The following is a 57,671-nucleotide window of genomic DNA, read 5'->3' as shown; positions in this document are numbered from 1 at the left end:
TGCCCGCGGTCGAGCGGCAGCTCATCGGCGAGCGCCCCTCCGACGCCCTGTGGGCCAAGGCCGCCGAGCAGGCGGCGGACGGTGCCCGCCCGCTGGAACACAACCGTTTCAAGGTCGAGTTGCTCAAACGCACCGTCGAACGCCAGCTGCGCATCGTAGGAGGAAGCCGATGAGCCTCCAGCCGAAAGCAGCCGTCGGTGCCCCGCTGTCCCGGGTCGACGGACGTCTGAAAGTCACCGGCGGGGCCGACTACGCCGCCGACCACGACATCGAGGGCGTGGTCCACGCCGTCATCGTCGACGCGAGCATCGGTCGCGGGCGGATCACCGGTATCGACACCGGCGCCGCCGAGGCGCAGCCAGGGGTACTCAAGGTCATCTCCCACCGCAACGCGCCCACATTGGCATACCGTGACAACCCGGGCTCGAACAACCCGCCGGGCGGGCGGCGTCTGCGGGTCTTCCAGGACGACCAGGTCCTCTTCCACGGCCAGCCCGTCGCGGTCGCGGTGGCCACCACACTGGAGGCCGCGCAGCACGCGGCGAGCCTGGTCGAGGTCACCTACGACGCCCAGACGCCGTCGACCGATCTGAGCGACGGCAGCGCTCCTACGAACACCCCCGTCACCTATGCGCGCGGCGATGCTCAGGCGGCGCTGGCTGACGCGGACGTACGCATGGAGATGACGTACCGGCTCGCACGCAACCACCACAACCCGATGGAGCCGCACGCCACCATCGCCCGCTGGGACGGCGACCGGCTGACCGTGTGGGACAAGACCCAGTGGGTCATCGGCGGCACCCAGACGGAACTCGCCGCCGTGTTCGGGATCCCGTTGGCATCGGTGCGGGTCATCTCACCGTTCGTCGGCGGTGCTTTCGGCAGTGGTCTGCGGACCTGGCCGCACGTCACCGTCGCGGCCTTGGCGGCCCGCGAGACCGGCCGTCCGGTCAAGGTCGTACTGAGCCGCAGGCAGCAGTACTTCGGGACGGGTTTCCGGCCCGCGTACGAGTATCAAGTGCGCCTGGGCAGCGCCCGCAACGGGCGCGTGAGCGCCATGATCCACGCCATACGGTCCGAGACCTCGACCTACGAGCCGTACGGCGAGGGCGGGATCCTCCCGGTGGGGCAGCATCTCTACAGCACGCCCAACGTGAGCCAGACGTACCGGACCGTGCGCCTCGACGTGAACACCCCGGTTCCCATGCGCGGCCCGGGCTTCGCCACCGCCTCGTACGCCGTGGAGTCGGCGATGGACGAACTCTCCTATGAGCTCGGCATCGACCCGATCGAGCTGCGGCTGCGCAACGAACCGGAGACCGACCCGGCGAACGGCAACTCGTTCTCCACCCGCAGGCTGCGCGAGTGCTACACCACCGGCGCCCGGGAGTTCGGCTGGGACCGGCGCAACCCGAAGCCCCGTTCGACCCGCGACGGCGACTGGCTGATCGGCACCGGCATGGCGACCGGTGTCTACCACACCCTGCGGGCCCCGGCCCAGGCCCGGATCCGCCTGGACGCCGACGGCACTGCCCTGGTCGAGTCCGCGACCAGCGACATGGGCCCCGGTACCTACACCTCCATGAGCCAGGTCGCCGCCGACGCCCTCGGCCTGCCGATGCGCAGGGTCACCTTCCGGCTCGGCGACTCCCTCATGCCCAACGCCCCACTGCACGGCGGCTCCCTGACCATGGCCAGCGTCGGCTCCGCCGTCCTGGGCGGCGGGGACCAGGTGCGGCGGCAGGCGATCGAACTCGCCGTCGGGGACGAACAGTCGCCGTTGTACGGGGTCGCCGCCGACACCGTCGTCGTACGCAACGGCCGACTGCACGTGCGGGACGATCCGGCGCGCGGGGAGACCTACCAGCAGCTACTGACCCGCAACAACCGCGACAGCCTGGAAGTTGTCGGCTCCTTCACCCCGGCGCAGTCCCGGTTCACCACCCAGGCCTACGCCGCCGTGTTCGCCGAGGTCGCAGTGGACGCCCGGTTGGGGCTCGTACGGGTGCGGCGCATGCTCGGCGTGTACGACGCCGGCCGGATCATCAGTCCGAAACTGGCCGACAGCCAGGCCCTGGGCGGCCTGGTCGGCGGCATCGGCCAGGCCCTGCTGGAGCACACGGTCACCGACCACCGCGACGGCCGGATCGTCAACGCGAACCTGGCCGACTACCTCGTCCCGGTCAACGCCGATATCCCAGTCCTCAAGGCGATCTACCTGGAGAGCGAGGACATGGAGGCCGACCCGCTCGGCGTCAAGGGCATCGGCGAGGTCGTCCTGGTCGGCGTGGCGCCGGCCATCGCCAACGCGGTCCACCACGCCACCGGCCGCCGCGTCCGCGACCTGCCCATCACCGCCGACGCCCTGCTCTGAGCACCTGGGGCGTCTTCCCTTGAACTGTCCGGCGGCCGGCGCCGCCGGACACCAGGGCCGCCGCCGAGCCACCCCCGTCATCGGGCCCGGCAGCGGCCCGCCCAACCCCATCCCCCCTCATGCCTCATGAACAAGCCCTGCTGACAGAGCAACACCGTGCACATCGTGAAGAACAGCCTTCCGTTCCCGTGGATGGTTTACAGATGGGCGCCGAAGAACTCCGTCAGTTTCTCGGACACCTGCGGGGTGTACTCCGGCTTGTGGTACAGGTCGATGTGCGAGGCGCCGGGAATGATGTGGAGTTCCTTCGGCTCCTTCGCCTTGTCGTAGGCGTTCTGACTGAAGTAGAGCGTGTCGGCCTCGGAGCCCGCGATGAGGAGGAGAGGGCGCGGCGAGATCGTGTCGATCTGCTCGAAGGGGAAGAACGCCATCTGCTGGCTGAGGGTGGAGAAGACGAACCGGTCCATCGAGTTGGGGTTCGGCGCCACCTGCGAGTAATAGACGTAGCCCTCGCGGTAGAGCGCGGACGGGTTGTTCAGGGCCTCCTGAGGGTCGTCCGGGACCAGCGAGAAGTAGCGGATCTCCTCACCGCGGGCTTCCCTTGACCGCTGACGGCCGACCTCCTCCAACGTCCTCATCCGGGCCTCGATGGGGATCCCGCCACCGACACCCTCGCGGCGCGCGGACCCGAGGTCGAAGGTGCTGACACCCGCGACCGCCTTGATACGCAGTTCCGTCTGCGCCGCGTTGACCGTGTAGCCACCGCCCGCGCAGATACCGAGGGCCCCGATGCGGCTCTCGTCGACCTGTGGATGGGCGCTGAGGAAGTCGACGGCACAACGGATGTCCTCGACCCGGGCGGCCGGGATCTCCGAGAAGTGGGGCTCGCCGCCGCTCTCGCCCTGGTACGAGGCGTCGAAGGCCAGTGTGATGTAGCCCTGCTCGGTGAGCTTCTCGGCGTAGAGGGTGGAGACCTGCTCCTTGACGGCACCGAAGGGGTGGGTCACGACGATCGCGGGGTAGGTCCTGCCCTCGTCGAAGTCGGTCGGCTTGAACAGGTTGCCGACCACTGCGTTGCCCTTGTTGAGGAAAGTCACTCGGTCCATGTGCGAGTCCTTCTGTTCTGCTGGTTCCAGGCCTACTCGGTTGCATGTGGCGCGGCCGCCGGGACCCGTTCCGAACGCACGCGCCCGGAACGGGTCCCGGTCGCCCGATCGCCCCCTTGAGGAGGCCGACGGACGGCTACCGCTGTGGTCCGCCGTCGATGGACGAAACCCCGCTCGTACAGCGACAGCCTCGTCACTCGGGCCGCCGAGTGGCAGGCCGTACGGTGACGCGCAGCGCCGATCCGCGGTGTGACAGGGCACCCCACGTGCCTTCCTCACAGGTCGGACAGCTGCCACACGGCGGCCCGGCCGTGGACGGCGGCAGGGCATCCGATCCCCCTGGTCGGCCAGGTCAGGAGGAAGGTGACTCGTCCCCGTCCGGGGTGGCGGCCGACGGTCCGCTGCCGGGCGCCGCACCTTCCGAGGCGGGCTCCTGCCCGAGCAGGTCGAGGAGGACGATCGCGTCGTGGTCCGGAGTACCGGGCTCGGCGAAGAACATCAGCACACGGTGGCCTGGCGTGCCTTCCAACCGCATGGACTGGTGGCCGAGGGTGAGGTCGCCGACCTCCGGGTGGTGGAAGGTCTTGAGTCCGCGGGAGTGGCCCTTCACCTCGTAACGCTCCCAAAGGCGGGCGAACTCCCTGCTCTTGAGCAGGAGTTCACCCACGAGCCGGGTCAGGTCGGGGGCGTCGGGATGGGTGCCGGCCAGGGCGCGCAGATGGGCGATGCAACCGCGAATCTGGTTGTCCCAGTCGTCGAAGAGGTCGCGTGCGGCGGGGTGGAGGAAGAGGTAGCGGGCGTAGTTGCGCTGTTTCGCCGGCCAGTCCTCGATCCCGACGAGCAGTCGCGGCCCGGCCGGGTTCCAGGCCAGCACGTCATGGGTGCGGCTGACCACCGCCGCGGGGTTGGGCCGCATGCTCTCCAGCAGCCTGAGCGCTCCGGGCGGCACGGTCCGGCTCGGCGCGGCCGGCGGTCCGGGCGCGGTCCGGCCGACGCGTACGACCAGGCCGTGCAGGTGCTCCCGTTCGTCCTCCTCCAACTGGAGGGCGCGGGCCAGGGCGTCGACGACGGACGGGCTGGGGCGCATCTCCTTGCCGCGCTCCAGCCGGGCGTAGTAGTCGATGCTGACTCCGGCCAGGGTGGCCAGCTCCTCACGGCGCAGCCCGGGGGTACGGCGCAGCCCGGTGCCGGTCGGAAGGCCCACGTCCTTCGGGGCCACCTGGGCGCGCCGGGCTCGCAGGAAGCGCCCCAGCTCGCTGCCCCCGTCGGCATACAACTGCTCAGTCGTCATACCTTCCAGTCTGGGTCCGTCGTGTCCTGGGGGGAGGCCCGTGGGGCGCCCTGTCACAGCACGGAACACCGCTGCCCGGCACAACGCGGCCTGCCACGCGGCGGGCGTGGGAGCCAGGCTGTATCTGTGGAGCGAGTACACGGCTTCACGTACCTGCCCGGCAGCGGCTTCGTCCGGGGCCACGCAGTGGACGTCGACTTCGCGGCGGACACCGCAGGAGCCCGGTGGTGCCGGGCTGCGAGCGGTCCGCCCCACGGAATCGACCTCGACCTGCCCCGGGCAAAGTGTTCGCCGGTCAGCCCGGCGAGGCCGGGACTCTAAGCTTGGGGCGTGACGCTGCGCCAATTCGAGTACGTGATCGCTGTCGCGGAGGAGGGATCCTTCACCGAGGCGGCCAGGCGCCTCGGGGTGACACAGCCCGCCTTGTCGCACCAGATCCGGGATCTCGAGCAGAGCTTGCGAGCGGTGCTGTTCGAGCGCGGCGCGGGAGGAGCGGGGCTGACAGCCGCGGGGGCGGCTTTCCTGGGCCATGCGGCGGCTGCGGTGGCAAGTGCGCGGCAGGCGGACTCGGCGGCGCGGGCCGCCGGGCTCCTGGCAGGGGGCGAGTTGCGCCTCGCGACGCTCCAGTCCGTCACGCTCGGCATCGTTCCCGCAGCCATCACGGTCTGGCGCCGAGCGCACCCTCTGGTGCCGGTACGACTTGAGGAGTACACGCACGCCGAGCTGCTCGCCGAGGCGATGAACCGGGGTGGTGCGGACGTGGCTGTCGGACCTCCGTCCAGTACCTGGAGGGGGCCGGTGCGGACACTCGGGCACGAGGAATTCCTGATCGTGCTGCCCAGTGACGACCCACTGCTCTCCCGCGACTCGGACGTCGTCGCGCTGGGAGAACTCGCCGACCGGCCCTGGGTGCTCTACGCACGGGAGGTCGGCCTGAGCCTGGTGGTGGACGGAGCGTGCGCGACGGCGGGGTTCACTCCCCGGGTGGCGGCCCGCATCCACTACACCGACACGGCGGTGGAGCTCGCCGTCGCGGGGCTCGGGCCCGCGCTTGTTCCCGGGAACATGATCCCGCAGCGGTTCGCGGGACATGCGCGTCGTCCCGATCCGCCCGTGCTGCGGGAACTCGCGGCCTTCACCCGCCCCGATCCGTCACCGGCGGCGCTGGCCTTCATCGAGGTGCTCGCCGAGCACGGCACGCTCTAACGTCCCAACTCCGTGCCGCCGAGAGCCCGTACGAATGCCATGACGTGCGGCGCAGCAGGTCCGCGTGTGTAGGCCGCCAGGTCGCAGCCGACCTCGGGTCGTGGCACGCGCCAGGTGACGGCGACGTCATCGCTCACGGACGCGCGGGGAACCAGTGCCGGCCCCAGCCCGGCGGCGGCGAGCCGAACCGCGGCGGCCGGGTGGTGGGTCGAGACGGCCGCCCGTGGGGTGAACCCCGCGCGTGCGCACGCTCGCAGAACCAGGGATGCCAACGGGTTGCTCTCGGAGTGCAGGACCCAGTCCCGATCCGCCAGCAGCGCGAGGTCCAGGGGGGTGCCGGTGGCGTCGGCACAAACGTCGTCGGCAGGGAGCACCACCACCAGTTCCTCCCGGTACAGGGGGTACACCTCGCCCGGCCAGCCGTCCGGGACCGGACCGACGGCGAGGTCCGCCACACCCCGCAACATCTCCCTGGGCAGCCGGTCACCGTCAAGGAATTCCAGCATGGACACCTCGGCGTCGGGGTGGGCGTCCCGCCAGGCGCGGATGGCGCCGGGCAGGACTCCGGAGGCCAGCGAGGGGAGCACCGCCAGCCGCAGGGAGACCGGCTCGCCGTCGTGGCCCGTCATGATGGCGCGGCGCGCGGCCGCCGCGGACCGTAGTGCGGTGATCGCGTGAGGCAGGTATTCGCGGCCCATCTGGGTCGGCAGAACGCGACCCGGCAGACGTTCCACCAGGGGCTGTCCGACCGCCTCCTCCAAGGCCTTGAGCTGGTGCGACAGCGTGGCCTGGGACACCGAGAGGCGATGGGCGGCACGGGTGAACGACTCCTCTTCGACAACTGCGAGGAGGTACTCCATCTGCCTGAGTGTTCCCATGAATAAATTCTATGACATACATGCCGGTCATCACTTTGACTCATATCATTCGGGTCCTGATGCTGTGCACATGAGTTCGACACAGAGCTACCAGCCCACCGACCAGGAGACAGCGCCGCAGACACCCTTCGGACTCGGCTGGGCACTCTTCGCCCTCGCACTGGGTGGTCTGGGCATCGGCATCGGCGAGTTCACCCCGATGGGCCTGCTGCCCACCATCGCCCAGGGCGTGGACGTGTCGATTCCCCGTGCCGGATGGCTGATCAGCGCCTACGCACTCGGAGTGGTGGTGGGAGCACCGCTGATCGCGGTCTTCGGCGGCGGCATTCCACGGCGCAGACTGCTGCTCGGTCTCATGGCGGTCTTCACTGTCGGCAACCTGCTGAGCGCCCTGGCCTTCGGCTTCCCGACGCTCCTTGCCGCGCGCTTCTTCGCCGGCCTGCCGCACGGTGCCTTCTTCGGTGTCGCCTCACTGGTGGCCGCGGAACTGTCCCCGCCGGACCGCCGGGCCCGCGCCGTCGCACGCATCCTGCTCGGCCTGGCCATCGCCAACGTCGGCGGAGTGCCCCTGGCGACCTGGCTGGGCCAGACCCTGGGCTGGCGCAGTTCCTTCGGCCTGGTGGCCGTCGTGACGGGTGTGACCTTCGCGCTGATCCGGCTGTGCGTCCCCCAGTCCGGCCAGCCGGAACCGACAACGGGCGCCCGGGCCCTGCGGGCCCTGCTGCGGCCCGGCGTCCTCCTGCTGCTGGGCGCGGCCGCGGTCGGCCTCGGCGGCATGTTCGCCGTCTACAGCTACATCACCCCCACCCTCACACACCGCGCGGGCCTTCCCTCCGGTGCCGTGCCCGCGGTACTGGCCGTCTGGGGTCTGGGGATGGTCGTCGGCAACCTCGCCGGCGGATACCTCGCCGACCGCTTTCCCGACAGCGCCCCGTTCGTCATCCTCACCGTCTTCGCCGCCTTCCTGGCCGTGTTCGCCGTGGTCTCCACGTCCCCCGTCGGCGCGGTCGTGGGAGTGTTCACGATCGGCACGAGCTTCGCGATCGTGCCCTGCCTGCAGAGCCGGCTCATGGATGTGGCGGCCGACGCCCAGACGCTCGCCGCCGCCGGCAACCACGCCGCCGGCAACCTGGCCAACGCACTCGGCGCCTGGCTCGGCGGCGTCGCGATCGACCTCGGCGGCGGCTGGGCATCCCCCGCCTGGGTCGGCGTCGCCATGGCTGCGGCCGGTCTGCTGTTCCTTGTCGCCGCACGGACCCAATGGCGGGACGCAGCCTGAGGCGTCGAATGGGCTTGCGCCCGCCGCCACATACGCCTGGGTCACCCACGGTGCCCCGACGTCTCGCGCACCGCCGCGCCGTGAGGCACCGTGGAGTGACGCGTGGCGCACCCGCCACGGCGGAGAGGAGCACCCGCATGTCCGACCACACGTATCGGGTCACCGAGATCGTCGGCACCTCCCACGAGGGCGTCGACCAGGCCATTCGCAACGGGATCTCCCGGGCCTCGCAGACCCTGCGCAACCTGGACTGGTTCGAGATCACCCAGGTCAGGGGGCAGATCGTGGACGGGGAGGTCGAGCACTACCAGGTCGGCCTGAAGGTCGGCTTCCGCCTGGAGGACGGCGCCTGAGCCCCGGGGCCTTCTGAAGCCCGGGAGACCCATGGCCACCTCGCCCAGGGCCCCTCGGAAACGGGGCCCTGGATCCTGTCGTCGCATGGGCGTCGCCGGGCGGACAGGGATGTGACGACAGGGCCTGGGCAGGGCGGCCCATGGGGGAAGCGGCATCTCGGGCGGACCTGAGCCGCCCCCTCAACTCCCCCGACGGACCCCTAGGTCCGTCCCTCCCGCTCCTGTGCGTCCTTCAGTGCCGCGGACGCCGTGGCCCAGCGGGCTCGGACGACCCTGAAGCCGGCCCGTTCCGCCTCGTCGCAGACGAGTTCGTCGTCGTCGACCAGGACGTGGATCTCACGGTCGCGCGCGAGCCGGCGCAGGACGTCCAGTTTGGTGTGACGGGCGGGCCTGCGGTCGTCGTTGCGTCGCATCCAGACGCGCCCCGCGGGCAACCCCTGCGCGGCCAGCCACTCGACGGTGTCGCGGCGGCAGCGCTCGGGACGACCGGTCAGATAGACCACCTCGCACTCCTCCATGCTGCGCAACGCCAGGGTCACCCCCTCCGCGAGCGGCGGATCCTGCGGCGCGGCAGCGAAGAACGCGTCCCAGTCCCGCGGCTTGCGCTCCAGGAACCGCTGCCGGTGCGCGCTGTCCGCGAGCGTGCCGTCGAGGTCGAACACGGCGAGTGGTCTGCTGGTCTTCTGCGTCACGCGGACCACCCTAAACAGCGCCTCTGACACCCGGCACACCACAGCCGCCGCCCGCCCCTGTGAACACGCGGTCCTCTCCCGCCAACTTCCTTCACCACAAGCACTATTCACATCACCCAGCAAGCCCTTACCGTGATGCCTCGCACTGCATGTTGCACAGCATGTCGCACAACATTCGGTATTTCGAACGAGAGCAGGGTGGTGACGGGACACCACCGCCCGGTTCTTCGGCATGCGGAGGTCTTCGTGAACCCCCCACTCGACAGACGCCACTTCCTCGCCGTCACCGGCACGTCCACGGCCGCGATGACCCTGGCCGCGACCGGCGGCGGCACGGCCCACGCCTCGACCGGGACCACCGTCTCGGGCGCCCCGGTCGCCCACGACGCCGCCACACCCGTCCAGCCGTTCCCCCTCGGCTCGGTGACCCTCCTGGACAGCGCGTTCCGGGCCAACCAGCAGCGCAACTCCGCCTATCTGCGCTTCGTGGACATCGACCGGCTGCTCCACACCTTCCGTACGAACGTCGGCCTGCCCAGCACCGCCCAGCCGTGCGGTGGCTGGGAGGGCCCGAGCGTCGAGTTGCGCGGCCACTCGACCGGCCATCTGCTCTCCGGGCTCGCCCTCGCCTACGCCAACACCGGGGAGCGGGCCCTGCGCGACAAGGGCCACCGGCTCGTCGCGGCGCTCGCCGAGTGCCAGGCCGCCTCCCCCGCCGCGGGCTTCGGCGCGGGCTATCTGTCCGCGTTCCCCGAGAGCTTCTTCGACCGCCTCGAAGCCGGGACCGGCGTATGGGCGCCGTACTACACGATCCACAAGATCATGGCCGGGCTGGTCGAGCAGCACCGGCTGACCGGCAGCGGTCAGGCCCTCGACGTCGTGCTGCGCCAGGCCGAGTGGGTCGACCGGCGCACCGAGCCGTTGTCGTACGAGCAGATGCAGCGGGTGCTGGAGACGGAGTTCGGCGGCATGAACGACGTCTTCGCCGATCTGCACGCCCTCACCGGCGACGCCAAGTGGCTCGCCGTGGCCGAACGCTTCACACACGCCCGCGTCTTCGACCCGCTGGCCAGGAACGAGGACAAGCTCGCGGGGCTGCACGCCAACACCCAGATCCCCAAGATGGTCGGCGCCCTGCGCCTGTGGGAGGAGGGTCTGCCCGACCGCTATCGCACGATCGCCGAGAACTTCTGGCAGATCGTCACCGACCACCACACCTACGTGATCGGCGGGAACAGCAACGGCGAGGGATTTCACGAACCGGGCGTCATCGCGGGCCAGTTGTCCAACAACACCTGCGAGAACTGCAACAGCTACAACATGCTGAAGCTGACCCGGCTGCTCCACTTCCGCACACCTCGGCGCACCGATCTGCTCGACTACTACGAGCGCACCCTGTTCAACCAGATGCTCGGTGAGCAGGACCCGGACTCGGCGCACGGCTTCAACATCTACTACACGGGTCTGGGCCCCGGCGCCTACAAGCAGCAGCCGTCCTTCATGGGCACCGACCCGGACGCGTACTCGACCGACTACGACAACTTCTCCTGCGACCACGGCACCGGCATCGAGACACAGGCGAAGTTCGCCGACACGGTCTACTCGCACGACCGGCATCGGCTGCTGGTGAACCTGTTCATCCCGTCGCAGGTCAACTGGCAGGACAGGAACATTACTTGGCGGCAGACCACCTCCTTCCCCGATCGGTCGTCGACCGTGCTGACCGTCACCGCCGGACGGGCCGCGCACCAGTTGCTCGTCCGTATCCCGTCCTGGGCCGCGGACGCCCGCGCGACACTCAACGGCCGAGCTCTGCCCGACCGTCCGGAGCCCGGCAGCTGGCTGACCCTCGACCGGGAGTGGCGCGCCGGGGACCGGGTCGAGGTGTCACTGCCCATGCGCACGGTCGTCGAGCCCACGCCCGACGACCCCGACGTACAGGCGGTACTGCACGGCCCGGTGGTCCTGGCTGGGGCGTACGGGGACCGGGCGACGCCGTGGCTGCCGCGCCTGGACACCGGATCCGTACGGCAGGAGTCGCGGGAGCCGCTGCGGTTCACCGCCCGCGCCGACGGCGAGGACGTCTCACTGCTGCCGATCTCCCGGGTGCACCACCAGCACTACTCCGTGTACTGGCAGACCGGTGAACCGCCGCCCCCGCCACCGGAGTTCGCCGCCTGGCATCGTTTCGACGAGACCTCCGGGAGCACGGCCGCCGACGCCACCGGGAACGGGAAGGCGGCCCAGCTCGTCGGCGGTGCCGCATGGACGGTGGCCGGCGCCGACGGTGGCGCGGTGGCGCTCGACGGCACGGACGGGTACGTACGCCTGGCCGACGACCTCCTCGCGGGCGCCGCCGTCTACACGCTGGCCACCTGGGTGCGGCTGGACGGCCAACCCGGCGTCTGGAGCCGGGTGTTCGACCTCGGCACCGGCGTCACGGCCAACATGTTCCTCACCCCGCTCAGCGGCGACGGCACCCTCCGCTACGCCATCACCGCCGGGGGCGCGGGCGCCGAGCAACGCATCGACTCCGCGCCGCTGCCCACCGACCGCTGGGTGCATGTGGCGGTGACGTACGGCGGCGGGACCGCCGTCCTGTACGTCGACGGGCAGGAGGTCGGACGGAACGCCCAGGTCACGGTGGATCCGCGCTACTTCGGCAATCACATCCGTGCCGGGTACCTCGGCAGGTCGCAGTACGCCGACCCCTTCTTGCGGGGTGCGGTCGACGACTTCCGTGTGTACGGCAAGACCCTCACGGCCGAGGAGGTCGCCGCCCTGGCCCAGGCCTAGGCGACGGCACCTCGACGTGTGCGCAGGACGGGTGGGGACGCGGAGCCGCCGCGCCCCATCCGGATCAACAGAAACAAGGAGAGCCGCAAAAATGATCACCCCCGACCGGAACGCGTCCTCGACGCCGCTCGACCCGTCCCGCCGCAGTCTGCTGCGCGCGATGGTCGCGATACCCGCGACCGCACTCGTGCTGGGCGAACTGCCCGGCCTGCTCGGCTCGGCCGCCGCGGCCACCCCCGCCCACGGCTCGGCCACCCGCTACACCATCGTGCCGTTCCTCAACAGCGACGACGGCACCGTGAACGTGTACCAGTCCGACGACGCGACCGACTTCCGGCTCGTCAAGTCCTCCGCCTACACCCCGCCCAGCAACCGCATCCGCGACGCCAGCGTGTTCAAGCACACCGACGGCTACTACTACCTCACCTACACCACACACACCTGGCAGGACGTCAGCACCACCATCGGCTTCGCCCGCAGCTCCGACCGGGCCAACTGGACCTTCCTGTACGACTACACGGTCCCGCTCACCAGTCTGTCCCGCGCGTGGGCGCCCGAGTGGTTCGTCGACAGCGACGGCAGCGTGAACGTCATCGTGTCCTGCTCGACCACCGACAACGAGTGGATCTTCACGCCGTATGTGATGAAGGCCGCCAACTCCGCGCTCACCGCGTGGAGTTCTCCCGTTGCCCTGTCCGGCATCGGCGCCAACCACATCGACACGTTCATCGTGAAGATCGGCTCCACGTACCACGCGTTCCCGAAGAACGAGACGACGAAGTACATCGAGTACGCGACCGCCTCCAGCCTGACCGGGCCGTACACCATCACCCGCACCGGCGACTGGGCCGGCTGGGGCGGCACCCGTGAGGGTCCCTCGGTGATCCAGCTCGACAACGGCGCCTGGCGGATCTTCTTCGACGGCTACGGCGACGGCAGTTACTACTACAGCGACAGCTACGACACCTTCGCGACCTGGACCGCCCCGAAGAAGCTGCCGGGCATCTCCGGAACGGCCCGCCACTTCACCGTGATCAAGGAGACGGTGTCCGGCGGTGTCGACCTGGCCACGGGCGTGACCCGTTCCTTCCGGTCGGGCAACTACTCCACCCGCTACTGGCAGGAGCAGTCCGCGCTGCTCAACCTGCCCGTGGTCAGCAGTTCCAGCACCACCGCCGAGAAGCAGGCGTCCACCTTCACCGTGCTGCCGGGCCTCGCCGACGCGAACGCGTACTCCTTCCGGGACGCGGCCGGCAACTACCTGCGCCACTGGGACTTCCGGGGCCGCTTCGACGCCAACGACGGTACGTCGACGTTCGCCAAGGACGCCACGTTCGTCATCCGCACCGGCACCCCCGACGGCGCCGTCCGCTTCGAGTCGTACAACTACCCGGGCTACTACCTGCGCCACTACAACTACCAGCTCCGTGTGGACGTGTCGGACGGCACCGACCTCTTCCGCCAGGACAGCTCCTTCGTACCCGTGACGGCCTGGGCATGACCGCCGCAGCCGCATCGACATCCACAGTCACATCCACGGCCTCAGCCTCAGCCGAGGAAGAGAGGGAGATGAACCTGATGAGCGACAGCCCCAGCCCCCTTCAGCCGTCCCGCCGCACCGTGCTGGGGGCGATGGCCGCCCTCACCACCTCCTTCGCGATCGGCGCCCCGTCCGCCCGCGCCGCGACCGGATCCGCGTACGTGATGGGCTACTTCACCGAGTCCCCGAACGGCCTCGGTGACGACTACGGCCTCCACCTCGCCGTCAGCACCGACTCGCTCCAGTGGATGCCGCTGAACCAGAACAACCCGGTCGTGACCCCGACCGGGGGCACCGGCGGCCTGCGCGACCCCTTCATCCTCCGTAAGCAGGACGGCACGTTCGTCGTGCTCGCCACCGACCTCAAGGGCACCGACTGGAGCCTGCAGAGCCAGTACATCCATGTCTGGGACTCCGCCGACCTGCGCTCCTTCACCGGCTACCGGCGGCTGAAGCTGCACGACATGGCCACCCACAGCTGGGCCCCTGAGGCGTACTGGGACGCGGGACGCGGCCAGTACGGGATCATCTACTCGGCCGTCAACTCCACGGGCCACAACGTCATCATGGTGAACTACACCACCGACTTCGCGACCGCGTCGACGGCTCAGGTCTTCTTCGACCCCGGCTACGACATCATCGACGGCGACCTGGCCGTGGGCGTCGGCGGGGTCAACTACCTCTACTTCAAGAAGGACCAGACGCTGGTCGGCGCCAAGTCGACCTCCCTGGACCCGGGCAGCTTCACCGTGTTCAGCACACCGGTCGCACACGGCGGCACCGAGGCCCCGATCCTCGTCAAGTCCCAGACGTCGAGCACCTGGTACCTCTGGGGAGACACCTACACCCCCAACGGTGTCTTCTACGCCTGGCAGACCGGCGACCTGGCCGCGGGCACCTGGACCGCGGTCGACCAGCGGCTCTACACCCAGCCGGTCAACTCCAAGCACGGCACCATCCAGCCGATCACCACCACCGAGTACGACAACCTCGTGGCGGCGTACGGCAAGCCGGGCTGGAATCGCATCAAGTCCTACAACTACCCGGACCGTTACGTCCGTCACGTCAACTACGTCGGCCGGATCGACGCCTACCCGTTCGACCCGTACACCGACGCGGAGTGGAAGCTCGTGCCGGGGCTCGCCGACAGCTCCGGGGTGTCCTTTCAGTCCGTCAGCTATCCCACGCGCTATCTGAGGCATTACAACTACCAGCTGCAACTGGACGTCAACGACAGCACGACGACGTTCGCGCAGGACGCCACGTTCTACCGGACCGCGGGCCTGGCCGACACCTCCTGGTCATCTTTCCGCTCCTTCAACTATCCGGACCGTCACATCCGCCACGCAAACTACGTTCTGCGCATCGATCCCATCTCCACCAGCACCGACAAGGCCGACGCCACGTTCTCGGTCGGCTACTGACGCCCCGTCATCCCTCAGTACCCAGTCACCAGGAGACACCCCCATGTCACCTCTCCGAAGAGTTCTCGCCACACTGGCCGCGGCAGCCGCGGCCCTCGGCGGACTCACGGCGACCGCCCCCGCCGCGGCAGCCGCCGACTCGGGCACCTTCAACGTGCTCAGCTACAACGTCGCCGGACTCCCCGCGGCCCTCTCCAGCGCCCCGACCCCGCGCGACACCAGCACCACGGCGATAGGCCAGCGGCTCGGCCCGTACGACATCGTCCACGTGGAGGAGGACTTCAACTACCACGCCTATCTCTACGCGGGCGACACCACGCACGCCTACCGCACACCCACCAGCGGTGGCGCCGGGATCGGCAGCGGGCTCAACACCCTGTCGAAGATCTCCTACGACAGCGACGACTTCGAGCGGGTGCACTGGAACTCCTGCCAGATCGACTCGGGCGACTGTCTGACCCCCAAGGGCTTCACGTTCATGCGGGAACGGCTGGCCGAGGGCGTCTACGTCGACTTCTACAACCTGCACACCAACGCGGGCACGAACGACGGCGACCTGGCCTCGCGGGCGGACAACCTCAACCAGCTCACGGCCTTCATCCAGAGCCACTCCAAGGGCAACGCCGTGGTGGTCATGGGTGACACCAACACCCGCTACACGCGCGCCGGCGACACGATCGCCGAGTTCGGCGCGGCCAACGGCCTGACCGACGCCTGGGTCAAGCTCATCCGCGGCGGCACCCCGCCCGCCAAGGGCAGCGACGCGCTGGTCTGCGACCAGACCGGCGCCACCGTGCCCAACACCTGCGAGGTCGTGGACAAGATCCTGTACCGCGGCAGCAAGCTGGTCACGCTCAACGCCACGAGCTACAACAACGAGCACGCGAGCTTCCTGACCTCGGACGGGCTGATGCTCTCCGACCACGACCCGATCACCGCCAAGTTCACCTGGTCGCGCAACCCCTCCTTCCAGTTGAGCGACCAGTTCGGCGGCCCGCACGGGGACTACTTCAACGACATCGACAGCGTGCCGGCCGGGGCCAGGGCGACCACCCTCACCCTGCGCAGCGGCTCGCGCGTCGACCAGATGGGCCTGACGCTGAGCAACGGCACGACGCTGACCCACGGCGGCACGGGCGACACCGCCTCCTCGCTCACGCTCGGCAGCGGCGAGTACGTCACCTCGGCGCAGCTGTGCCAGGGCGCGAAGGACGGCAACACCCGGATCTTCTACGCCAAGTTCACCACCAACCTCGGCAACAGCCTGGCGGGCGGTACGACGACCTCGGACTGCGTGACCCGCACGGCGCCGTCGGGCTGGCAGATCGCCGGGTTCCACGGACGCACGGGCGACGAGGTCGACAAGATCGGCTTCATCTACACCCAGCGCTGACCGGACACGACCGAGCCCGTGGCCCCTGGTGTGCGCACACCAGGGGCCACGGGCTCACTTGCTCGAATCGTTCACGAGGCTCGGCTCGCCTACGAGGAAAGCCACTCGGTGGCGTTCAGGGCGAGGGCGGCGTTGGTGGCGCCGGTGTCGTTCCAGCCGTCGTAGAGCGTGTTGCCGGACTGGCCGGTGCCGTCGTCGATCGGCGAACTGTCGCCCCAGAAGGCGACCTTGCCGCTGCCGAAGGTGCTGGTGGCGAAGAAGGCCCCGGTGTTGCCCGAGTAACCGGAGCGGTAGAGCAGGCCCTTGACCGCCGAGTTGTCGGCGGGCTTCAGCGTGGCCGTCGTACCGTTGGCGATGAGGCTCTTGGTGACGGTGCCGAACGAGCCGTGCAGGACGGCGTTGGTGCTGTCGCTGATCGCCGCCGGGTAGCCCGAGGTGATGTTCAGCGAGTCGATGGAGAAGCCGAACGGGTCGGTGGAGTCGACGCTGTTGTTGGTCATCAGGTCGTTGAGGATCTTCACCGCGTCGTAGCCGTCGTTGTTGCGGTCGGCGCCGGTGTGGTCGGAGATCATGAACAGACCGCCGCCGTTCTTCACGAACGTCATGATCGCGGTCTTCTCGGCGGTCGTGAAGAGCGTGTTGGGCTCGGGCAGCACCAGCGTGTCGAAGTTCGACAGGTCGGTGGCCGAGGTACCGCCGTACGTCAGCTTGGAGCCCGAAGGCAGCGTGTCCAGGCTGTAGTCGCCGGTCTTCTGCAGGGCCACACCCCAGGAGGAGAGGGCTCCGGTCCAGTCGGTCTCGGAGGACGGCGAGGAGTCCTCGCTCAGCGGGTTCGGCTGGCTGGTGGAGATGATCCAGTCGGCGTTGCCCGCCGTCTCGGCGTGGCCGTTGTCGAACAGGACGCGATGGGTGGTGGCCGCGTGCGCGGGGGCGGCGGTGGTCGTCTGGAGCGCGGCTCCCGTGAGCAGCACGCCGAGCGCGGTGAGGGCGACGGCGAGTCTGTGGCGGGGCCTTGTGGGGGTGAGCATCCGGCATTCCTCCATGGGTGGGGGCGGGGGAAGGGGCGGTGCGGGGCGCCGATCTGCGCGCGTAGAACGGCCGTTGAACGACTGCCGTTCGACACAACGGTGGACAGTACCGACATGATCAAGGCCGCCGGGAGACCCTGCCGCGACTTATCATCAACCTCTTACCCTGCGCCACAACCGGCTTGGGATTCGGGCCGGTTGACGGCTCGCGCGGTGGTTGACCGCGGCAGGTGGCCGCCGATCCGTCAGGACGCGTCGACCAGCCAGGGCCTGACCTGCCTGCGCGCCTCATGCAGCCGGGACTTGAGCGTGCCGAGCGGAATGCCGACACGCTCGGCGACCTCGGCGTACTCCAGCTGGCAGATGTCCCGGTAGACCAACGGCGCCACCAGATGCGGGTGTTCGCGCTCCAGGCGCTCCAGCGCCTCCAGGAGGTCGATGCGGGATCCGGCGATCACGCTCGTGGTACGCGGGTCGACGTGCTGCGAGGCGTCGATCGCGTCCGGCTGCTCGGCGGCCCGCCGCTTCAGCTCGCGGTACTTCTGACGGGCGCAGTTGGCGACGACCGTGTAGAGCCAGGTACTGAACCGGCTGCGCCCCTCGAATGAGGTGATCTTCCGCGCCACCTGGAGGAGGACGTCCTGCGCAGCCTCCTCGGCGTCCTCGCGGCAGGGCAGGAAGCGCCCGCAGCGCCGTACTACCTCCGGCCGGATCCCCTGGAGCAGCAGATCAAGGGCCGCCGGATCACCCGAGGCCGCGCGCAGCGCGAGCTCCTCGGTCGCCGCCGCGTCCTGCACTGGGTGCTCCCCTCGGTGTCGATCAGAGGCCAGGCATCATAGTTGCACGCACTCGGCGTCGTTCGGCGCGCCCCGGTTGGCTGGGGGCTCCCTCCGTCCTGCTCCGTCGGACAGCCCGGAGGTCGCGCCCCTTCCCGGTTACGCCGGCGAGGCGGGGTGAAAGGTGAAAGGCGATGGCCACCGCCGTCGGCATGCTCCTTCGGGGCCTGCGCGTTCTCCGTCGGGCTTCTCCTGGCAGCCTGCGCCGGGTGGCTTACGAAGTCCGCCATAAAGCCTCCATCTGCGACGACACATGGGATACCGAGGACGAACGCCCTCCACATGGTGCCGCGTGCTCGGCGGCCGACGTGACCGGTAGGCTTCAACAGCCCGACCGTTGCCAGGAGCAGCAACCCCTCTAGGGACAGCGGCCACAGCGCCGTGCTCGTGGCATCCGCCCCGCCCTGGAGAGCAAATGCCCGCTGGTGAACAGATGCCAGGCCATCTCGACCGTGGTCGAACCCACCGGCTCACAGGCGTTGCGACGGGTTGTTCATGGTGAGGGGTCCCCTCGATCGGATCGGTCGCTACCGTCTGGACCGGCGTCTCGGCGCGGGTGGCTTCGGCGTGGTGTGGCTGGCCCACGACGAGGTGCTCGAGGCCGTGGTCGCCCTGAAGGTACTGTCCGACAACTGGGCCGACCACCTCGATGTCCGCGAACGTTTCCTCTCCGAGGCCCGGCTGCTGCGCAAGGCCGACTCGAACCGGGTCGTCCAGGTCTACGACATCGGTGAACTGCCCGACGGCAGGCCCTACTTCGTCATGGAGTACGCCGACGGAGGCACCCTCGACGACCGGATCGAGGCCGGGCCGCTGCCCATCGCCGAGGCATTGCGCCTGACGGCCCTCGCGGCACGGGCCGCGGCCGCGCTGCACGAGGCCGGGATCGTGCACCGCGACATCAAGCCGTCCAACGTACTGCTGCGCACCTCCACCGGCGGCGCCGACCGCGTCCTGCTCGCCGACCTCGGGCTCGCCAAGAGCCTGGCGCAGGCCTCCGGGCTGACGATGGCGGCCGGTTCCGCGGGCTACACCCCGCCCGAGCAGGCCCAGCCCGGTTCGGGCATCGACGCGCGGGCCGACGTGTACAGCCTCGGTGCTCTGGGCTACCACCTGGTCACGGGGTCGGTCCCCGGGCCGCCCGGCAAGGTCGTACGACCCGAACGGCTGCGTACGGATCTGGCCCCGGACGTGCAGCGGGCGCTGCTGCGCGCCATGGAACCCGACCGCGAGCGGCGCTGGCCCACGGCGCTGAGCCTGGCCGTGGAGTTGGAACGGCTGGCCGAACAGGTGTCGATGGGGACGGTCCGCGTACCCCGGCGCCGTCGGCGGACCGTGCTGGTGGCCGTGGCCGCCGCGGTCGTGATCGGCGCGGCCGGTGTGACCACCGCGCTCGTGACCCGAGGGTCCGACGCCCCGTCCGTGACGGTCGAGGACGCCTCCGGACAGGTCTCGGTCGAGGTTCCGGGCGGGTGGGGCCGCCAACTGCGCGACTCCGGGTGGAATCCGCGGACCGTGGGCCTGTCGGACACGCACGAACCGGGTCTCGCCGTCACGGACGACCTGGCGAAGTGGCAGGACCTGAGCTCGGGCGTGGACGGGGTGTTCGTCGGCCTGAGCGCACACGGCGACGTGCGCGGCAGGGTCGGGGCGATCGCCCACACCGACTGCCACTACGAGGGCAGCCGCACCTATACGGGCACGCACTGGCACGGGCTGATCCGCACCTGGAACGCCTGTCCGGGCAGCCATGGCTCACTCACGGAGGCGGGGCTCACCGCGGCGGGCGAGAACCAGCAGCCACAGCTGTACGTCCAGATCCGCCAGGCCGCCGGCGACGCCGCGACGACCGACCGCGTACTCGGCTCCATACGGGCCGGAGACTGACCAGCGGGAAACTGACGAGCCGGAGGTTGACCAACGGGACGCTGACCAGCGGGAAACTGACCAGCGACGCCGGGGCCTGCGAGCGCCGGATCACGATCCCCGTTCCGGGACCCGCGGAAATCGCGGGTCCGGTCCGCGAACTTTTTCACGCGCCCGAGCATCGGACACTGATGACGGAGCACAGAGCGCCGTCCGCACGCCGAGTCAGCGCGCGTGCGGTGAATTCCAAGGAGTGTTGACATGGCGACCTTCCGGCCCGGCGACGCGGTTCCCGTCCGCCGCCCGTCCTCCCCCACCCACAGGGCAGCGCTGGTCGCGGGTGTCGCGCTGCTCGGCCTGCTCACGGCCTGCGGCACCGACCACGGCACCGCCAGTCCTCCGCAGAAGCTCTCCGGCACGGCCGAGCCGGCCTCCGGCGACAAGACCACGGACACCACCGGAACGGGCGCCGCCCCGACCGGCTCCCTCACACCATCGGCAGCTGCCTCGAGCTCGTCGTCTAGCTCGAACTCGTCCTCGACCGGGAGCGGCTCGTCCGGCAGTACCCGATGCCACACCTCGGAGCTGCGCGCGACGGTCGGCGCCAACAATCCGGGCGCCGGTCAGGAGAACTTCCCCGTCGTCCTCACCAACACCTCCCACCGCACCTGCACGCTGCGTGGCTTCCCCGGGGCGGCGTTCGTCGACGCGTCGGGCAAGCAGCTCGGGCCCGACCCGAGGCGCTCCGCCGATACGCCGACGACGGTCACGCTGACGCCGGGGCGGAGCGCGTGGGCGGGGCTGACGTTCTCCAATCCGGGCATCAGCGGGGCGAAGACGGCGACGCCCGCCTCGCTGATCGTCACGCCGCCCGACGAGCGGGACCCGCTCAAGGTCACGTGGAAGGGCGGCGAGGTACCCGTGTCGGGGAACGCCTCTTCCGTATCCCTGACCGTCGTCCGTGCCGGCAACGGCGCCTGACCCCGGCCCGCGTCACCGACCCCGCCACCCACCCCGCTCCCCCGCCCCGCCGTCCGCCCCGCGGATCGACGGGGTTTGTCACGGAACAGCAACACGTGCCGATCCCGGCGACCTTTCCCGACGATCCACGCATCACACCGTTTGACGCACCCCGTAGAGCGGCGCGTCACAGGAACGGAAGCTCCCGCCCACGGGCGGGAGCCGGATCGAGAAACTTCGGGGGTTCATCATGACCGGCATCTCACGCAGGCGTCTGCTGACCGCGACGGCAACCGCGGGCGCGCTGGGCGGCCTGGGCGCGCTCACCGCCTGCTCGGCGAACGACTGGTCCGTGGGCAGCAGCGCCGAGGGGGACACGAGCGGCAAGTCCCCCAAGCCGAAACTGATCGGCGACGGCTCCACCGCCGACACCGGGGCCCAGCCCAAGCAGCCGAAGGCCGAACGGCTGAAGCCGGGCGAGCGCCCGCCGCAGTTCGTGGTCTTCTCCTGGGACGGTGCGGGCGAGCTCAGCAACAAGCTGTTCTCCCGCTTCCGCAAGGTCGCCGCCGACCACGGCGCCTCGATGACGTTCTTCCTCAGCGGCATCTACACACTGCCCGAGTCGAAGAAGCACCTCTACAGCCCGCCTCAGCACCCCGTGGGCGCCTCCGCGATCGGCTACCTCTCCGACCGGCACATCCACTCCACGATCCAGCAGATCCGGTCCGCCTGGCTGGAGGGCCACGAGATCGGCACCCACTTCAACGGCCACTTCTGCGGCGCGGACGGGGTGCGGCGCTGGTCCCCCGCCGAGTGGCGCAGCGAGATCGCGCAGGCGAAGAAGTTCGTCACCGAGTGGAAGACCAACACCGGCTTCACCGACCTCGAACCGTTCCCCTTCGACTACGAGAAGGAGCTGATCGGCGGCCGAGCCCCGTGTCTTGAGGGCCAGTCCAACCTGCTGCCGACCGCCGCCTCCCTCGGCTGGAAGTACGACGCCAGCAGCCCCGGCGGCCTGCAGATGTGGCCCGGCAAGGTCCAGGGCGGCAGGATCTGGGACTTCCCGCTGCAGTCCATACCCTTCCCCGGTCACTCCTTCCAGGTCCTGTCGATGGACTACAACCTGATGGCCAACCAGTCCCACGCCAACCCGCTCGGGGACAAGTCCATGTACGACGCCTGGCGTGCCCAGGCCCGCGACAGCTACCTCGCCGGCTTCCGCCGCGCCTACGAGAGCAACCGCGCCCCCTTCTTCATCGGCAACCACTTCGAACGCTGGAACGGGGGGATATACATGGACGCGGTCGAGCAGGCCATCGAGCAGATCGCCGGGCACGACGACGTACGCCTGGTCTCGTTCCGCCAGCTCGTCCAGTGGCTGGAGGCCCAGGACCCGGCCGTACTGCGCAAGCTGCGCACCCTCAACCCGGGACAGTCGCCCCTCGGCGGCTGGTCGGAGTTCCTGGGCACGGCGGCCTCGCAGTCGGCCACGGCGAGTTCCTGACGACTCCGACACCGACCACCACCACGAACACGAACACGACCGCGGCCAGGCGCGCGTGGCCCGGCCGCGGTCGGTGTGACGTACAGGACGGGTCAGCGATGGCCGCCCTGGCCGCCGCCGTGTCCGTAACCGCCGTATCCCCCGTAACCCCCGTACCCATAGCCGCCGTAGCCATCTCCGTAGCCGTACCCGTACCCGGGTGCGCCGTACTGTCCGCCCGGAGGCGCGCAGTAGTAGTACGGGGAGCAGCTGTGGGCGGGTGTCGAGGGCGCGGGTGTCGAGGGCTCGGCCGAGGGCCGGGGCGACGACTTGGGCACGGTCGGCGACGGTGACCTCGACGGCTGGGGAGAGGCCTGACCCGACGATGTCTTCGTCTGCCCGGCGGAGTCCCAGTTGACCGCCTCCATCTGGAGCGAGGGCGACGAGGTGTCCATCGTCCAGTGCTGGTCGGACTCCTCCGCACGGACCTTGAGGACCACGGACGCCTCGCCCTTGGTGGAGGCGGGGGTGAGGGCCAGGTCCTGGTTCCAGCGGGGCACCACCGTGCCCTGGAGGGTGAAGTCGTAGCGCACGTTCTTGGTGCCCGGTTGCGACTCGCCGGTGCAGGGAGCGAGTTGGACCGAGTAGCCGAGGTGGGAGTCGAGGCAGAGGTCGGGGGCGGCCAGGTCGCGCAGCAGTCCGTCGTCCTCGTACGACCACTCCTGGCTCGCCGCCGAGGAGCAGGGCGTGAGCGCGGTCTCCACGCCCTTCGCCGGCTTCTTGCCCACGATGCCGATGCACAGCCCGGTCTCGGTGTTGCGCAGCCGGCCGCGCACGCCGCCCTTCGACGTGTCGCCGGTGCCTATCCAGGACGGGTTCGATCCGGGCGCCTTGGCCGTGCCCGAACTGGGCGAGCCCGAGGGTCCGGCGCCGTCGGCCGTGCCGGGCGCGCCGTCCGAGCTCTGGGTGACCCACAGGACCAGCGGGACCAGGATCATTCCGCTCACGGTCAGCGCGGCCAGCGCGATGTTGTTGCGACGCGGGGCGCGGCGGGAGGAGCGCCGGGGCGCCTTGTGCGTCGGCGGGCGGGAGTCACCGGAAGCGCGGCTGCGCGGCGCGGGGCGCGGGGGCTCGCCCGGAACGAAGGGCGCGTGGCTGGGAAGGGGAGGGATTCTGTGCGCGACCGGGACGGTGCCCGGGACGTCCGTCACTTCCACGATCGCGTCGACGCGTCCGGGGCGGGAGTCGAGGTAGGCCGCGGCGCCCCAGCCGAGCAGGGCCTCGGCCAGGGGCAGCGCGAGGTCGCCGTTGAACCGGCTCAGCTGGTCGGCGGTGTGACGGCAGTGCCGGCAGCGGCCCATGTGCCTGCTCAGGTCGGCGTCGAGGTCGAGGCCGCCGCGGCGCAGGGACACATCGAGCATCCGGTGGAAGCGGCGGCACTCCTCCTCCGGTGCCAGTTCGCGGTGGATTTCCAGGCAGCCCTCGCGCAGGCGTTCCCGGGCCCGCCGCAGTTCCACCAGGGCGTCGTCGTCGCTGATGCCCAACAGCCCGGCGGGTACGGCGAGTTGCTCGGCCTCGACCTCGGTGTGCCACAGCAGACAGCGGGCGGGCTCGGGAAGCCGCTGGAACGCGCGGGACAACTGCCGTCTGTTCTCCGGCGGCAGAAGCCGCGCCATGACCCGGTCACGGCTGTCGGAATCGGCCAGCAATTCGGGATGAAGCATCTCCCGTCGTTGGTCTCCGAGCCATTCGGCGGTCATACGCCGTACGGTGACCAGCAACTGAGGCCGCCAGGCGGCCGTCGGCCCGGTCTGCCGCAGCGATTCACCGAACAGCCGGGTGAAAGCGGCCGTGGTGAGCATTCCGGCGGGACGCACACCGTTGGTGCACAGGCGCGCGTAGGCGAAGACCGCTTCCCAGTGGCGGTCGAGGAGTTCCCCGACGGGATGGTGCGCGGGCGTGTTCCCCGAGCTCTTCTTCAGGTCCGCCGCGAGCCGCTCATCCGAAACCTCGAACAAGCGACCGGGCGTTGGGGAATGAGACACCGCTGCGTCATTCACGTCCGCTTTCCTCCCAAAGGTAACGCAGGAATTAGTCCATACCAATGGGTATGTAGCCCGCCCGCCGAAGCGGAGGGACTACCCATGGGGGGGGTTGTTACCGCAATCGCCCTCTCCGACAGCTCTTTTGAAGCGAGGGGCGCGCGGGCACACCGTGCGCGTACAGAAGGAAGCGAATTGTCTGCACGCCAACAAGGCACACCTTTGCACAGTGCGCCGAGCCGAAACAAGAGATCTCGTCACCTTCCCTTTACCATCACGCGCGGACGGATTGACCAAACGTCAGCCGAGGCCTCCACAAAAGAAATTCAGAATCCCCTACAACCATCGGCGAGCGGTCATACGCGAGCCTCCGACCAGCCCCCCGAAGAGCGGAAAGGCCTTCACCGACCCGTTGACGACCTGGCATGCCCATGCAATGCTCCCTATTGGGAGCGCTCCCATTCCCCGTCGTCCACCTCGCGTGGCCGCGGCCCAGGATTCACCTCACCGCTGGGAGCCGCTCATGTCCGCTTTCCCGTTGCCCCACCGCCGCCAAAGGCACCTGACGACCGCCTTGCTGGCGGGGGCATTACTCGTCGGCGGCCTCGTGACCGCCCCCTCCGCGACGGGGCTCGCCACCGCCGCCACGGCGACAACCGCCGTACGGGTCAACCAAGTCGGCTATCTGCCGGACGGCCCCAAGCGCGCGACCGTCGTCACCTCCGCCGCGGGGCCGCTCCCCTGGCGACTGCGCACCGCCTCGGGCAGGGTGGTCGCCTCGGGGTCGACCGTCGGCCGCGGCACGGACGCGGCCTCCGGGCAGCCGACCCAGGTCGCCGACTTCTCCTCGTACGGACGGACCGGTTCGGGTTACGTCCTGACGGTCGACGGAACGGTCAGCGATCCCTTCGACATTCGCGCGGATCTCTACGACGGGCTGCGCTCCGACGCGCTGGCCTTCTTCTATCACCAGCGCAGCGGGATACCGATCGAAGCCTCCCTGGTGGGTTCCGCCTATGCGCGGCCCGCCGGCCATCTCGGAGTCGCACCCAATCAGGGCGACACGAACGTGCCCTGTCAGTCCGGGGTGTGCGACTACACGCAGGACGTCAGGGGCGGCTGGTACGACGCGGGCGACCAGGGCAAATACGTCGTGAACGGCGGCATTTCCACCTGGCTGCTCGTCAATTCCTTCGAACGGGCGAAGAGAGCGGGCACCGCGTCCGCGCTCGGCGACTCGACGCTGCGCGTTCCCGAGCGCGGCAACGGCGTACCCGACGTCCTGGACGAGGCGCGCTGGGAGCTCGACTTCCTGATGCGGATGCAGGTGCCGGACGGCAGACCGTACGCGGGAATGGCGTTCCACAAAGTCCACGACGCCGCCTGGACCGGGCTGCCGACCCGGCCCGAGCAGGACGCCCAGCCGCGTGAGCTCCACCCGCCGTCCACCGCCGCCACCCTCAACCTGGCGGCGACGGCGGCCCAGTGCGCCCGTGTCTTCCGGCCCTACGACACCGCGTTCGCGAACCGTTGCCTGACCGCCGCCCGCAAGGCCTGGACGGCGGCGCGGGCCAACCCGGCGATGTACGCGCCGGATGCGGACAGCACCGGCGGCGGGGCCTATGGCGACACCCAGGTCACCGACGAGTTCTACTGGGCGGCCGCCGAGTTGTACGCCACGACCGGCGAGCGCGCCTACCGGGACGCGGTGACCTCCTCGCCCTGGCACACCGCCGCGAACGCCTTCACGTCCGGCGGCTTCAGCTGGGCCGACACCGCCGCGCTGGGCAGGCTGACGCTGGCGACCGTACGCACCGGGCTGCCCGCGGCCGACCTCCGGCGGGTGCGCGTCTCGGTGACCGTCGCGGCGGACGGCTATCTGTCCACCATGGCCGGGCAGGGATACGCCGTCCCGCTCCCCGCCACCGGGTACGTCTGGGGCTCCAACAGCGCGGTCACCGACAACGCGATCGTCATGGCCACCGCCCAGGAACTGACCGGGGACCCGCGCTACCGCGCCGGAGTGCTGGAGTCGATGGACTACCTGCTGGGCCGCAACGCCCTGGGCCAGTCGTACGTGACCGGATACGGGGAGCGGTACTCCGACAACCAGCACCACCGCTTCTGGGCGCACCAGTACGACCCCTCGCTGCCGCACCCGCCGGCGGGCTCCCTCGCGGGCGGGCCCAACAGCGGGCTGCAGGACCCGGTCGCACAGGAGCACCTGCCCGGCTGCGCGCCCCAGGCCTGCTACATCGACGACATCGGCTCGTACTCGACCAACGAGGTGGCCATCAACTGGAACGCGCCGCTGGCGTGGCTGGCCGCCTACGCGGCCGAGGACGACTGCGCGGGCGGCCTCCCGGAACGTCTCGGCTGAGCGCGCTCCCCGCCCGCCACCGGCTGACGCGGAAGCCGAGTCGGAGGCCTTCTTCGGCTCGGACGTGCGGGCGCTCACCACGGGTTCGGTGGGCGCCGCGCCGCGCGTCAGTGCCCGCTGATCGCGCGAGGCGTGTACGGCTCCTCCAACTGCTCGGTCTCCTTCTCCGAGAGCTCCACGTCGAGGGCGGCCACCGCGTCGTCGACGTGCCCCACCTTGGTGGCACCGATGATGGGCGCGGTCACGGTGCTCCGGCGCAGCAGCCAGGCGAGGGCGATCCGGGCACGCGGGATGTCGCGCTCGGCGGCGATCCGGGCGACGGCGTCGACGATCTCGCGGTCGCCCGGCTGGTAGAGCCTCTTGCCGTACTCGTCGGTGCGGCTGCGCTCGGTGCTGACGTCCCAGTCACGGGTGAGCCGGCCGCGGGCGAGCGGGCTCCAGGGCAGTACGCCGACGCCCTGGTCCGCGCAGAGCGGCAGCATCTCGCGCTCCTCCTCGCGGTACAGGAGGTTGTAGTGGTTCTGCATGGACACGAACCGCGTCCAGCCGTTCAGCCGGGCCGTGTACTGGGCCTTGGAGAACTGCCACGCGTACATCGAACTCGCCCCGATGTAACGGGCCTTGCCCGCCTTCACCACGTCGTGGAGGGCCTCCATCGTCTCCTCGACGGGAGTGGCGGGGTCGAAGCGGTGGATCTGGTACAGGTCCACGTAGTCGGTGCCCAGACGGCGCAGGCTGTTGTCGATCTCCGTCATGACGGCCTTGCGGGACAGGCCACGCCCGTTGGGGCCGTCGTGCATCGCGCCGTTCACCTTGGTGGCGATGACGATCTCGTCGCGGCGCGCGAACTCCGCCAGCGCGCGGCCGACGATCTCCTCGCTCGTGCCGTCGGAGTACACGTTCGCCGTGTCGAAGAAGGTGATCCCGGCGTCCAGCGCGCGGCGGATCAGGGGGCGGGCACCCTCGGCGTCGAGCGTCCACTCGTGGGGCCCTCGGTCGGGCAGCCCGAAACTCATGCAGCCCAGGCAGATCCGGGACACGTCCAGGCCCGTCGAACCGAGCTTCACGTACTGCATGCTCACTCCTGCTTTCCGTGGGGTGGAAGGGCCCCCGCCGACCCGGCCGCGGCGAGCCGCCGACAAGAGCTCCGGGAAAGCCATTCCCGATCGCCGTTCGCTTAGTCGCGGGGGCGCGGCGCAGTACTTGCCGCCGAGGCGTTCGTACGACAGCCGGCGGGCGCGGGTGGACTGCGTGGCAGCAAGGGTGTGGGCAACGGCCTGACCTGTGGTGATGCCTCAGGCGTATCGCCGGATGCGAAACAGGTCTTGGACCCGGAGCACCTCTCGCGCGCAGGGTGGAGTCACCGCCCCGGTGCCGCACCGGGGTGGACCCTGTTCGTCCTGTCAAAGGATTGCACCATGCGCGTATTCGTCACCGGCGCGACCGGATTCATCGGTTCCGCCGTCGTCCGTGAACTCCTCGAAGCGGGGCATCAGGTCCTCGGCCTCGCCCGCTCGGACACCGCCGCCGCGGCGCTCACGGCGGTCGGCGCCGAGGCGCACCGCGGCTCCCTCGACGATCCGGACCGCCTGCACGAGGGCGCCGCGGCGGCGGACGGCGTCATCCATCTGGCCTTCAACCACGACTTCTCGGACTACGTCGCCAACGGCAAGCTGGACCTGGGTGCCGTCGAGGCTCTCGGAGCGGCGCTCGAAGGAACCGGCAAGCCCCTCGTGGTGACCTCGGGGACCTTGATGCTCACCATGATGGCGCCGGGTCGCCTCGGGACCGAGGAGATCGTGCCCGATCCCGGGTTGGAGGCACCCCGGATCGCTTCGGAGAGCGCGGCCATGGCGCTGGCCGCGCGCGGGGTGCGCGCCTCGGTCGTGCGGCTTTCACCGACCGTGCACGGCGAGGGCGACAAGGGCTTCGTCCCGAGCCTGATCGGCATCGCCCGCGAGACCGGCGTGTCGGCCTTCGTCGGCGACGGATCGAACCGCTGGCCCGCCGTGCACCGGCTCGATGCGGCGCACCTGTTCCGGCTGGCGTTGGAGGCCGCCCCGGCCGGCTCGATCCTGCACGGGGCCGCCGAGGAGGGCGTGCCCTTGCGTGACATCGCCGAGCTCATAGGCCGCCGGCTGAAGCTGCCGGTCGCCGGGATCACCACCGAGGACGCGAGCCGGCACTTCGGCTTCCTCGCCGCCGCCGTGTCCCTCGACAACCCGACCTCGAGCGCCCTGACCCGGAAGCTGCTCGGATGGCGTCCCGAGCACCCCGCACTCGTCCCGGACCTCGAAGCAGGCCACTACTTCAACGACTGAGCGAGCCGTTCGAGCGGTTCGAATCCCGGCGACCTCGTCACCCTTCCGTCCCGGCCCGGAATGCGCCGCCCGGGACCGTCGTGTCCCATGAAGTCAGGATCTTCCCACCGGTGGAACCCCGTCCCCGGCCATTCCCTCTAGCAGGGCGACGAGGAGGTCGGCATGGAAGACGGCCCCCAGACGGTGAGTGGCAGACCCACGCGGCAGTTCGTGCCCGCGTCGCCTGCCGCCTCGCCCGGGGTGTGGCGATGGCGGGGCGAACTGAAGCGGGCGCTGCCGGCGCTGTGGCTGTTCGCCGGCGCGCGACTGGCGGGCGTGCTCATGGTGACCGCCTGGTCGCTGCACCTGGGCCGGCACCCGCGCAACGTGCTCGGTCTGGAATGGGACGGCGGCTGGTACTGGCACATCGCCCGGTACGGCTACGGCACGGTCGTCGCCGCCAAGTCCGGCCACGGGGTCGTCTACAACGACCTGGCGTTCTTCCCGCTCTTCCCCGGACTGATCCACGGCCTGAACACGGTCCTGCCGGTCGGCCCGGTCAACGCGGCGCTCGTCATCTCCTGGATCGCCGCCGCCGTGGCCGCCTGGGGCGTGTACGCGGTCGGCGAGCTGCTGCACGGACGGCGGGTCGGGCTGGCGCTCGCGGCACTGTGGGCGCTGCTGCCGCATGCCGTCGTGCTGACCATGGCGTACACCGAGTCCCTCATGACGGCCTTCGCCGCCTGGGCGCTCTACGCGGCGCTGACCCACCGCTGGCTGACCGCCGGGACGCTGGCCGCGCTGGCAGGGCTGTGCCGCCCCAACGGTTTCACCGTGGCCGCCGCCGTCATCACGGCCGCCGCCGCCCACCTCTGGCAGCGCCGCCGCGAAGGGAGACCCACCGTCCCGCGCGCCTGGGTGGCCATGCTCCTGGCGCCCGTCGGGTGGCTCGGGTACGTCGCCTGGGTGGGGCTGCGCACACACGACCTGACCGGATACTTCCGGGTGCAGAGTCTGTGGGGCTCACGGTTCGACTTCGGTCACTACACCGCGCACATGTTCAAGCACCTGATCGTCGGGCACGACACCCTGGTCGTCTACCTCTCCGCCGGAATCGTCCTCGGCTGCGTCCTGCTGTTCGTCCTCGGCGTCCTGGACCGACAGCCGCTGCCGCTGCTCGTGTACTCGGGGCTTCTCCTCGTCATCGCCCTCGGCGACGCCCACTTCTTCACGAGCAGACCCCGACTGCTGCTGCCCGCCTTCCCCCTGCTGCTGCCGTTCGCCCTCTCCCTGGCCCGCGCCCAGCGACGCACGGTCGTCGTCCTGCTCATCGGCCTGGCCGGTTTCTCCCTCTTCTACGGCACCTATCTGCTGACCGTTTCCCACCAGGCCCTGTGACCGCAGGTGGGGCGAGGTCCGTATCATCCGAAGCGTGACGCGTTTCTCCGTCCTTGACCGCTCGCGCACCCGTGAGGGGCACGACGCCGCCGAGGCCCTGCGCGACACCGTGCGTCTGGCCCAGGAGCTGGAAGGGCTCGGGTACCACCGGATCTGGGTCTCGGAGCACCATGGCGTGCCCGGGGTCGCCGGGTCCGCGCCCACCGTGCTGGCCGCCGCGGTCGCCGCCGCCACCCGGACGATCCGGGTCGGTACCGGCGGGGTGATGCTGCCCAACCACCAGCCCCTGGTCGTGGCCGAGCAGTTCGGTGTGCTGGAGTCCCTGTTCCCCGGGCGGATCGACATGGGGCTCGGGCGCTCGGTCGGCTTCACGGACGGGGTGCGCAGGGCGCTGGGGCGGGACAAGGACGTCGCCGACGACTTCGCGGGGCAGCTCGACGAGCTGCTCGGCTGGTTCCGGGGCCCGTCGTCGGCGGGGGTGCACGCGCGCCCCTCGGAGGGGCTGGCCGTGCCGCCCTTCGTGCTCGCCCTGAACGAGGGCGCCACGATCGCGGCGCGCGCGGGTCTGCCCCTGGTCATCGGGGACATCAGGAACCGGGAGAAGATGCGGCGCGGGATCGACCACTACCGCGCGACGTTCCGCCCCTCGGTGTGGGCGGCGGAGCCGTACGTCGTCGTCTCCGGCGCCGTCGCGGTCGCCGAGACCCCGGACGAGGCGATGCGGCTGCTCCTCCCCGAGGCCTGGTCGATGGCGTACGCCCGCACACACGGCACCTTCCCGCCGCTGCCGCCCGCCGAGCGGGTCGAGGATCTCCCGATGAACGGCAAGGAGCGGCACTTCTACGAGTCGGCGCTCGCGGGGCAGATCGCGGGCACCGAGAAGCAGGTCGAGCACGAGCTGGAGATGTTGATCGAGGAGACCGGCGCGCAGGAGGTGCTGGTCACGACCAGTACGTACGACCGCGGGGCCCTGCTGGACTCCTTCCGCAGGCTCGCCCGGGTCGCGGGACTGACCGCGGCCTAGAATCGTGGGGTTTGCCCCGAGCGCCCCGCCAGGAGTCCCGTCGATGTCCGAACCGCACCGCCGCCACGACGGGTACGTCCGTGTGCGGGGCGCCCGCGAGCACAATCTCCAGGGTGTGGACGTCGACATCCCGCGCGATGTCCTCGTGGTCTTCACCGGGGTCTCGGGCTCGGGCAAGTCCTCGCTGGCGTTCGGCACGATCTACGCGGAGGCCCAGCGCCGCTACTTCGAGTCGGTGGCGCCGTACGCACGACGGCTGATCCACCAGGTCGGGGCGCCGAAGGTCGGGGACATCACCGGGCTGCCGCCCGCGGTCTCGCTCCAGCAGCGCCGCTCGGCACCCACCTCGCGCTCGTCCGTGGGCACGGTCACCAACCTCTCCAACTCCCTGCGGATGCTGTTCTCACGCGCGGGCGACTATCCGCGGGGCGCCGAACGCCTCGACTCGGACGCCTTCTCGCCGAACACGGCCGCCGGGGCCTGCCCGGAGTGTCACGGTCTCGGCCAGGTCCACCGTACGACCGAGGAGTCGCTGGTCCCGGACCCGTCGCTGTCGATCCGCGCGGGCGCGATCGCCGCGTGGCCCGGCGCCTGGCAGGGCAAGAACCTGCGCGACGTCCTCGACGCGCTGGGGTACGACGTGGACCTGCCGTGGCGCGAGCTGCCGGCCGCGCAGCGGGAGTGGATCCTGTTCACGGACGAACAGCCGGTCGTCACCGTGCATCCGGTGCGGGACGCGGACCGGATCCAACGCCCCTACCAGGGCACGTACATGAGCGCCCGGCGCTATGTCATGAAGACGTTCTCCGATTCGAAGAGCCCGACGCTGCGGGCCAGGGCCGAGCGGTTCCTGACCAGCGCCCCGTGCCCGGTGTGCGGCGGCAGCCGGCTGCGTCCCGAGGCGCTGGCGGTGACCTTCGCGGGCCGCACGATCGCCGAACTGGCCGCGCTGCCGCTGTCCGAGCTGGCCGGAACCCTGGAGCCCCGGGGAGAGGCGGCCCGCGTCCTCACCGACGACCTGAGGGCACGGATCGCCCCCGTCGTCGAACTCGGCCTCGGTTACCTCAGCCTCGACCGGGCCACCCCGACCCTCTCCGCGGGCGAGCTGCAACGACTGCGGCTGGCCACACAGTTGCGCTCCGGTCTGTTCGGTGTCGTGTACGTCCTCGACGAACCGTCCGCGGGCCTGCACCCGGCGGACACGGAGGCCCTGCTCACGGTCCTGGACCGACTGAAGGCGGCGGGCAACTCGGTGTTCGTGGTCGAGCACCATCTGGATGTCGTGCGGGGCGCCGACTGGCTCGTCGACGTCGGCCCGCGGGCGGGTGAGCACGGCGGGCTGGTGCTGCACAGCGGTCCGGTGGCGGAGCTGGCCGGGGTGGCGGAGTCGGCCACGGCCCGCTTCCTCTTCGACCGCTCCCCCGCGCCGGAACGCGAGGTCCGTTCTCCGCAAGGGCAGTTGAAGGTGGGGCCGGTGAGCCGCCACAACCTGCGCGGGGTGAGCGCCGCGTTCCCGCTCGGTGTGCTCACCGCCGTCACGGGTGTCTCCGGCTCGGGCAAGTCCACCCTCATCGGCGAGGTGACCGAGGAACTGGAGGGGGTGGGACGGCTCGTCTCCGTCGACCAGAGGCCCATCGGCCGTACCCCGCGCTCGAATCTCGCCACCTACACGGGCCTCTTCGACGTGGTGCGCAAGGTCTTCGCCGGGGCGGAGGAGGCGCGAAGGCGCGGCTACGGGGTGGGGCGCTTCTCCTTCAACGTCGCGGGCGGGCGCTGCGAGACCTGCCAGGGCGAGGGGTTCGTGAGCGTGGAGCTGCTGTTCCTGCCGAGCACCTACGCTCCCTGTCCGGACTGCGACGGGGCACGCTACAACCCCGAGACGCTCGAGGTGACGTACCGCGGAAGGAACATCGCGCAGGTCCTGGACATGACGGTGGAGGCCGCGGCGGAGTTCTTCGCCGACACCGCGCCCGTCGCCCGCAGCCTCGCCACGCTCCTCGACGTGGGTCTTGGCTATCTACGACTCGGCCAGCCCGCCACGGAGTTGTCCGGCGGCGAGGCCCAACGCATCAAACTGGCGAGCGAGTTGCAGCGGGTCCGCCGGGGGCACACCCTCTACGTCCTCGACGAGCCGACGACCGGGCTGCACCCCGCCGATGTCGAGGTGCTGATGCGCCAGTTGCACGGCCTGGTCGACGCGGGACACACCGTCGTGGTCGTCGAGCACGACATGGCGGTGGTCGCGGGCGCGGACTGGGTGATCGACCTGGGTCCCGGCGGCGGGGACGCGGGCGGCCGGATCGTGGCGGCGGGCCCCCCGGCCGAGGTGGCGCGGGCGGAGGGCAGCACGACGGCTCCGTACCTCACCCGGACGCTCGCTCGGGGCCGATAGCCCCCTACCGCCGGCCACCGGCCCCCGTCCCTTCGGGTCGCCTCGTCCTGATACGTCAGCGATGGGCGAGGGCCGACGCGCGTGCGCCCTGGGAATGCAACCCCCCTTGCGCCGCGCGGGCCAGCTCCCGTCGGTCCGGGTGGCTGCCCGGGGCGAGCGCGGGCCGTACCTCGACCTCCGCCACCAGCCCGCGGGCCGAGGCCACCCGCCACAGGGAGGCGAGCAGCGAGTCGTTCCCGACGAAGGCGGGCGCGGTGCTCGCCACTCCCCCGGCGAGCCGGTAGTGGATGTGCACCGGCTGGACCGGCACCCCCGCGTCGAGCGCGGCCTGGAAGACGGCCCGCCGGAAGTGGCCCTGCGCCCTGCCGCACCAGGTGCTGCCCTCCGGGAAGGCCACGACGGCCGCCCCGTCGCGCAGCAGCCCGGCGATCCGCGCCACCGTGTCCGGCAGCGCGCGCAGCCGGTCGCGTTCGATGAACAGGACGCCGCCGCGCGCGGCCAGCGGTCCCGCCACCGGCCACTGCCGGATCTCGGACTTGGCGAGCATCCTGGCCGGCCGGACGGCGGCGAGGAGCGGGATGTCCAGCCAGGAGATGTGGTTGGCGACGATCAGCAGCCCACCGGTGGGGACGGCGGGGCCGGTGATCCGGACGCGGACGCCCGCGGCCCGCACGATCGCCCGGCACCAGCGCCGTACCGGCTCGGCGGGGATCCGCCCGCCGAGCGGCAACAGCACGACCCCGGTGGCGACCACGACCAGGACCGCCGCGAGCCGCAGCACGGCACGCGGTACGGCCGTGGCGGACCCCGTCGCCTCGACGCACGCCCTGGGGGTGCAGGGCGCGCTGGGCAGCCAGACGCTCATCAGGCCGGGACGAGCGAGAGGAAGTGCCGCAGATAGCGCGGGTTGACCCGGCGCATCGACAGCAGCACGAACAGGTCCGCGACCCCGAAGTCCGGGTCGTGCGCGGGTGCGGCGCAGACCCAGGCGCCGAGCCGGAGATAGCCGCGCAGGAGCGGGGGGAGTTCGGTGTGGGGCCGGCGGGTGACACCCTCCGCGGTCCACGGCAGCAGCGGTCGTACCCGGTACTCCTCGGGTGCCAGGTGCTTGGCCTGCACCCGGTCCCAGGTTCCGGCCGCGAGCTCGCCGCCGTCGGCGAGCGGGATCGAGCAGCAGCCCGCGAGCCACTCGTGGCCGCCCTCGACCATGTAACGGGCTATCCCGGCCCAGATGAGGCCGATGACGGCACCGTCACGGTGGTCGGGGTGCACACAGGAGCGCCCGACCTCGACGAGTCCCGGGCGGATCGCGTCGAGCGGGGTCACGTCGAACTCGCCCTCCGAGTAGAGTCGGCCGGCGATCGCGGCGCGCTCCGGGGGCAGCAGGCGGTAGGTGCCGACGACCTGGTCGGTCAGCGTGTCACGGACCAGCAGGTGATCGCAGTAGGCGTCGAAGGCGTCGATGTCGAGCCCCGGCTGCGGCGTGGTCAGCAGGGCGCCCATCTCCCCGGCGAAGACGTCGTGCCGCAGCCGCTGCGCGGCCCGGACGTCGGCCTCGGAACGGGCGAGGGAGACGGTGTAGCGGGTGGGGGCCAGGGGCTGCGGGGGGCTGTCGAGGGTGGAAACGCCGGTCATGGCACTCTCCTGGTCACGGGCCGGTTCGGCACAGCGGCGGCAGACCGGTTCGGTACGGCCCGCGCGCTCCTGTTCTTCCGATGCCGGTTGGCCTGCGCGTGACCTGTGCCAGGAGCCAGGATGTGGGGATGTTGAATGCCAGGAGATTCCCCCGAATGCGAGACGGGACCGGGGATGAGCACCACTCCCGGCCCCGCCCGTCCGCACAGATCCGGCGAACGTCTTCTGAACAATTCAGCTCAGCAGGAGCGCCCCGAAAGGGGCGCGGGGAACTGCGCGATCAGCCCCCACCGACCCGCAGTCGCACCACCGCCTCAGCGACGCCCTGACCTACGAGCGGCCCGCAGCCACTCCTTGTTCATCCCGGTGATGGAAACCAACGGAATCCCCTTGGGGCAAGCGGTGGCGCACTCCCCGGCCAGCGTGCACCCCCCGAACCCCTCCTCGTCCATCTGCGCCACCATGTCCAGCACCCGCGTCTCCCGCTCGGGCGCCCCCTGTGGCAGCACGTTCAGATGGTTGACCTTCGCCGAGGTGAAGAGCATCGCGGCCCCGTTGGGACAGGCGGCCACACACGCGCCGCAGCCGATGCACTCGGCGTGCTCGAACGCGAAGTCGGCGTCCGGCTTCGGCACCGGCGTCGCGTGGGCCTCGGGCGCGGCGCCGGTGGGGGCGGTGATGTACCCGCCGGCCTGGATGATCCGGTCGAAGGCCGAGCGGTCCACCACGAGGTCCTTGACGACCGGGAAGGCGGAGGCGCGCCAGGGCTCGACGTCGATGGTGTCGCCGTCCTGGAAGGACCGCATGTGCAGCTGGCAGGTGGTGGTGCGCTCGGGTCCGTGGGCGTCGCCGTTGATGACCAGGCTGCAGGCGCCGCAGATGCCCTCGCGGCAGTCGTGGTCGAAGGCGACGGGGTCCTCGCCCTTGAGGATGAGTTCCTCGTTGAGGGTGTCGAGCATCTCCAGGAAGGACATGTCGGCCGAGATGTCGTCCACCTCGTACGTGGACATCGCTCCGTCGGCGTCGGCGTTCTTCTGGCGCCAGACGCGCAGGGTGAGCTTCATGCGTAGCTCCGCTGGGTGGGGTGGACGTACTCGAAGACCAGGTCTTCCTTGTGCAGGACGGGCGCGGCGCCGGTGTCGGTGAACTCCCAGGCGGCGGCGTACGAGAACTCCTCGTCCTTGCGGGCGGCCTCGCCGTCCGGGGTCTGGGACTCCTCGCGGAAGTGGCCGCCGCAGGACTCGGACCGGTGCAGCGCGTCGAGGCACATCAGCTCGGCGAGCTCCAGGTAGTCGACGACGCGGTTGGCCTTCTCCAGGGACTGGTTGAACTCCTCGCCGATGCCGGGGACCTTGATGCGCCGCCAGAACTCCTCGCGGATCTGCGGGATGCGCTCCAGGGCCTTGCGCAGACCCGTCTCGGTGCGGGCCATGCCGCAGAACTCCCACATGAGTTCGCCGAGTTCGCGGTGGAAGGAGTCGGGGGTGCGGTCGCCGTCGACGGCCAGCAGCAGCCGCAGCCGGTCCTCGGTCTCGGCCAGCACCTCCTGGACGGCGGGGTGTTCGTCCGTGACCTCGGCGTGGTGCGGGTTGCGGGCGAGATAGTCGTTGATGGTCGACGGCAGCACGAAGTAGCCGTCGGCGAGGCCCTGCATGAGGGCCGAGGCACCCAGGCGGTTGGCGCCGTGGTCGGAGAAGTTGGCCTCGCCGATCGCGAACAGGCCGGGGACGGTGGTCTGGAGGTCGTAGTCGACCCACAGTCCGCCCATCGTGTAGTGCACGGCCGGGTAGATCCGCATCGGCACGGTGTACGGGTCCTCGGCGGTGATCCGGGCGTACATGTCGAAGAGGTTGCCGTACTTCTCCTCGACCTTCGCCCTGCCCATACGCCGGATGGCGTCGGCGAAGTCCAGGTAGACGCCCTGTCCGCCCGGGCCGACCCCGCGGCCCTCGTCGCAGACGTTCTTCGCGGCGCGGGAGGCGATGTCGCGCGGGACCAGGTTGCCGAAGGAGGGGTAGATCCGCTCCAGGTAGTAGTCGCGCTCGTCCTCGGGGATCTCGTTCGGCGGGCGGGTGTCGCCCTGGGCCTTCGGGACCCAGATACGGCCGTCGTTGCGCAGCGACTCGCTCATCAGGGTGAGCTTGGACTGGTGCTCGCCCGTGCGCGGGATGCAGGTGGGGTGGATCTGGGTGAAGCAGGGGTTGGCGAAGTAGGCGCCGCGCCGGTGCGCCCGCCAGACGGCGGTGGCGTTGGAGTTCATGGCGTTCGTCGAGAGGTAGAAGACGTTGCCGTAGCCACCGCTGGCCAGGACGACGGCGTCCGCGTAGTACGTGTCGATCCGGCCGGTGATGAGATCGCGTGCCACGATGCCGCGCGCCCGTCCGTCGACCACGATCAGGTCGAGCATCTCGGTGCGCGGATGCATCTCGATGTTGCCGGCCGCGATCTGCCGCGACAGGGCCTGGTAGGCGCCGAGCAGGAGCTGCTGGCCGGTCTGGCCGCGGGCGTAGAAGGTGCGGGACACCTGGACGCCGCCGAAGGAACGGGTGTCGAGCAGACCCCCGTACTCCCGCGCGAAGGGCACGCCCTGGGCGACGCACTGGTCGATGATCTCGACCGAGATCTGCGCGAGACGGTGGACGTTGGACTCGCGGGCCCGGAAGTCGCCGCCCTTGACGGTGTCGTAGAACAGCCGGTGGACGGAGTCGCCGTCGTTGCGGTAGTTCTTCGCCGCGTTGATGCCGCCCTGGGCGGCGATCGAGTGGGCGCGGCGGGGCGAGTCCTGGTAGCAGAACTGGACGACGTGGTAGCCCTGCTCGGCGAGCGTGGCGCCCGCCGAGCCGCCCGCGAGGCCGGTACCGACCACGATCACCGTGTGCTTGCGACGGTTGGCGGGGTTGACGAGCTTGGCCTCGAAGCGACGGGTGTCCCAACGCTCGTTGACCGGTCCCTCGGGGGCCTTGCTGTCGGCGACGGGCGCACCGGTCGTGTACGCGGCGTATTCAGAGGCTGCGGTCATGTCAGCTCACCAATCCGGTCATGACACCGACGGGTACGGAGATGAAGCCCGCCGTCAGCACCAGCGCGAGGACGTCGGCGATGGTCTTGAGGGCGCGGTCTCGGGTGCGGTTGCCGGCGCCCAGGGTCTGTGCGGCGCTCCAGAACCCGTGCCGGATGTGCAGGCCGAGCGCGAGCATCGCGACGATGTAGATCACGTCGCCGTACCAGGTCGAGAAGGTGTCGATCACGTTCTGGTAGGGGTGTCCGGGCTGGAAGCCGCCGGGGTGCGCGGTGCCGGTCGTCAGGTCGAGGATGTGCCAGACGATGAACAGGCCGAGGATGATCCCGCCCCAGCGCATCGTGCGGGTCGCGTAGCTGGACCTGGGCTTCTTGTGGACGTACTTGTTCGGGCGCGCCCTGATGTCGCGGCGGCTGAGCTGGTACGCGGCGGTGGCGTGGGCGACGACGGCGACGACCAGGACCACGCGGATGATCCACAGGGCCCACTCGTAGTGCAGGAAGGGCTCACCCAGGGTGCGCAGCCAGTGGGCGTAGTGGTTGAAGTCGCCCGAACCGAAGAAGATCTTCAGGTTGCCGAACATGTGTACGACCAGGTACATCAGCATGATCAGGCCGCTGACCGCCATCACGGTCTTCTTCCCGACGGAGCTGTCCCACACGGTGCGCGTCATCGACGGTCGTCGGTCCGTCCGCGTTGCCAGAGCCATGTCTCAGAAAGTAGGGCCGCGGGTGCCGATCGGTCCAAGACATGGTCCAGCTCGTTTCAATAGCTGGAGCCTATGATGGGTGGATGCAGTTCCAGCAGCTCCAGTACTTCGTGGCGGTCGCCGAGACCCGGCACTTCACCCGGGCCGCCGATCTGGTCCATGTCGCCCAGCCGTCCCTGTCCCAGCAGATCAAGGCGCTGGAACGGGAGTTGGGGGCGGACCTCTTCCTCCGCGCGCGGGGCAACATCACGCTGACGGACGCGGGCGAGGCGCTGCTGCCACTGGCCCGGCGCATCCTGGCCGACGCGGACACGGCCCGGCACGAGGTGCAGGAACTGGCCCAGCTGCGCAGCGGCCGGGTCCGCCTGGGCGCGACGCCGAGCGTGTGCACCGGCCTGCTTCCGGACGTCCTGCGCGCCTTTCACGACCGCTATCCGGGTATCCGGCTGCTGATCGAGGAGGGCGGCTCCCACGATCTCGTACGGGAACTCGCGCGCGGCGCGTTGGATCTCGCCCTGGTCGTCCTCCCGCTGCCCACCCCCTCCCCCGCGCTGACGACGGTGGAGCTGCTGCGTGAGGACCTGGTCGTGGTGTCCTCACCGGAGGCGCCCGCGCCGGGGACCGGTCGCACCGTGCGCATCCCCGACCTGGAGGGCGAACGCCTCGTGATGTTCCGGCACGGCTACGACCTGCGGGAACTGACCGTCGCCGCCTGCCGCGCCGAGGGCTTCGAGCCGGATTTCGCCGTCGAGGGCGGCGAGATGGACGCGGTGCTGGGTTTCGTCAGGGCGGGGCTCGGCGTGGCCGTCGTCCCACGCATGGTCGCGACGCGCTCGGGGCGCGGCCTGCGGGTGACACCGCTCGCACGCCCCGGACTCCACCGCGTCATCGCCCTGGCCCACCGCAGCGATGTGGCTCCGCCACGCGCGGCCCGCGAACTCCAGCGGATGCTGCTGGAACGCTGACCGGCGCAGGGGGCTCAGGAGGCCGGTCGGCACGTCACCAGGTCGGGATGAAGCCGCCGTCGATGACGAAGTCGCTGCCGGTGATGTTGCGGGACTGGTCGCCGGCGAGGAAGAGGACCAGGTCGGCGACCTCGGACGGCTGGGAGAAGCGGCCGGTGACCGTGGCACTGGACGCCTGGGCGACCACGTCGTCCGGGGTGATCCCGGCGGCTGCCGAGACCGTGGCCGCCACCCCTTCACCGCCGAGCCACAGCTCGGTCTCCACCGGACCCGGGCTGACGGTGTTGACCCGGATGCCCTGAGGGCCGACCTCCTTGGAGAGCGCCTTGGAGAAGGCGACCAGCGCTGCCTTGCCCGCGCTGTAGTCGATCACCATCGGGTCGGGCAGGGTGGCGTTGACCGAGGCGACCGTCACGACCGAGCCCTGCCCGGCGGACAGCATCAGGGGCAGGGCGGCGCGGGTGACCCGTACGGCCGTGAGGAGGTTCAGATCGACCGTGCGCTGCCAGTCCTCGTCGGTCACCGACAGGAATCCGCCCATACGGGCGGGGGCCGCGCCGACGTTGTTGACCAGGATGTCCAGCCGGCCGTCCGCCGCCGCCACGAGGCGCTCGGCGGCACCGGGTTCGGCCAGGTCCACCGGTACCCAGGAGACACCGCCCTGCTTGACCAGCGCGTCGAGACCCGGCGTCGTGGTGCGCGACCCGGCGATCACCGTCGCCCCCGCGCCGGCCAGCGCCTCGGCGACGGCCAGTCCGATGCCCTTGCTCGCACCGGTGACGACGGCGGTCCTGCCCTGGAGTTCCGTGCCCATCCTTCTCAGCTCCTTCAATCGCTCCACTGGGCAAACAGCCGCACGCCCTCCGTTCCAGGAGACCACGCCGCACCCGAAGCCTCAGCCTGTGGCGTCCACCAGGGCCAGTTCGTGCAGCCGCTCCGGTGGGCCCGGGCGGGCGTAGTACCAGCCCTGGGCCGTGTCGCAGCCCAGTATCCGCAACTGCTCGGCCTGTGCGCCCGTTTCGACGCCCTCCACCGTGACCGCGAGGTCGAGGCTGTGGGCGAGCGAAACGATCCCCTCGACGATCTTGAGGTCGACGGGGTCCGCCGGGAACTGCTGCATGCCCTGGGTGAAGGAGCGGTCCAGCTTGAGGATGCTCACGGGCAGGCGTCGGAGATTGGCGAGGTTGGAGTAACCGGTGCCGAAATCGTCGAGGGCGATGTCGACGCCCATCTCGGCCAGGCGCCGCAGCGGCTTCAGCAGATCGTCGTCGGCGCCGATCAGCGCGGACTCGGTGACCTCCAGACACAGCGCCTCTGCGTCGAGACCTTCACGCTCCAGGATGTCGACCGTGTCCTGGACCAGGCCCGGGTGGGTCAGCTGGCAGGGCGACAGGTTGACGTTGATCCGCAGCGGGCCCGAGTCGGCGTGTCGTTCCTGCCACTGGCAGGCCTGGCGGACCGACTGCTCCAGGACCCACCGGCCCAGCGGCACGATCAGCCCGGTGTGCTCGGCCAGCGGAATGAACCGGTCGGGGCCGAGGACGCCGTGCTGCGGATGCAGCCAGCGCACCAGCGCCTCCGCGCCGTGCACGCTGCCGTCGCCGAGGTGCACGAGCGGCTGGTACTCGATGAAGAACTCGCCCCGGTCCAGGGCCGCGGGCAGCGCCGTGGTGAGCCCGTGACGGGTGATGGCGCGGGCGTCGGCCTCGGGATCGGCGAGCTCGAAGCGGTTGCCGCCCGCGGACTTGGCGCGGTACATCGTGATGTCGGCGCTGCGCAGCACCTCCGCCGGGCCGCGCTCACCCGCAGGCCCCTCGACGATGCCGATGCTGCCGCGGACCGTCAGCTCCCGGCCGTCGATGCGGACCGGGGTGACGAGGGCGTTCATGATGCGGTCGGCGAGCGCGTCCACCTCGCGCTCGGTGTCGGGCCCGGTGGTGAGGGCCACGAATTCGTCGCCGCCGAGCCGGGCGACCATCTCGCCGGGTGCGGTCGCACAGGACTGCAACCGGTCGGCGACCTCGACGAGCAGCCGGTCGCCCGCCGCGTGCCCCAGGCTGTCGTTAATGGTCTTGAAGCCGTCGAGGTCGAGGTAGCACAGGCCGAAGCGCTGGTCGTTGCCCCCGGACACCGCCTTCTCCAGGCGTTCGAAGAACAGGGTCCGGTTGGGCAGACCGGTGAGCGCGTCGTGGGTGGCCTCGTAGCGCAGCCGCAGATTGAGCAGCCGCCGCTCGGTGGTGTCCTCCATCAGCGCGAGCTGGTACTGCGGCCGGCCGTCCGCGTCGCGCAGCAGGGACACCGTCAGGTTGGTCCACAGGGCGGTGCCGTCGGGCCGGTAGAAGGCTTTTTCGACGTGGTAGTGCTCGCGCTCGCCGCGTACCAACTCCTCGTACAGTCGCCAGACTTGGGGCGCGTCCTCGGGATGCGTCCACTCGGGGACCTTGCGGCCGCGCACGCCCTGCTCGGAACCACCGAACATACGCAGCAGGGCTCCATTGACCTGCAGTATGTTGCCTTCGAGGTCGGCGATGCCGATTCCTATGGCCGCGCCCTCGAAGACCGCGCGGAACCGGGCCTCGCTCGCGTGCAGCGCCTCGGCCACCGTGCTGCGCGCGTTCAACGCCGCCTGGGAGATGGCCTCCTGCTCGGCGAGCGTCCGCTCCCGCAGTGCCCCCGCGAAGCCCGCCGCCATGGCGTGCTGCAGACGCGCCGAGCGGGTCCGCAGGGCCTCCTGGGGGCCGTCCTCGCCGCAGTAGAGCACCAGATAGGCGTCGACGCAGTCGAGGCTGCGGCTGAGCGCCTCGGGGTCGGTGCAGTGCGCGGCGACCAGCGCGGCGCCGACCGCCTGGCCCGCGGCCGCGTCGAAGGTCCTCGCCTTCAGCGCGTCACTCAACCGCCGGGCGAGCGGCAGGAGTTGCTGCTCGAGTTCCGGCCGGGTCAGCGACGTGGAGGTGACCGGGAAGACCGCCCGGCTCCAGATCGTCGCGAACCTGCGCAGTCTGTCCTCCGGCCCGTCCGGTTCGCCCGTCACGCCGTGCGCCCCACACCTGCGAACCCCGAGAAGGAATAGGGATCCTCGTCCTCGGGTGCCGTGTCGGGCCGCCAGATCGGCATCGGCACCAGACCGGGTTCCACCATGTCGTACCCCTCGAAGAACCGCGCGATCTCCTCGCGCGAGCGCATGATCAGCGGGTTGCGGATGTCCTTGTACACGTCGACCGCGCCCTCGGCCCGCTCCGGCGGGAGCGGGATTCCCTCGTACGACGCATGCGTGAGCACGAGCAGACTGCCCGGCGCCAGCGCGTCGCGCAGCTCGGCCACCGCACCGTACGGGTCGTCCGCGTCCTCCACGAAGTGCAGTATGGCAACGAGGAGGAGGGCCACCGGACGGTTCAGGTCGATCAACCGCTGCACCTGGGGAGTCGCCAGGATCTCCTGGGGCTTGAGCAGATCGGCCGCGACCACGTCCGCGTCCTCGTTGTCCCGCAGGACGGCCTGGCTGTGCGCGACGGCCACCGGGTCGTGGTCCACGTACACGACGTGCGCGCCGGGCTTGGCCGTCTGGGCGATCTCGTGGACGTTGCCGAAGGTCGGGATGCCGGAGCCGATGTCGAGGAACTGGTCGATGCCCTCGGCGGCCGCGAAACGCACGGCACGGCGCATGAACGCCCTGTTCGCCTGCATGACCTTGGGCAGTCCCGGCATGAACTCCATCGCCTTGCGCGCGGCTTCCCGGTCGACCTCGAAGTTGTGCGAACCGCCCAGGTAGTAGTCATAGATACGGGACACGCTCGGCACCGAGATGTCAATGCTGCGGGGGGCCCAGGCGGGACGCTCCATCTATCTCTCCAAGGCGTAGTCGACGACGTGGGCGATCCGGTGTTCGAGCTGAGGCTACTGATCGTCCGCCAAAGGAGCGAGTCAAAACGGAAATTGACCGTCCGTTCACCGTCACTGCCTCGGGCATGTGCCGAATTGACGCCCGGCGCAGGTCAGTCGAACACGCCGATCCCTGTCACCGCGAAATCGATGCGAAGCATTCCAAAAAGTTCGTGGGAGTTACGAAGCGTCGCGACGGTATCGGGGCGTCGGGTATCCCCGGTGTGGAAAACTCCCGGGCGTTCGTTCGGCAAGTGAACCGTGCGTTGTCCGCGCGCCTCACGTCGTCCGATCCGCGCGCCCGCGCGTTCCGGGTACGCCAAGAGGTCCGCCCCCTCCGTGCGGTGCGGAGGGGGCGGACCCGGGTCGTACGCGTTGTTCCGGGCGAGATCGATCAACCCTGGGGAGGTGATCCTCTACTTCGGCGCGCCGACCGGCTTTCCGTCGGGGGCGACGGCGTACCAAGTGCCGCCCACGCCCTGACCGTTGGTGTCCCCGGCCGCCTTGTCACCGGAGAAGGTGTAGATGGGCCAGCAGTTGACGGTCATCTGCTTGGCGCCGTCCGGGCGGGTGAAGCCCATCAGGCCCTTCTTCTTCACGCCCTTGGTGTCACTGGCGGAGACCGGGGCCACGACGGGCCACTTCTCCAGGCAGGCACCGGTGCAGGCGGACTTCGGGACGGGCCAGGCCTGGTCCTTCAGGAAGCGGTAGACCGTCCGGCCGTTCTTGTCGACGATGATCTCGCCGAGCTTGGGGTCGTTGCGGGTCGACAGGCCCGGCAGGGACGCCAGGGTGGCCTTCTTGCCATCGGGGGCGGAGGCGTACCAAGTGCCGCCGACGCCCTGGCCGTTGGTGTCACCGGCCTTGGTGTCCTTGGCGTACCGGTACATCGGCCAGCCGCCGATCGTCAGCTGCTTGGTGCCGTCCGAGCGGGTGACCTCGCCGAGCAGGGCCTTGTCCACACCGGTGGCGGCCACGGCGCCGTCGGCGGGAACGGGCGGCCAAGCGGTCGCGCAGTCGCCGTCACAGTTCGACTTCGGCGGCTCGGCGGTGTCCTTCTCGAAGCGGTACAGGGTGAATCCGGCGCTGTCGGTCAGCACCTTGCCGAGCGTCGTGCTTTCCGCGACGGCCAGCTGACCTGCGGATTCCGCCTTGGGGGCGGCACTCTGCTGGTCGGCGCCGTAGCCGTTGGGAGAAGTGGTGCTGCTACTGGTGGCCTGACCGTAACCGTTGGCTGCCGCGGCGGCGCCCACGTTCTGGCTCCCCGTCGACTGGGTGCCCGATTCCTGACCGCACGCCGTCGTGAGCGCCAGCACGGCCGCAGCTGTCGCTACGAGTGAGGCGCTCCGCCAGGAGGTCTTCATTGGGTAACTCCCACTGTTCGCGTTAAGGGTTGCAGCGCCCTGCAGCGCCGCGCATGGCCCTAGGTACGGGCGGGAGTGGCGGATGTGTTCAACGGCCGCACAAAAAACTTTCGGAACGCTGTGACACACCCCACGCCGACATGTATCTCGCGCATCTGTTCCCACCCCGGTGGCCGTGTCCCGAGGGGGCGTCAAACCGGTCCGAGCCGGACGTCCTTCGTTCGGGGGCAATACCCGTCGGCTCCGGCGTGCGGGGGCGCCGTACGGCTCATGATCTCGGTCGTGCATGGACCACAGCGGACCCGGTCCGCCCTCGTCATACGGGTGTTGGCGCTGCTGACGCTGACCTGGATCATCGGCGGCGCGCCGGTCTCGGCGGCGGTCGCCGACTCCTGCGCGTACGCCTCCGTCGGCCCGGACGGCACGGACGCGGTGGCGGTGGCCGGCGGCGACCTCTGCACCATCAGCCCGCCGCCCCCGTCGCCCCCGCCCCCACCCATTCCGAAACCGCCGCCCCAACCACCACCGGCGCCTCCACCCAAGCCCAGGCCGAAGCCCCCGCCGCCGGCTCCCCCGCCACCGCCTCCACCCGCCTCTCCGACCCCGCGGCCCCCCGCCGTGGCGCCCCCGCCGAGGCCGGCGCCGAAGCCCACACCGACACCGACGCCCTCGCCCACGCACAAGGCGCGGCCCAAACCGTCGGCGACCCCGGTGAGATATCCGGCCTACCGCGCCCCGACGCGCAAGCACTCGCCCCGCAGTGGACCGTCCCTGGTCTCGCTCACCCTGCTCGTCACCGTGCCCGCGTTGCTCGCCGTCGCGGCGCTGCGTCCGCGCTGACCCCTGGAGGCACCCTTGTCGGAATGGCTTGTTCTCGTCCTCGCGATGGCGGCGGCGTGTGTCGTCGTCCTCGCCGTGTCCCTCGTACGCACCCGCCGGGCCCCCGACGACGAGGATCCGTCCGAGACCCCGGACGTGATCGAATACATGACCATGATGATCGGCGTGGTCTACGCCATCGTCCTGGGACTGGCGATCGCCGGAGTCTGGGAGGCCCGCAGCGCCGCCCAGGACCATGTGCAGGCGGAGGCCCAGGCCCTGCACGAGATCTCGGAGCGGGTCCGCGTCTACCCGCCGGACGTGCGCGACCGTATTCGCGGCGACGTCGACGCGTACGTCGGATACGTCGTCAAAACCGAGTGGAAGACCATGGCCGACCATGATCATGTCACCGCCAAGGGCGGCCGGCTCTTCGAGGTCGTCCGCCAGGACGTCAGCGAATACCGGCCGAGGTCGGACTTCGAGGCCCAGACCTACCAGCCGCTGGTCGACCAGGTGACCGCGGCCGACGCGGCACGCAACGCCCGCGCCGACTCGACGGACGCGACCATGCCGGGCGTGGTGTGGTTCGGGCTGATCACCGGAGCCGTGGTCACCATCGGGATGGTGTTCGCGCTCCAGATCCGGCGCACCAAGCGGGAACTGATCCTCGCCGGGCTCTTCTCCGCTCTGATCGCGTTCCTGCTCTTCCTGATCTGGGACTTCGACGCGCCCTACAGCCGGGGGATCACAGCCTCGGCGGAACCGTTCACGGCACTGTTCCCGCACCTTCCGAAGTGACCGGCCTCCCTTAACGGCCGGCGGATCGGGGGACGGACGCCACACCGCGTCCGTCCCCCGATCGCGCTCCCGCATTCCCCCGTACGGCCCACCCGGTTACCCCATTCGCGCTACTGCGATCGCGCCGACGTGCACGCCTTTCTAGCGTTTCGAACATCGAGGCGCATTTCAGACGCAGGCGGAAGGTCCGCAGCAAGGCTCCTCGGGGACCCGGAGGCTCACCATGCACGCGATACGCGTCGCTTCGGCCGCACTGCTGGGCGCGACCGCCCTCACCCTTTCGGCAACCGCCGCTCTCGCCGGAAACGGCGACGGAAACAGTGACGGCGGCCGTAGCAGTGGCCGTGACAGTGGTCGGGGCAACAACAACATCACCTCGTTCGGCTTCAACGTGCAGCCGCAGAGCATCGCGGCGGGCGGCCGCCTCCGGCTGACCGCGGAGAGCTGCGACTCCGCCGCCAGGGTCTCCTCGGAAGTCTTCGACACGGTCACGATCCCCAGGGGCCAGTCGTCGGCGACGGCCCTGATCGACGCGGACGCCAGAGCGGGCTCGGTGTACCAGGTGACGTTCCAGTGCGGCAACGAGAGCGGCCACACCGAGCTGACCATCGCCCCCGGCCGCTCCGGCAGCAACTACTCCGACCCGGCCCAGGTCCAGGTCCCGGCCTCCGTGCAGCGAGGCGTCAAGGCCGGTGTCGGCGGGAGCTCCGGCGGTGGCTTCGACCTCAAGGAGATCGGCCTGGGAACCGCGCTCATCGCCGGCTGTGTCGGCACCGCGTGGTCCATGACGCGCCGCCGCGTCACGGACGAGGAGTCCTGATCACTCGCCGCTCGGGGCCCTTCTCGCCCCGGATCTCGGCGAGAAGGGCCGGGGCGAAGGCCCCTCACACACGCGCTCCGCGGGGCACTGCCCAGGGTGCCGGCACCGCTCAGTTCCGCCGTTCGGACCTGCGGCGCAGCCAGAACACCCCACCGCCGACGACGCCGGCGGTCATCAGTCCGCCGCCGATCGCCACGTCGGCGGGCGCCGCTCCGCCGACGCTGCCACCCAGACCAGCTCTGACACCGCCGATGACGGCGAAGGCCGCGGGCCGGGTCAGCCTTCGGCCGTCACAGTGGACCGTGACGTCGTACGACCCCCGGCGCGCGTCACGGTCGACGATGACCGTCGCGATGGACGTGTCGCCGCCCACCCGGCGCAGCAGTGTGGTGGGGAAGACCCGCGAGGAGACCGTACTGCCGGGCCTCAGGCACGCTTCGCCCTCCACGGTGATCGACAACTGGCCGCCCCGCGCGATGACACTGGGCCGGACGAGGATGTTCCGCACCTCGAAGCGGCCGTTGTCATTGAACCGACCGTTGTCTTCGAAGCGGCCGTTGTCGTTGAAGCGGCCGTTGTCATTGAACCGACCGTTGTCGTTGAAGCGGCCATTGTCGTTGAACCGGCGATTGTCGTTGAACCGACCGTTGTCACCCAGGCGGCCGCCACCGACCACACCACCGCCGCCGATCACCACGCCACCGCCGCCGACCACCCCACCACCGACCACGCCACCGCCGACCACGCCACCGCCGCCGACCACACCTCCGCCGCCGACCACCCCACCACCGCCGACCACACCACCGGTGCTCTCCAGCCCGGTGCCGTTGCCCGGTCCACCGGGGTTGCCCAGTCGCTCGTTGCCGCTCGGCTCGTTGTTGCTCGGCTCGTTGTTGCCCGACTCATTGCTGCCCGGTTCGTTCGATGCCGTCGCCACCGGGGCGGCGAGCCCCACCGCGGCGACCACGGCGGCAGAGACCGCCAGGGCACGAGTTGTACGCATGTGATCCTCCGCGGAAGACGCCCCGGGAACCGTCCCCGGTCGATCGGCGAGAAAGCGCCTCCCATACAGACCCTCAGATGCGGTGCACGGGGGCGCATTTCGAGAATGGTCCGTCCTGGTGAGAAGACACGCCGAAGGATTTCCACACAATCGGATATTGCCGCAGGTCACGGACCGTCAGAAATTTCCTGCCCTCGGCAACTCGGATGGCTCACCACACGGATGCCCCGACACCCGTTCGCCCGCGCCCCGTCGCCTGCCGGGCATGCTGCACTTAGCGTTCTGGTATGCGCGACGGACGCGGCGACGGTCGCGTCGAGAGGGGATTGCGAATGTTTGCGTCCGAGGTGGTCGAAGAGGAGGAGCGGCAGAGGAAGCGCGCCCCGTGGGGCGTGATAGCGCTTGTTCTGCTGACCGGCCTCGCACTCATTCGGAATGGTTCCGGTGAGTTCGACGTGGGCCCTCCGCAGCCCGCGACGGCGGCGGCAGCGGACAGCAGGACGCCCGTCGCCACCTTCTCCAACGGGCCCGCCGCGTTGCCGTACTCCGTGGTGGACCGGGTCAGGATCCCGGCGATCCAGGTGGATGCCCCGGTCGTGCCGGTGGGTCTCGACTCGGCCGGCTGGGTCGACGCGCCGCCGCCCGACAATGCCAATCTCGCCGGCTGGTTCACCGGTGCGGTGTCGCCCGGCGAGAAGGGCACGGCCGTGATCGTGGGCCATGTGGACAACATGCGGGGACCGGCCGTCTTCTACGGGCTCGGTGCCCTCAAGAAGGGAAACCGGGTCGAGGTTCAGCGAAAGGACGGGAAGACCGCCACTTTCGAGATCTACGGCGTCGACGTATTCGCGAAGAACAACTTCCCCGGTGACCGGGTGTACGGCAGCAAGGGCACCCCGGAATTGCGGGTCATCACCTGCGGAGGCGGTTTCTCCAAGCAGCACGGCTACGAAGGGAACGTCGTCGTGTTCGCCCGCCTGGTCGAGGTCCGCTGAGACTCCCCGCCGACGGGCCCGGGCGCTGTTCCCGGGCTCGTCGGCGGAGGCGGGGGCGACCGCGACCGCCCCCCGCTCCCGCTCAGAGGTCCTCGCGGTGCGGCACCGTGAGGTGGTAGCCGGAGTCGAGGAGAACGGGCAGGTACTCGCGCAGGGCGCGGACGGACTGAGAGCGGTCGCCGCCCGCGTCGTGGGAGAGGACGACGACGCCGGGGGCGGCGCCCTCCTCCACCCGGTCGACGATGGTGGCGGTGCCCGGGGTGGTCCAGTCGAGGCTGTCGACCGTCCAGGCCATCGGTTCCATGCCGAGGTCGGCGCCGATCTGGAAGGTCGCCCGGTTCCAGGCCCCATAGGGCGCGCGGAACCAGACGGGCCGTTCGCCGTAGGCCTCCTCGATGACGTCGCTGGTGCGCGCGATCTCGGAGCGGATCTCGGAGCTCCGGAGCTCGGTCAGCAGCGGGTGCGTCCAGGTGTGGTTGCCGACGACGTGCCCGTCGTCGGCCATCTCCGCCAGCAGGTCCTTGTTGTCGACGGCCATCTCCCCGCAGACGAAGAACATCGCCCGTACGTCGTGCTTGCGCAGGGTGCGCAGAATGCTCGGGGTGTAGCGAGGATCGGGTCCGTCGTCGAAGGTCAGCACCATCGTGCGGCCACGCCCGCTCACCCGCAGGATCGGCTCACGACGGACAGCGGGCTTGCCGGGCGTCCGGCGCGACGGAGCGAATCCGGTCATCGGCTCGAGGCGGTACGCGGAGGGCTTGAGTGCCTGGCGCGCCTGCGGGCCCCCGGCCACGGGTGTGCCCCGCACCGGGTTCCCGGGCGGATCCGCGGTGAGGACGCGGGCCGTGCCCGCCACCCCCAGGACGGCGGTACCGGCGATCAACAGCCGGCGCCGCGTAAGCAGCTGATACTTTTTCATGATTAATCAGACGCCCAATGGGGGCATGTCGCGGCTGAGCAACACCGGTGCGGACTCACGAAAGCGCCCGTTGGGACCAGCTCAGCGCCGACGCACCAGGGGGAACGGCAATGTCTCCCGAATCGTCAGCCCCGTGAGGAACATGACCAGCCGGTCCACGCCGATGCCGAGCCCGCCGGTCGGCGGCATCGCGTACTCCAGCGCGTCGAGGAAGTCCTCGTCGAGTTCCATCGCCTCGGGATCTCCCCCTGCGGCCCGCAGCGACTGCGCGGTCAGCCGCCGCCGCTGCTCCACGGGGTCGGTCAACTCCGAGTAGGCGGTGCCCAGTTCGGTGCCGAAGGCGACGAGGTCCCAGCGCTCGGCGAGGCGCGGGTCGGTGCGGTGCTGCCGGGCGAGCGGGGAGACATCGGTCGGGAAGTCCTTGTAGAACGTGGGCAGCAGGGTTTTCTCCTCGATCAGTCGTTCGTACATCTCCAGTACGACGTCACCCTGTCCGTCGTCCGGCCGATACGGCACTCCCGCACGGTCGCACAGCCGGTGCAGGTCCGCCACGGACGCGCCGGGGTCCACCTCCTCCCCCAGGGCCTCCGAGATCGCGCCGTACACCGTCTTGACCGGCCACGGGCCGGAGATGTCGTACTCGGTGCCGTCCCTGCGGGCGACGGGCGCGCCGAAGGCGGCGGTCGCGGCGCCCTGGATCAGTTCGCGGGTGAGGTCGAGCATCACGTCGTAGTCGGCGAACGCCTGGTAGGCCTCCAGCATGGTGAACTCGGGGTTGTGCTTGTAGGAGACGCCCTCGTTGCGGAAGGTGCGCCCCATCTCGAAGACCTTCTCCAGGCCGCCCACGCACAGCCTCTTGAGGTAGAGCTCGGGGGCGATGCGGAGGTACATGTTCAGGTCGTAGGCGTTGATGTGGGTGGTGAACGGGCGGGCGTTGGCGCCACCGTGGATCTGCTGGAGCATCGGCGTCTCGACCTCGAGATAGCCCCGGTCCAGCAGGCCCTGGCGCAGCGCCTGCACGGCGGTGGAGCGGGCCCGCAGGACCTCGCGGGCGTCGGGGCTGGACACCAGGTCGAGATAGCGGCGGCGCACCTTCGCCTCGGGGTCGGCGAGGCCCCGGCGCTTGTCGGGCAGCGGGCGCAGGCATTTGCCGGTGAGCTGCCAGGAGGAGACGAAGACGGTCGGTTCGCCCAGGTCGCTGACGCCGACGAGGCCCTCGGCGGTGATGAGGTCGCCGATGTCGACGTCCTGGCGGAAGCGCCTGAGCTCGGGTCCGGACTCCAGCCGGGTGAGGGCGAGCTGAAGATCGCCGGACCAGTCGCGCAGGACGGCGAACACGATCCCGCCGAAGTCCCGTACGAGGAGGACGCGCCCGGCGACGGTCACGTGGTGTCCCGCCGGTCCCGCGCGGACCTCGGCGAGGGTGTGGGTGCGGGACGGGACGCCCACCGGATAGGGGTCGACTCCGTCGGCGCGCAGCCGGTCGAGTGAGTGGTGGCGGAGGCGGATCTGTTCGGGCAGGCCCGCGGTCGGATCGGTGGCCGCCGCCTCCTCGCCCTCGTCGAGGCCGAGGGCCGACAGCGAGGGCAGGCCCGCGGTGCTCGCGGGCTGGGGTCCGGTCTTCGGGTGCCCCTTGCCCCAGAGCTTGCGCAGCGAGGGCACGGAGACGAAGCCCTCGGCGATGCCGGACGCCAGGCCGATGCGGGCGAGGGAGCCGGTGTCGCCGTAACAGATGAAGCGGGGGTACCACTCGGGCTGGAACTTGGCGTTGGACCGGTAGAGGGCCTCCAGCTGCCACCACCGGGAGAAGAACAGCAGCAGTCCGCGCCAGAGCCGGAGCACCGGTCCCGCACCGATCCGGGCGCCCTCCTCGAAGACCGACCGGAACACCGCGAAGTTGAGGGAGATGCGCCGTACGCCGAACGTCCCGGCCGCCGCGCACACCTCGGCGACCATGAACTCCATGACGCCGTTCGGGGCGCTGCGGTCGCGGCGCATGAGGTCGAGCGAGATGCCGTCCTTGCCCCAGGGCACGAAGGACAGCAGCGCGAGGAGCTTGCCCTCGGGCGTCAGGGCCTCGACGAGCAGGCAGTCGCCGTCCGCGGGGTCGCCGAGCCGGTCCAGCGCCATGGAGAAGCCGCGCTCGGTCTCGGTGTCGCGCCAGGCGTCCGCCTTGTCGATGAGCTCCTCCATCTCTTCGTCGGTGAGGCTGGAGTGGCGGCGTACCCGGCAGGTGGCGCCGGTGCGCCGTACGCGGTGCACCGCCTGGCGGGTGACACGCATGTCGCGGCCGTCCAGGTCGAAGCCGGCGACGTGCAGGATCGCCTCGTCGCCGAGTTCGAGCGCACCGAGCCCGGCGCGCGCGAAGGCCCTGGCGCCGTCCTCCGAGGTGCCCATGACGGCGGGCGCCCAGGCGTAGCGGCGGGCCAGGTCGAGCCAGGCCTCGATGGCGTGCGGCCAGGCCTCGCGGTCGCCGACGGGGTCGCCGCTGGCGAGGCAGACGCCGGCCTCGACGCGGTAGGTGACGGCGGCCTTGCCGCTGGGTGAGAAGACGACGGCCTTGTCGCGGCGGGTGGCGAAGTAGCCGAGGGAGTCGTCGGCGCCGTACGCCCGCAGGAGGGCGCGGATGCGGGCCTCCTCGTCGCCGCGCAGGGCCGCCTCCAGGCGCTGGGAGCGGAAGAGGGTGGCGACGGCGTTGAGCTGGGCGAGGGCGCCGAGGAGGCCGAGGACGAAGAAGAGCTTGCGAGGCGGGCGCCCGCTGAACGAACTGCTGGGGACCAGCCCGCCGCACACCCGGCTGGCCGCCCACACCAGCCGTTCTTCCGAGGCCAGCGTGCCGGGGAACCACTCGACCAGGCCCCAGCCGATCAGGATCGCCACGGCGAGTCCGACGAGCAGTACGGCCAGGGCGCGCCATACGGCGCCGCGCCGGGAGTCGGCGTAGAACTCGCGGCGCGCCACGATCAGGAGCACCAGCAGCAGTCCGCAGGCGATGAAGGACGGCAGCGACTCGGCGTACAGACCCATCGCCAGGCCGACGATGTCGAAGAAGACCAGCACGCCGAGGTAGACGACGACCAGCCACCAGGCGACCTTCTTGCGGGCGGCGGTCGCGGCGGCGAGCAGGAAGAGGAAGACGGCGTACGCGAGGTTGGCGCTGACCGGCACGATCAACAGGTCGAGGAAGGCCACGACGGGGTACAGCAGACGGCGCACGGGGGCGAAGAAGGCCAGCAGGACACACAGCAGCGAGAGGGCGCCGAAGAAGGCCGCGAAGCCTTCGGGCACCTTGCTGAGGAAGCCGACCCGGGACGGCGGTACGGGACCCGTGACGTCCCTCGGTCCGCGGGCCTCCACGGTGGCGCTCATGATGTCGACTCTAGGAAGCCCCGGCCGCGGGCGCCCGTCGAGCGCCGTGCCGCTCGTCGCCGACGCGGACGGCGGTCGCGGCGGGTCCTGGCGGGCCGTGGCGGCGGACACTTCACCCGTTCCGTCCCATGCGGGACGCCGCGGGGCCGCCCTGCTCCCGACCTGCGGCTTCCGATAGCCTCGGTGGTGTGGCGGAACAGCAACCCTCGCACCAATTCGAGCGTGGCACGGACGGTCCCAAGGTCATCGTCGTCGGCGTGGACGGCTCCGACTCGTCGCTGCGCGCGGCGGCCTACGCCGCCGGGCTGGCCAGGCGGCAGCACGCGCTGCTCGCCCTCGTGTACGTGCAGCCCGTCATGGCCGCGGGAGCGGCGCTCGGGGCGCCGGTCGCCGAGACGACCGACCGGATCGCCGAGGACCTCATCGCGCAGATCCGGGAGGCCACCGAGAAGGTCAAGGACATATTCGCGGTGCGCTGGGAGTTCCACACCTTCCGCGGCGATCCCTACAACGGTCTGGTGACGGCGGCGGACGAGCTCAAGGCGGACGCCGTGGTGGTCGGTGCCTCCGAGCAGGCGGGGCACCGGATCATCGGGTCGGTGGCGATCCGGATGGTGAAGGCGGGCCGCTGGCCGGTCACGGTCGTCCCATAGACCCCGTGGGTCCCATGGAACCCGTGGGACCCATAGACCCCATGGGTTCCATAGACCCCATGGGCTTCGTGAACTCCGTGGGTCCTACTGCCCCATCATCAGACCGTCGTGGGCCGCGCCGCGGCTGAGCACCACGTCACGGATGCGGTCGCGTACGCCGGCCAGGTCGGCGCCCTGGGCCAGAGCCGCGTTGATGTCGACGACCCGCCCGGCGTCGATGTCGAACAGCTGCGGTACGAACTCCGCCTTCGTGACCTCCCAGCGGTCTCCCTTGCGCGCGGGCGGGGCGAAGGTGAAGCGGGCGAGGGTGCTCTCGTTGCCCCGGGAGTCCTGGAGGCCTTGGCGGTTGAACATCTCGCCCGCGACCTGGTCGCCCATCCCGTAGACGACCCACGTGCCGTTGACCTTCTCGTAGGCCTGCGGGACACGCGCGTGCGTGCCGAGGATCAGGTCGATGTCGGGCCGCCCGTCCGTGCGCGAGGCGGTGAGCTCCCGGCTCAGCGTCATCTGCTGGGTGTTGGGCTGTTCCTGCCATTCGGTGCCCCAGTGCAGGGACACGACGACCACGTCGGCGCCCGCCTTCCTGGCGGCCCGGGCGTCCGCGAGGATCCGGTCGCGGTCGATGAGGTTGACGCTCCAGGGCTGCCCCTGGGGCATCGGGAAGCCGTCCGTGCCGTAGGTGTAGGCGAGGTGGGCGACCATCGCGGTGCCCGCGCGCAGGAGGGTGGGCACATACGCCTCCTGCGCCGTGCGCGCCGATCCCGCGTGCCGTACACCGGCGAAGTCGAGGGCGTCCAGGGTGCGCCGTACGCCCGCGGCGCCGTCGTCCAGGGAGTGGTTGGAGGCGGTGGAGCAGGCGTCGTACCCGGTCGCCGCGAGCCCGTCGGCCACCTGCGGTGGAATCTTGAAGGCCGGGTTGCCGGTGTGGTCGCCGTCGGATCCGTACACGGTCCCCATGTGACAGATCGCCAGGTCGGCACCGGACACCAGGGGTTTCACCCCTGCGAACATCGGCAGGAAGTCGTAACCGGTGCCGCCCGCGTCGGCGTTCGCCCGCTCGGTGACCGAGGTGTGCGCCAGCACGTCGCCGGAGGCGACGAGGGTGAAGCGGTGGGGGGTGAGGGGCGCGCCGGGGTGCCCCGTGCTCCGGGCCGACGGCTCCTGGTCGGCCCGGCAGCCGGCGCCCACGACAAGTACGGCCGCGAGAGCGATGGCGGCCAGTCGACTACGTGTGATCATGCCCAGCCTCGATACAGTCATATTTAAGTAGGAAGTGGGTCAAATTCACCCAATCGAAAGAACGGAGTCAAGGAGCGACGCGCATCCGTAGCCCGTCCGGCCCTCGGGGAACCGCCCGTCGGGGGCCACCGGGCCCCGCTGAACCGTTCACCGCGCCGTTCACCGACGGCATCGACCGCCCACCGCAGACCCGTGCCCCGGACCTGTCCCAGCGGAGCGGCACCCGCTGGCATACACGCCATGACGGCCGGAACCACCACCAAGACGACCGCCGAACACGAGTTGGCCGCGCTGCAGCGCGAGCACGGCCGACCCCTCTTCGCCCTGCTCCTGCGGCTCTCCGACGGCGACCGCCAACGCGCCGAGGATCTGCTGCAGGAGACGCTCGTCCGCGCCTGGCAGCACCCCGAGGCGCTGCGCGCCGACGAGTTCGACTCCGTACGTCCCTGGCTGCTCACCGTGGGACGGCGGCTCGCGATCGATGCGCGGCGGGCCCGCCAGGCGCGTCCGCCGGAGGTCGGGGACGCGGTGCTGGAAAGCGCGCGGGTCTGCGCGGATCACGCCGAAAGGTCGGCGGCGACGCTCGATGTGCGGGAGGCTGTGAAGACACTCACTCCTGAGCATCGTGAAGTCCTGGTGCTGGTGTACTTCCAGGGGGCGAGTGTGGCGGAGGCCGCCGCAGCGCTCGGAATTCCGCCCGGTACCGTGAAGTCTCGTGCGTACTACGCGCTGCGCGCCCTGCGCCGGGTTCTTCCGGGATACGCGGCCGACCTGCGGTGAAACCGAAGGCCGAGTCAAACCTCCGTAAAGCGCCTTGCTGAGGACCATGGTTGAGCAATCAGCTGTCCTCATCCGTGTTCCGGATTGGGGGGAAACCCCCAAGGGCTCGGGATCGGGCGACGCGCACGCAAACCGGAGGAAGGCAGGAAGGGATGCTGCACAGAGGCCAAGAGAGCACGGACGGCACCGGCGGTGGGGAACTCACCGTCCCCATGGCGTGGTTGTACGCCGAGTACATCGCCGACGAGCTGCTGCGGACCGGCGACCTGATGCCGCCCACGTCCTTCGAGTTCCGCGCCGGGCGTGACGCCCTGGCACTGACCATCTTCCTCTCCGACACCGACGGCGAGCTCTCGGGCATCCGGGTCGTCTCGCAGTTGGAGACCTGGCTCTCGCTGACGGCGTACGACCAGCCGTGGCAGGACTGGGTGCGCGAGCACATGGCGCGGCGCGCGGCCGAGGCGGTCGAGTCCGGCGGCCCCGCCCCGGACCTGGAACTGGCGACGGCGGCCTGGCGCTGGCTGGAGGAGACCGAACTGCTCGCCCCGGACCTGGACGCCGTGCCCGGCGGCGGGCCGATCCCGGGCGAGGACGACGGTCCGAAGGTCTGGACACCGGCCTGGCGACTGGGTCTGCCCCTGGGGCATCTGGCGATCCATCT

General features: G+C 70.5%; 46 protein-coding genes (2 of these 46 only partly in view). 25 read left to right on the top strand and 21 right to left on the bottom strand.

Features of this window, described 5'->3' with window-relative positions; genetic code table 11:
- Window positions 1–173, top strand: partial view of an FAD binding domain-containing protein gene (locus FNV62_RS44695; protein WP_143656402.1) — the 3' end only. It extends 811 nt beyond the left edge of the window; the window shows 173 of its 984 coding nt (coding positions 812–984); its start codon lies beyond the left edge, outside the window; the stop codon is at window positions 171–173.
- Window positions 170–2,374, top strand: coding sequence for a xanthine dehydrogenase family protein molybdopterin-binding subunit (locus tag FNV62_RS44690; protein ID WP_144316149.1), 2,205 nt, complete (start codon window positions 170–172; stop codon window positions 2,372–2,374). Before FNV62_RS44695 ends, FNV62_RS44690 begins: the two co-directional genes overlap by 4 nt.
- Before the next feature lie 197 nt (window positions 2,375–2,571).
- Here the strand turns inward: FNV62_RS44690 and FNV62_RS44685 are convergent, their stop codons facing one another.
- Both FNV62_RS44685 and FNV62_RS44680 read right to left on the bottom strand, forming a co-directional pair.
- On the bottom strand, window positions 2,572–3,480 hold the full coding sequence (locus FNV62_RS44685) for an alpha/beta hydrolase (protein WP_144316148.1): 909 nt from the start codon (window positions 3,478–3,480) through the stop codon (window positions 2,572–2,574).
- 352 nt (window positions 3,481–3,832) lie between these two features.
- The gene (locus FNV62_RS44680) at window positions 3,833–4,771 is read right to left on the bottom strand and encodes a helix-turn-helix transcriptional regulator (protein ID WP_144316147.1); all 939 of its coding nucleotides are present in this window, start codon (window positions 4,769–4,771) and stop codon (window positions 3,833–3,835) included.
- Between the two features lie 330 nt (window positions 4,772–5,101).
- Between FNV62_RS44680 and FNV62_RS44675 the strand changes: the two genes are divergently transcribed.
- Window positions 5,102–5,977, top strand: coding sequence for a LysR family transcriptional regulator (locus tag FNV62_RS44675; RefSeq protein WP_054231624.1), 876 nt, complete (start codon window positions 5,102–5,104; stop codon window positions 5,975–5,977).
- On the opposite strand, the gene FNV62_RS44670 is transcribed toward FNV62_RS44675, so the two are convergent.
- Window positions 5,974–6,855 (bottom strand): LysR family transcriptional regulator, encoded by an 882-nt coding sequence (locus FNV62_RS44670; RefSeq protein ID WP_144316146.1) that lies wholly within the window; start codon window positions 6,853–6,855, stop codon window positions 5,974–5,976. The two genes, FNV62_RS44675 and FNV62_RS44670, sit on opposite strands and share 4 nt — an antisense overlap.
- Window positions 6,856–6,925: 70 nt before the next feature.
- On the opposite strand from FNV62_RS44670, the gene FNV62_RS44665 reads away from it, so the two are divergent.
- Window positions 6,926–8,134 (top strand): MFS transporter, encoded by a 1,209-nt coding sequence (locus tag FNV62_RS44665; protein ID WP_143603951.1) that lies wholly within the window; start codon window positions 6,926–6,928, stop codon window positions 8,132–8,134.
- 137 nt (window positions 8,135–8,271) lie between these two features.
- Complete coding sequence (locus tag FNV62_RS44660; RefSeq protein ID WP_054231621.1) at window positions 8,272–8,487, top strand: dodecin; 216 nt, start codon at window positions 8,272–8,274, stop codon at window positions 8,485–8,487.
- A 200-nt stretch (window positions 8,488–8,687) separates the two neighbouring features.
- Here the strand turns inward: FNV62_RS44660 and FNV62_RS44655 are convergent, their stop codons facing one another.
- Window positions 8,688–9,188 carry a hypothetical protein gene (locus FNV62_RS44655; RefSeq protein WP_375336809.1) on the bottom strand — a complete coding sequence of 167 codons (501 nt, stop codon included), beginning with the start codon at window positions 9,186–9,188 and terminating at the stop codon, window positions 8,688–8,690.
- 237 nt (window positions 9,189–9,425) lie between these two features.
- Here FNV62_RS44655 and FNV62_RS44650 point away from each other — a divergent pair, with 237 nt between their 5' ends.
- The 4 genes from FNV62_RS44650 (at window position 9,426) to FNV62_RS44635 (ending at window position 16,332) form a co-directional block, all read left to right on the top strand.
- Window positions 9,426–11,975: a beta-L-arabinofuranosidase domain-containing protein gene (locus FNV62_RS44650; RefSeq protein WP_144316145.1), complete on the top strand. Its 2,550-nt coding sequence runs from the start codon at window positions 9,426–9,428 to the stop codon at window positions 11,973–11,975.
- 91 nt (window positions 11,976–12,066) lie between these two features.
- Complete coding sequence (locus FNV62_RS44645) at window positions 12,067–13,476, top strand: glycoside hydrolase family 43 protein (RefSeq protein ID WP_144316144.1); 1,410 nt, start codon at window positions 12,067–12,069, stop codon at window positions 13,474–13,476.
- A gap of 77 nt (window positions 13,477–13,553) precedes the next feature.
- Window positions 13,554–14,939 carry a glycoside hydrolase family 43 protein gene (locus FNV62_RS44640; RefSeq protein ID WP_144316143.1) on the top strand — a complete coding sequence of 462 codons (1,386 nt, stop codon included), beginning with the start codon at window positions 13,554–13,556 and terminating at the stop codon, window positions 14,937–14,939.
- 43 nt (window positions 14,940–14,982) lie between these two features.
- Window positions 14,983–16,332 carry a jacalin-like lectin gene (locus FNV62_RS44635; RefSeq protein ID WP_144316142.1) on the top strand — a complete coding sequence of 450 codons (1,350 nt, stop codon included), beginning with the start codon at window positions 14,983–14,985 and terminating at the stop codon, window positions 16,330–16,332.
- Window positions 16,333–16,421: 89 nt separating this feature from the next.
- Here FNV62_RS44635 and FNV62_RS44630 read toward each other — a convergent pair whose 3' ends face one another.
- On the bottom strand, window positions 16,422–17,360 hold the full coding sequence (locus FNV62_RS44630; protein WP_144316141.1) for a hydrolase: 939 nt from the start codon (window positions 17,358–17,360) through the stop codon (window positions 16,422–16,424).
- 245 nt (window positions 17,361–17,605) lie between these two features.
- Entirely contained in the window at window positions 17,606–18,157 is a 552-nt protein-coding gene (locus FNV62_RS44625) for an RNA polymerase sigma factor (protein ID WP_097287451.1), read from the bottom strand.
- 534 nt (window positions 18,158–18,691) lie between these two features.
- On the opposite strand from FNV62_RS44625, the gene FNV62_RS44615 reads away from it, so the two are divergent.
- From FNV62_RS44615 to FNV62_RS44605, 3 genes are all read left to right on the top strand, one after another.
- Window positions 18,692–20,083, top strand: a complete 1,392-nt coding sequence (locus tag FNV62_RS44615; protein ID WP_144316140.1) for a serine/threonine-protein kinase — start codon at window positions 18,692–18,694, stop codon at window positions 20,081–20,083.
- A 240-nt stretch (window positions 20,084–20,323) separates the two neighbouring features.
- Entirely contained in the window at window positions 20,324–21,043 is a 720-nt protein-coding gene (locus tag FNV62_RS44610) for a DUF4232 domain-containing protein (protein WP_144316139.1), read from the top strand.
- Between the two features lie 229 nt (window positions 21,044–21,272).
- On the top strand, window positions 21,273–22,526 hold the full coding sequence (locus FNV62_RS44605; RefSeq protein WP_060897646.1) for a hypothetical protein: 1,254 nt from the start codon (window positions 21,273–21,275) through the stop codon (window positions 22,524–22,526).
- A 92-nt stretch (window positions 22,527–22,618) separates the two neighbouring features.
- Here the strand turns inward: FNV62_RS44605 and FNV62_RS44600 are convergent, their stop codons facing one another.
- Window positions 22,619–24,523: an RICIN domain-containing protein gene (locus tag FNV62_RS44600; protein WP_318658484.1), complete on the bottom strand. Its 1,905-nt coding sequence runs from the start codon at window positions 24,521–24,523 to the stop codon at window positions 22,619–22,621.
- A gap of 547 nt (window positions 24,524–25,070) precedes the next feature.
- Here FNV62_RS44600 and FNV62_RS44595 point away from each other — a divergent pair.
- Window positions 25,071–26,927, top strand: coding sequence for a glycoside hydrolase family 9 protein (locus FNV62_RS44595; protein WP_181360953.1), 1,857 nt, complete (start codon window positions 25,071–25,073; stop codon window positions 26,925–26,927).
- A gap of 107 nt (window positions 26,928–27,034) precedes the next feature.
- Here FNV62_RS44595 and FNV62_RS44590 read toward each other — a convergent pair whose 3' ends face one another.
- On the bottom strand, window positions 27,035–28,003 hold the full coding sequence (locus FNV62_RS44590) for an aldo/keto reductase (RefSeq protein WP_143603945.1): 969 nt from the start codon (window positions 28,001–28,003) through the stop codon (window positions 27,035–27,037).
- A 342-nt stretch (window positions 28,004–28,345) separates the two neighbouring features.
- Here FNV62_RS44590 and FNV62_RS44585 point away from each other — a divergent pair, with 342 nt between their 5' ends.
- The 4 genes from FNV62_RS44585 to FNV62_RS44570 all read left to right on the top strand — a co-directional run bounded on the left by FNV62_RS44585 (window position 28,346) and on the right by FNV62_RS44570 (window position 34,041).
- Entirely contained in the window at window positions 28,346–29,248 is a 903-nt protein-coding gene (locus tag FNV62_RS44585; protein WP_143610134.1) for an SDR family oxidoreductase, read from the top strand.
- Window positions 29,249–29,410: 162 nt separating this feature from the next.
- Window positions 29,411–30,625: a glycosyltransferase family 39 protein gene (locus tag FNV62_RS44580; RefSeq protein WP_143603942.1), complete on the top strand. Its 1,215-nt coding sequence runs from the start codon at window positions 29,411–29,413 to the stop codon at window positions 30,623–30,625.
- A 25-nt stretch (window positions 30,626–30,650) separates the two neighbouring features.
- Window positions 30,651–31,649, top strand: coding sequence for an LLM class flavin-dependent oxidoreductase (locus FNV62_RS44575; RefSeq protein WP_375336850.1), 999 nt, complete (start codon window positions 30,651–30,653; stop codon window positions 31,647–31,649).
- 43 nt (window positions 31,650–31,692) lie between these two features.
- Window positions 31,693–34,041 carry an ATP-binding cassette domain-containing protein gene (locus FNV62_RS44570; protein WP_144316138.1) on the top strand — a complete coding sequence of 783 codons (2,349 nt, stop codon included), beginning with the start codon at window positions 31,693–31,695 and terminating at the stop codon, window positions 34,039–34,041.
- Window positions 34,042–34,096: 55 nt separating this feature from the next.
- Here FNV62_RS44570 and FNV62_RS44565 read toward each other — a convergent pair whose 3' ends face one another.
- The 5 genes from FNV62_RS44565 to FNV62_RS44545 form a co-directional block, all read right to left on the bottom strand.
- Window positions 34,097–34,906: a lysophospholipid acyltransferase family protein gene (locus FNV62_RS44565; RefSeq protein WP_143603940.1), complete on the bottom strand. Its 810-nt coding sequence runs from the start codon at window positions 34,904–34,906 to the stop codon at window positions 34,097–34,099.
- A complete protein-coding gene (locus FNV62_RS44560) occupies window positions 34,906–35,676 on the bottom strand; it encodes a GNAT family N-acetyltransferase (RefSeq protein ID WP_054227933.1) in 771 nt (256 codons plus the stop codon). Before FNV62_RS44560 ends, FNV62_RS44565 begins: the two co-directional genes overlap by 1 nt.
- Window positions 35,677–35,990: 314 nt before the next feature.
- Entirely contained in the window at window positions 35,991–36,740 is a 750-nt protein-coding gene (locus FNV62_RS44555) for a succinate dehydrogenase/fumarate reductase iron-sulfur subunit (protein ID WP_054227932.1), read from the bottom strand.
- Entirely contained in the window at window positions 36,737–38,695 is a 1,959-nt protein-coding gene (locus tag FNV62_RS44550; RefSeq protein ID WP_143603939.1) for a fumarate reductase/succinate dehydrogenase flavoprotein subunit, read from the bottom strand. The genes FNV62_RS44555 and FNV62_RS44550 overlap by 4 nt, the downstream gene beginning before the upstream one ends.
- Before the next feature lies 1 nt (window position 38,696).
- Window positions 38,697–39,368: a succinate dehydrogenase gene (locus FNV62_RS44545; protein WP_054227930.1), complete on the bottom strand. Its 672-nt coding sequence runs from the start codon at window positions 39,366–39,368 to the stop codon at window positions 38,697–38,699.
- 119 nt (window positions 39,369–39,487) lie between these two features.
- Here FNV62_RS44545 and FNV62_RS44540 point away from each other — a divergent pair, with 119 nt between their 5' ends.
- The gene (locus FNV62_RS44540; RefSeq protein WP_143610130.1) at window positions 39,488–40,369 is read left to right on the top strand and encodes a LysR family transcriptional regulator; all 882 of its coding nucleotides are present in this window, start codon (window positions 39,488–39,490) and stop codon (window positions 40,367–40,369) included.
- A 34-nt stretch (window positions 40,370–40,403) separates the two neighbouring features.
- Here the strand turns inward: FNV62_RS44540 and FNV62_RS44535 are convergent, their stop codons facing one another.
- The 4 genes from FNV62_RS44535 to FNV62_RS44520 form a co-directional block, all read right to left on the bottom strand.
- Entirely contained in the window at window positions 40,404–41,183 is a 780-nt protein-coding gene (locus FNV62_RS44535) for an SDR family NAD(P)-dependent oxidoreductase (RefSeq protein WP_143656394.1), read from the bottom strand.
- A gap of 81 nt (window positions 41,184–41,264) precedes the next feature.
- Window positions 41,265–43,400 (bottom strand): putative bifunctional diguanylate cyclase/phosphodiesterase, encoded by a 2,136-nt coding sequence (locus FNV62_RS44530; protein WP_097287438.1) that lies wholly within the window; start codon window positions 43,398–43,400, stop codon window positions 41,265–41,267.
- Complete coding sequence (locus FNV62_RS44525; RefSeq protein WP_143610128.1) at window positions 43,397–44,209, bottom strand: SAM-dependent methyltransferase; 813 nt, start codon at window positions 44,207–44,209, stop codon at window positions 43,397–43,399. The genes FNV62_RS44530 and FNV62_RS44525 overlap by 4 nt, the downstream gene beginning before the upstream one ends.
- A 455-nt stretch (window positions 44,210–44,664) precedes the next feature.
- Window positions 44,665–45,612 (bottom strand): SCO0930 family lipoprotein, encoded by a 948-nt coding sequence (locus FNV62_RS44520; protein WP_097287436.1) that lies wholly within the window; start codon window positions 45,610–45,612, stop codon window positions 44,665–44,667.
- A 282-nt stretch (window positions 45,613–45,894) separates the two neighbouring features.
- On the opposite strand from FNV62_RS44520, the gene FNV62_RS44515 reads away from it, so the two are divergent.
- The 3 genes from FNV62_RS44515 to FNV62_RS44505 all read left to right on the top strand — a co-directional run bounded on the left by FNV62_RS44515 (window position 45,895) and on the right by FNV62_RS44505 (window position 48,052).
- Entirely contained in the window at window positions 45,895–46,452 is a 558-nt protein-coding gene (locus tag FNV62_RS44515; RefSeq protein WP_205523272.1) for a hypothetical protein, read from the top strand.
- A 15-nt stretch (window positions 46,453–46,467) separates the two neighbouring features.
- The gene (locus tag FNV62_RS44510; protein WP_054234923.1) at window positions 46,468–47,232 is read left to right on the top strand and encodes a DUF4239 domain-containing protein; all 765 of its coding nucleotides are present in this window, start codon (window positions 46,468–46,470) and stop codon (window positions 47,230–47,232) included.
- Between the two features lie 223 nt (window positions 47,233–47,455).
- Window positions 47,456–48,052 (top strand): hypothetical protein, encoded by a 597-nt coding sequence (locus FNV62_RS44505; RefSeq protein WP_143603936.1) that lies wholly within the window; start codon window positions 47,456–47,458, stop codon window positions 48,050–48,052.
- 109 nt (window positions 48,053–48,161) lie between these two features.
- On the opposite strand, the gene FNV62_RS57705 is transcribed toward FNV62_RS44505, so the two are convergent.
- Entirely contained in the window at window positions 48,162–49,055 is an 894-nt protein-coding gene (locus tag FNV62_RS57705) for a hypothetical protein (protein ID WP_205523270.1), read from the bottom strand.
- Window positions 49,056–49,387: 332 nt separating this feature from the next.
- Between FNV62_RS57705 and FNV62_RS44495 the strand changes: the two genes are divergently transcribed.
- Window positions 49,388–50,050 (top strand): class F sortase, encoded by a 663-nt coding sequence (locus FNV62_RS44495; RefSeq protein WP_143610126.1) that lies wholly within the window; start codon window positions 49,388–49,390, stop codon window positions 50,048–50,050.
- 82 nt (window positions 50,051–50,132) lie between these two features.
- On the opposite strand, the gene FNV62_RS44490 is transcribed toward FNV62_RS44495, so the two are convergent.
- Together FNV62_RS44490 and lysX are read right to left on the bottom strand one after the other, a co-directional pair.
- Entirely contained in the window at window positions 50,133–50,969 is an 837-nt protein-coding gene (locus FNV62_RS44490) for a polysaccharide deacetylase family protein (RefSeq protein ID WP_097287432.1), read from the bottom strand.
- A gap of 81 nt (window positions 50,970–51,050) precedes the next feature.
- The gene (gene lysX, locus FNV62_RS44485; protein ID WP_144316136.1) at window positions 51,051–54,338 is read right to left on the bottom strand and encodes a bifunctional lysylphosphatidylglycerol synthetase/lysine--tRNA ligase LysX; all 3,288 of its coding nucleotides are present in this window, start codon (window positions 54,336–54,338) and stop codon (window positions 51,051–51,053) included.
- Between the two features lie 188 nt (window positions 54,339–54,526).
- Here lysX and FNV62_RS44480 point away from each other — a divergent pair, with 188 nt between their 5' ends.
- Window positions 54,527–54,991: a universal stress protein gene (locus FNV62_RS44480; protein ID WP_054234929.1), complete on the top strand. Its 465-nt coding sequence runs from the start codon at window positions 54,527–54,529 to the stop codon at window positions 54,989–54,991.
- 84 nt (window positions 54,992–55,075) lie between these two features.
- Here FNV62_RS44480 and FNV62_RS44475 read toward each other — a convergent pair whose 3' ends face one another.
- Window positions 55,076–56,230: a CapA family protein gene (locus FNV62_RS44475; RefSeq protein WP_143610123.1), complete on the bottom strand. Its 1,155-nt coding sequence runs from the start codon at window positions 56,228–56,230 to the stop codon at window positions 55,076–55,078.
- Window positions 56,231–56,470: 240 nt separating this feature from the next.
- Between FNV62_RS44475 and FNV62_RS44470 the strand changes: the two genes are divergently transcribed.
- Entirely contained in the window at window positions 56,471–57,010 is a 540-nt protein-coding gene (locus FNV62_RS44470) for a sigma-70 family RNA polymerase sigma factor (RefSeq protein ID WP_054234931.1), read from the top strand.
- Window positions 57,011–57,162: 152 nt separating this feature from the next.
- A protein-coding gene (locus FNV62_RS44465) for a hypothetical protein (protein WP_054234932.1) crosses the window boundary here: on the top strand, window positions 57,163–57,671 show its 5' portion. The gene runs 7 nt beyond the window's last position; 509 of the gene's 516 nt are visible here — the first part of the coding sequence; its start codon is at window positions 57,163–57,165; the stop codon falls past the right edge of the window.

This window comes from Streptomyces sp. RLB3-17, assembly GCF_007113425.2.
GTDB lineage: Bacteria > Actinomycetota > Actinomycetes > Streptomycetales > Streptomycetaceae > Streptomyces > Streptomyces mirabilis_D.
Note: the sequence above shows the minus strand (reverse complement) of the source record. Positions and strands in the feature narration are given on the sequence as shown.

Coding starts and splice junctions, on each gene's coding strand:
- FNV62_RS44690 (WP_144316149.1), top strand. CDS start 170: ATGAGCCTCCAGCCGAAAGCAGCCGTCGGTGCCCCGCTGTCCCGGGTC.
- FNV62_RS44685 (WP_144316148.1), bottom strand. CDS start 3,480: ATGGACCGAGTGACTTTCCTCAACAAGGGCAACGCAGTGGTCGGCAAC.
- FNV62_RS44680 (WP_144316147.1), bottom strand. CDS start 4,771: ATGACGACTGAGCAGTTGTATGCCGACGGGGGCAGCGAGCTGGGGCGC.
- FNV62_RS44670 (WP_144316146.1), bottom strand. CDS start 6,855: ATGGGAACACTCAGGCAGATGGAGTACCTCCTCGCAGTTGTCGAAGAG.
- FNV62_RS44665 (WP_143603951.1), top strand. CDS start 6,926: ATGAGTTCGACACAGAGCTACCAGCCCACCGACCAGGAGACAGCGCCG.
- FNV62_RS44660 (WP_054231621.1), top strand. CDS start 8,272: ATGTCCGACCACACGTATCGGGTCACCGAGATCGTCGGCACCTCCCAC.
- FNV62_RS44645 (WP_144316144.1), top strand. CDS start 12,067: ATGATCACCCCCGACCGGAACGCGTCCTCGACGCCGCTCGACCCGTCC.
- FNV62_RS44640 (WP_144316143.1), top strand. CDS start 13,554: ATGAGCGACAGCCCCAGCCCCCTTCAGCCGTCCCGCCGCACCGTGCTG.
- FNV62_RS44635 (WP_144316142.1), top strand. CDS start 14,983: ATGTCACCTCTCCGAAGAGTTCTCGCCACACTGGCCGCGGCAGCCGCG.
- FNV62_RS44630 (WP_144316141.1), bottom strand. CDS start 17,360: ATGCTCACCCCCACAAGGCCCCGCCACAGACTCGCCGTCGCCCTCACC.
- FNV62_RS44615 (WP_144316140.1), top strand. CDS start 18,692: ATGGTGAGGGGTCCCCTCGATCGGATCGGTCGCTACCGTCTGGACCGG.
- FNV62_RS44610 (WP_144316139.1), top strand. CDS start 20,324: ATGGCGACCTTCCGGCCCGGCGACGCGGTTCCCGTCCGCCGCCCGTCC.
- FNV62_RS44605 (WP_060897646.1), top strand. CDS start 21,273: ATGACCGGCATCTCACGCAGGCGTCTGCTGACCGCGACGGCAACCGCG.
- FNV62_RS44595 (WP_181360953.1), top strand. CDS start 25,071: ATGTCCGCTTTCCCGTTGCCCCACCGCCGCCAAAGGCACCTGACGACC.
- FNV62_RS44590 (WP_143603945.1), bottom strand. CDS start 28,003: ATGCAGTACGTGAAGCTCGGTTCGACGGGCCTGGACGTGTCCCGGATC.
- FNV62_RS44585 (WP_143610134.1), top strand. CDS start 28,346: ATGCGCGTATTCGTCACCGGCGCGACCGGATTCATCGGTTCCGCCGTC.
- FNV62_RS44580 (WP_143603942.1), top strand. CDS start 29,411: ATGGAAGACGGCCCCCAGACGGTGAGTGGCAGACCCACGCGGCAGTTC.
- FNV62_RS44570 (WP_144316138.1), top strand. CDS start 31,693: ATGTCCGAACCGCACCGCCGCCACGACGGGTACGTCCGTGTGCGGGGC.
- FNV62_RS44565 (WP_143603940.1), bottom strand. CDS start 34,906: ATGAGCGTCTGGCTGCCCAGCGCGCCCTGCACCCCCAGGGCGTGCGTC.
- FNV62_RS44560 (WP_054227933.1), bottom strand. CDS start 35,676: ATGACCGGCGTTTCCACCCTCGACAGCCCCCCGCAGCCCCTGGCCCCC.
- FNV62_RS44555 (WP_054227932.1), bottom strand. CDS start 36,740: ATGAAGCTCACCCTGCGCGTCTGGCGCCAGAAGAACGCCGACGCCGAC.
- FNV62_RS44550 (WP_143603939.1), bottom strand. CDS start 38,695: ATGACCGCAGCCTCTGAATACGCCGCGTACACGACCGGTGCGCCCGTC.
- FNV62_RS44545 (WP_054227930.1), bottom strand. CDS start 39,368: ATGACGCGCACCGTGTGGGACAGCTCCGTCGGGAAGAAGACCGTGATG.
- FNV62_RS44540 (WP_143610130.1), top strand. CDS start 39,488: ATGCAGTTCCAGCAGCTCCAGTACTTCGTGGCGGTCGCCGAGACCCGG.
- FNV62_RS44535 (WP_143656394.1), bottom strand. CDS start 41,183: ATGGGCACGGAACTCCAGGGCAGGACCGCCGTCGTCACCGGTGCGAGC.
- FNV62_RS44525 (WP_143610128.1), bottom strand. CDS start 44,209: ATGGAGCGTCCCGCCTGGGCCCCCCGCAGCATTGACATCTCGGTGCCG.
- FNV62_RS44520 (WP_097287436.1), bottom strand. CDS start 45,612: ATGAAGACCTCCTGGCGGAGCGCCTCACTCGTAGCGACAGCTGCGGCC.
- FNV62_RS44505 (WP_143603936.1), top strand. CDS start 47,456: ATGCACGCGATACGCGTCGCTTCGGCCGCACTGCTGGGCGCGACCGCC.
- FNV62_RS57705 (WP_205523270.1), bottom strand. CDS start 49,055: ATGCGTACAACTCGTGCCCTGGCGGTCTCTGCCGCCGTGGTCGCCGCG.
- FNV62_RS44495 (WP_143610126.1), top strand. CDS start 49,388: ATGTTTGCGTCCGAGGTGGTCGAAGAGGAGGAGCGGCAGAGGAAGCGC.
- FNV62_RS44490 (WP_097287432.1), bottom strand. CDS start 50,969: ATGAAAAAGTATCAGCTGCTTACGCGGCGCCGGCTGTTGATCGCCGGT.
- lysX (WP_144316136.1), bottom strand. CDS start 54,338: ATGAGCGCCACCGTGGAGGCCCGCGGACCGAGGGACGTCACGGGTCCC.
- FNV62_RS44475 (WP_143610123.1), bottom strand. CDS start 56,230: ATGATCACACGTAGTCGACTGGCCGCCATCGCTCTCGCGGCCGTACTT.
- FNV62_RS44470 (WP_054234931.1), top strand. CDS start 56,471: ATGACGGCCGGAACCACCACCAAGACGACCGCCGAACACGAGTTGGCC.